37 protein-coding genes and 3 pseudogenes are annotated in these 48,483 nt (G+C 38.7%); 31 read left to right on the top strand and 9 right to left on the bottom strand.

The window, feature by feature from the left end; genetic code table 11:
- From HMPREF1117_RS06590 to ileS, 13 genes and pseudogenes are all read left to right on the top strand, one after another.
- Positions 1 to 2,032: pseudogene (locus tag HMPREF1117_RS06590) on the top strand (LPXTG cell wall anchor domain-containing protein); the annotation flags it as partial.
- A gap of 351 nt (positions 2,033 to 2,383) precedes the next feature.
- Complete coding sequence (locus HMPREF1117_RS06585; protein ID WP_000814623.1) at positions 2,384 to 3,427, top strand: D-alanine--D-alanine ligase; 1,044 nt, start codon at positions 2,384 to 2,386, stop codon at positions 3,425 to 3,427.
- Between the two features lie 84 nt (positions 3,428 to 3,511).
- Positions 3,512 to 4,885: a UDP-N-acetylmuramoyl-tripeptide--D-alanyl-D-alanine ligase gene (locus tag HMPREF1117_RS06580; RefSeq protein WP_000778756.1), complete on the top strand. Its 1,374-nt coding sequence runs from the start codon at positions 3,512 to 3,514 to the stop codon at positions 4,883 to 4,885.
- Complete coding sequence (locus HMPREF1117_RS06575; RefSeq protein WP_000857993.1) at positions 4,872 to 5,483, top strand: NUDIX hydrolase N-terminal domain-containing protein; 612 nt, start codon at positions 4,872 to 4,874, stop codon at positions 5,481 to 5,483. The genes HMPREF1117_RS06580 and HMPREF1117_RS06575 overlap by 14 nt, the downstream gene beginning before the upstream one ends.
- 90 nt (positions 5,484 to 5,573) lie before the next feature.
- Positions 5,574 to 6,278, top strand: a complete 705-nt coding sequence (locus HMPREF1117_RS06570) for a YwaF family protein (protein ID WP_001055233.1) — start codon at positions 5,574 to 5,576, stop codon at positions 6,276 to 6,278.
- Between the two features lie 216 nt (positions 6,279 to 6,494).
- Positions 6,495 to 7,859 (top strand): cell division protein FtsA, encoded by a 1,365-nt coding sequence (ftsA, locus tag HMPREF1117_RS06565; protein ID WP_000090255.1) that lies wholly within the window; start codon positions 6,495 to 6,497, stop codon positions 7,857 to 7,859.
- 17 nt (positions 7,860 to 7,876) lie between these two features.
- Positions 7,877 to 9,133 carry a cell division protein FtsZ gene (ftsZ, locus tag HMPREF1117_RS06560; protein ID WP_000144253.1) on the top strand — a complete coding sequence of 419 codons (1,257 nt, stop codon included), beginning with the start codon at positions 7,877 to 7,879 and terminating at the stop codon, positions 9,131 to 9,133.
- Positions 9,134 to 9,137: 4 nt separating this feature from the next.
- Complete coding sequence (locus HMPREF1117_RS06555) at positions 9,138 to 9,809, top strand: YggS family pyridoxal phosphate-dependent enzyme (protein ID WP_007556788.1); 672 nt, start codon at positions 9,138 to 9,140, stop codon at positions 9,807 to 9,809.
- Between the two features lie 9 nt (positions 9,810 to 9,818).
- Positions 9,819 to 10,352 (top strand): cell division protein SepF, encoded by a 534-nt coding sequence (locus HMPREF1117_RS06550; RefSeq protein WP_000053392.1) that lies wholly within the window; start codon positions 9,819 to 9,821, stop codon positions 10,350 to 10,352.
- Entirely contained in the window at positions 10,352 to 10,615 is a 264-nt protein-coding gene (locus tag HMPREF1117_RS06545; RefSeq protein ID WP_000576494.1) for a YggT family protein, read from the top strand. Before HMPREF1117_RS06550 ends, HMPREF1117_RS06545 begins: the two co-directional genes overlap by 1 nt.
- On the top strand, positions 10,612 to 11,397 hold the full coding sequence (locus HMPREF1117_RS06540; protein WP_000041398.1) for a YlmH family RNA-binding protein: 786 nt from the start codon (positions 10,612 to 10,614) through the stop codon (positions 11,395 to 11,397). Before HMPREF1117_RS06545 ends, HMPREF1117_RS06540 begins: the two co-directional genes overlap by 4 nt.
- A gap of 8 nt (positions 11,398 to 11,405) precedes the next feature.
- Positions 11,406 to 12,263 (top strand): DivIVA domain-containing protein, encoded by an 858-nt coding sequence (locus HMPREF1117_RS0102090; RefSeq protein ID WP_001123195.1) that lies wholly within the window; start codon positions 11,406 to 11,408, stop codon positions 12,261 to 12,263.
- Between the two features lie 252 nt (positions 12,264 to 12,515).
- Positions 12,516 to 15,308, top strand: coding sequence for an isoleucine--tRNA ligase (gene ileS, locus HMPREF1117_RS06535; RefSeq protein WP_000768068.1), 2,793 nt, complete (start codon positions 12,516 to 12,518; stop codon positions 15,306 to 15,308).
- Positions 15,309 to 15,543: 235 nt separating this feature from the next.
- On the opposite strand, the pseudogene HMPREF1117_RS06530 reads toward ileS, so the two are convergent.
- Positions 15,544 to 16,334, bottom strand: a pseudogene (locus HMPREF1117_RS06530) (nucleotidyltransferase domain-containing protein).
- 477 nt (positions 16,335 to 16,811) lie between these two features.
- Between HMPREF1117_RS06530 and HMPREF1117_RS06525 the strand changes: the two are divergent.
- The 4 genes from HMPREF1117_RS06525 (at position 16,812) to HMPREF1117_RS06510 (ending at position 26,876) form a co-directional block, all read left to right on the top strand.
- Positions 16,812 to 22,505, top strand: coding sequence for a ZmpA/ZmpB/ZmpC family metallo-endopeptidase (locus HMPREF1117_RS06525; protein WP_000713083.1), 5,694 nt, complete (start codon positions 16,812 to 16,814; stop codon positions 22,503 to 22,505).
- A gap of 152 nt (positions 22,506 to 22,657) precedes the next feature.
- Entirely contained in the window at positions 22,658 to 23,350 is a 693-nt protein-coding gene (locus HMPREF1117_RS06520; protein ID WP_000240129.1) for a phosphoglycerate mutase, read from the top strand.
- Positions 23,351 to 23,464: 114 nt separating this feature from the next.
- Entirely contained in the window at positions 23,465 to 24,166 is a 702-nt protein-coding gene (locus HMPREF1117_RS06515) for an ABC transporter ATP-binding protein (RefSeq protein ID WP_025171586.1), read from the top strand.
- 1 nt (position 24,167) lies between these two features.
- Positions 24,168 to 26,876 (top strand): ABC transporter permease, encoded by a 2,709-nt coding sequence (locus HMPREF1117_RS06510; protein ID WP_000240794.1) that lies wholly within the window; start codon positions 24,168 to 24,170, stop codon positions 26,874 to 26,876.
- Positions 26,877 to 26,946: 70 nt separating this feature from the next.
- Here the strand turns inward: HMPREF1117_RS06510 and tpx are convergent, their stop codons facing one another.
- The 4 genes from tpx to HMPREF1117_RS06490 form a co-directional block, all read right to left on the bottom strand.
- Positions 26,947 to 27,438: a thiol peroxidase gene (gene tpx, locus HMPREF1117_RS06505; protein ID WP_000256024.1), complete on the bottom strand. Its 492-nt coding sequence runs from the start codon at positions 27,436 to 27,438 to the stop codon at positions 26,947 to 26,949.
- Positions 27,439 to 27,857: 419 nt separating this feature from the next.
- Complete coding sequence (gene psaA / locus HMPREF1117_RS06500; RefSeq protein ID WP_000733088.1) at positions 27,858 to 28,787, bottom strand: metal ABC transporter substrate-binding lipoprotein/adhesin PsaA; 930 nt, start codon at positions 28,785 to 28,787, stop codon at positions 27,858 to 27,860.
- 30 nt (positions 28,788 to 28,817) lie between these two features.
- A complete protein-coding gene (locus tag HMPREF1117_RS06495) occupies positions 28,818 to 29,666 on the bottom strand; it encodes a metal ABC transporter permease (protein ID WP_000559789.1) in 849 nt (282 codons plus the stop codon).
- On the bottom strand, positions 29,663 to 30,385 hold the full coding sequence (locus HMPREF1117_RS06490; protein WP_000619167.1) for a metal ABC transporter ATP-binding protein: 723 nt from the start codon (positions 30,383 to 30,385) through the stop codon (positions 29,663 to 29,665). The genes HMPREF1117_RS06495 and HMPREF1117_RS06490 overlap by 4 nt, the downstream gene beginning before the upstream one ends.
- 180 nt (positions 30,386 to 30,565) lie before the next feature.
- Between HMPREF1117_RS06490 and HMPREF1117_RS06485 the strand changes: the two genes are divergently transcribed.
- The gene (locus tag HMPREF1117_RS06485) at positions 30,566 to 32,458 is read left to right on the top strand and encodes a M13 family metallopeptidase (RefSeq protein ID WP_025171585.1); all 1,893 of its coding nucleotides are present in this window, start codon (positions 30,566 to 30,568) and stop codon (positions 32,456 to 32,458) included.
- Positions 32,459 to 32,497: 39 nt separating this feature from the next.
- On the opposite strand, the gene HMPREF1117_RS06480 is transcribed toward HMPREF1117_RS06485, so the two are convergent.
- Entirely contained in the window at positions 32,498 to 33,127 is a 630-nt protein-coding gene (locus HMPREF1117_RS06480) for an MBL fold metallo-hydrolase (protein ID WP_000690832.1), read from the bottom strand.
- A 154-nt stretch (positions 33,128 to 33,281) separates the two neighbouring features.
- Positions 33,282 to 33,638 (bottom strand): DUF3397 family protein, encoded by a 357-nt coding sequence (locus tag HMPREF1117_RS06475; RefSeq protein ID WP_000525396.1) that lies wholly within the window; start codon positions 33,636 to 33,638, stop codon positions 33,282 to 33,284.
- A gap of 91 nt (positions 33,639 to 33,729) precedes the next feature.
- Between HMPREF1117_RS06475 and HMPREF1117_RS06470 the strand changes: the two genes are divergently transcribed.
- From HMPREF1117_RS06470 to HMPREF1117_RS06450, 5 genes are all read left to right on the top strand, one after another.
- On the top strand, positions 33,730 to 34,686 hold the full coding sequence (locus HMPREF1117_RS06470) for a TIGR01212 family radical SAM protein (protein ID WP_007556777.1): 957 nt from the start codon (positions 33,730 to 33,732) through the stop codon (positions 34,684 to 34,686).
- A complete protein-coding gene (locus HMPREF1117_RS06465; protein WP_000828443.1) occupies positions 34,670 to 35,227 on the top strand; it encodes a tRNA (mnm(5)s(2)U34)-methyltransferase in 558 nt (185 codons plus the stop codon). The genes HMPREF1117_RS06470 and HMPREF1117_RS06465 overlap by 17 nt, the downstream gene beginning before the upstream one ends.
- On the top strand, positions 35,220 to 35,474 hold the full coding sequence (locus tag HMPREF1117_RS06460) for a hypothetical protein (RefSeq protein WP_000361087.1): 255 nt from the start codon (positions 35,220 to 35,222) through the stop codon (positions 35,472 to 35,474). Before HMPREF1117_RS06465 ends, HMPREF1117_RS06460 begins: the two co-directional genes overlap by 8 nt.
- A gap of 11 nt (positions 35,475 to 35,485) precedes the next feature.
- Entirely contained in the window at positions 35,486 to 37,540 is a 2,055-nt protein-coding gene (locus HMPREF1117_RS06455; protein ID WP_000421663.1) for a cation:proton antiporter, read from the top strand.
- Between the two features lie 133 nt (positions 37,541 to 37,673).
- Entirely contained in the window at positions 37,674 to 38,534 is an 861-nt protein-coding gene (locus HMPREF1117_RS06450; protein WP_000759488.1) for a YihY/virulence factor BrkB family protein, read from the top strand.
- 95 nt (positions 38,535 to 38,629) lie between these two features.
- On the opposite strand, the gene queA is transcribed toward HMPREF1117_RS06450, so the two are convergent.
- Positions 38,630 to 39,658: a tRNA preQ1(34) S-adenosylmethionine ribosyltransferase-isomerase QueA gene (queA, locus tag HMPREF1117_RS06445; RefSeq protein ID WP_001090132.1), complete on the bottom strand. Its 1,029-nt coding sequence runs from the start codon at positions 39,656 to 39,658 to the stop codon at positions 38,630 to 38,632.
- Positions 39,659 to 39,808: 150 nt separating this feature from the next.
- Between queA and HMPREF1117_RS06440 the strand changes: the two genes are divergently transcribed.
- A complete protein-coding gene (locus tag HMPREF1117_RS06440; RefSeq protein ID WP_000864594.1) occupies positions 39,809 to 40,516 on the top strand; it encodes a glucosamine-6-phosphate deaminase in 708 nt (235 codons plus the stop codon).
- A gap of 203 nt (positions 40,517 to 40,719) precedes the next feature.
- Here the strand turns inward: HMPREF1117_RS06440 and HMPREF1117_RS06435 are convergent, their stop codons facing one another.
- Complete coding sequence (locus tag HMPREF1117_RS06435) at positions 40,720 to 41,304, bottom strand: rhomboid family intramembrane serine protease (protein ID WP_000821239.1); 585 nt, start codon at positions 41,302 to 41,304, stop codon at positions 40,720 to 40,722.
- A gap of 212 nt (positions 41,305 to 41,516) precedes the next feature.
- On the opposite strand from HMPREF1117_RS06435, the gene rpsU reads away from it, so the two are divergent.
- From rpsU to HMPREF1117_RS06405, 7 genes and pseudogenes are all read left to right on the top strand, one after another.
- Positions 41,517 to 41,693, top strand: a complete 177-nt coding sequence (gene rpsU / locus HMPREF1117_RS06430) for a 30S ribosomal protein S21 (RefSeq protein WP_000048054.1) — start codon at positions 41,517 to 41,519, stop codon at positions 41,691 to 41,693.
- A 128-nt stretch (positions 41,694 to 41,821) separates the two neighbouring features.
- Positions 41,822 to 42,757 (top strand): HPr(Ser) kinase/phosphatase, encoded by a 936-nt coding sequence (hprK, locus tag HMPREF1117_RS06425; RefSeq protein WP_000115153.1) that lies wholly within the window; start codon positions 41,822 to 41,824, stop codon positions 42,755 to 42,757.
- Positions 42,750 to 43,538 carry a prolipoprotein diacylglyceryl transferase gene (lgt, locus tag HMPREF1117_RS06420; protein ID WP_000886667.1) on the top strand — a complete coding sequence of 263 codons (789 nt, stop codon included), beginning with the start codon at positions 42,750 to 42,752 and terminating at the stop codon, positions 43,536 to 43,538. The genes hprK and lgt overlap by 8 nt, the downstream gene beginning before the upstream one ends.
- Complete coding sequence (locus tag HMPREF1117_RS06415) at positions 43,539 to 43,922, top strand: DUF948 domain-containing protein (protein ID WP_000889490.1); 384 nt, start codon at positions 43,539 to 43,541, stop codon at positions 43,920 to 43,922. It begins immediately after the preceding gene.
- A gap of 14 nt (positions 43,923 to 43,936) precedes the next feature.
- A complete protein-coding gene (locus tag HMPREF1117_RS06410; RefSeq protein ID WP_000517362.1) occupies positions 43,937 to 44,326 on the top strand; it encodes a YtxH domain-containing protein in 390 nt (129 codons plus the stop codon).
- Between the two features lie 136 nt (positions 44,327 to 44,462).
- Positions 44,463 to 44,645: pseudogene (locus HMPREF1117_RS11605) on the top strand (hypothetical protein); the annotation flags it as partial.
- Positions 44,646 to 44,936: 291 nt separating this feature from the next.
- On the top strand, positions 44,937 to 48,483 hold a 3,547-nt coding region (locus HMPREF1117_RS06405; RefSeq protein ID WP_000267264.1), incomplete at its 3' end, for a Rib/alpha-like domain-containing protein.

Below are 48,483 nucleotides of genomic sequence, written 5' to 3'. Positions count from 1 at the left end.
CCCCAACAGCAGACCCAGCTGAAACAACAGATATCCAAGGTAAAGAACAAACTGGAAAACCAACATTCACACCAGGAAATCCAGACGTACCAATGGATGATGAAGTACCAGCACATTCACAGGCAAAGGTACAGGAGTAGCAGTTAAACGTGTAGATAAGAATGGCACACCAGTGACAGCTAAATACACCCCAACAGTAACTCCAGTGACTCCAGAAGGAACACCAGCTGAAACAACAGATATCCAAGGTAAAGAACAAACTGGAAAACCAACATTCACACCAGGAAATCCAGACGTACCAATGGATGATGAAGTACCAGCAACCTTCGAAGATGGATCAACAACTAAGACAATTCCAGGCGAAGGAACATACACAGTAGCACCAGATGGCACAGTAACCTTCACACCTGAGAAAACATTCACAGGCAAAGGTACAGGAGTAGCAGTTAAACGTGTAGATAAGAATGGCACACCAGTGACAGCTAAATACACCCCAACAGTAACTCCAGTAACACCAGAAGGAACACCAGCTGAAACAACAGATATCCAAGGTAAAGAACAAAACGGTAAACCTGAATTCAAACCAGGCAACCCAGACGTACCAATGGATGATGAAGTACCAGCAACCTTCGAAGATGGATCAACTGAGAAAGTAATTCCAGGTGAAGGAACATACACAGTAGCACCAGATGGCACAGTAACCTTCACACCAGAGAAGACATTCACAGGTAAAGGAACAGGCGTAACGGTTAAACGTGTAGATAAGAACGGCACACCAGTGACAGCTAAATACACACCAAACGTAACACCGGTAACACCAGAAGGAACACCTGCAGAATCTGAAGGACCTAAAGGGCAACCACAAACAGGAACACCTGAATTCAAACCAGGAAACCCTAATGTACCAATCGATGAAACTGTTAAACCAACATTTGACGATGGCACAACTGAGAAGAAAGTACCAGGTGAAGGAACATACACAATCGATGAAAACGGTAAAGTAACCTTCACACCAGAACCTGACTTCGTAGGTCAAGCGAAAGGTGTAACAGTTAAGCGTGTAGATAAGAATGGTACACCAGTAACAGCTACATACACACCAACAGTTCGTCCTGATACTTCATTCGTTGATAAAGATGGTAAACCACTTTCACCAACAGAAGATGGAACTAAGCCAACAAAAGATATCCCAGGATACAAGATTGTTAAAACTGAAGTAGATGAAAAAGGAAATACAAAACACATCTATGAAAAAGTTACAACAACTCATAAAGATAAAGATGGCAATGTAATTCCAGGAACAACTACTGAGGAAGGTACAACTTCTAAGAAAGATATTCCAGGCTACCGCTTCGTAGAAACTAAGAAACTTCCAAATGGAGATACAGAGCATGTCTACGAAAAAGTTAAGACATCATTCAAGGATAAAGACGGAAATGAAATTCCAAACTATCCAACAGAAGATGGTGAACAACCTAAGAAAGATATCCCAGGCTACCGCTTTGTAGAGACTAAGAAACTTCCAAATGGCGATGTAGAACACGTTTATGAGAAAGTTAAGACAAGTCATAAGGATAAAGACGGAAACGAAATTCCAAACTATCCAACAGAAGATGGTGAACAACCTAAGAAAGATATTCCAGGCTACCGCTTTGTAGAGACTAAGAAACTTCCAAATGGTGACATCGAACACGTTTATGAGAAAGTTACAGCACCAACACCAACTCCAGTAGTAGAAAAATCTACAACTTGGGTAGATGAAAACGGAAACCCATTAAAACCAACTGAAAATGGGACTAAAGATCCAGGATCAATCCCAGGATATGAATTAGTTAATACTGTAGTTGATAAAGATGGAAATGTACGTCACATCTTCAGAAAAGTAACTAAACCAACAGCAGTCAAAGAAACTGAAGTGAAATCTGAATTGCCAAATACAGGTACAGAAAATCATGCTAATTTAGCAGCACTTGGACTTCTTGGACTATTGAGTGGATTTGGGCTTGTTGCTCGCAAAAAGAAAGAAGACTAATGTTATAATCTTATAAAGATTAAACAATAGAACTTTATTTCATAAATTAAAAGCCAACTAATCTTTCGATTAGTTGGCTTTTTAAATTATGACTAGAATTCTAATATTGGGGGAAGTAAACTATTTATGCCATTCACTGTAATGTACATAATGGATTTAATTTTGAAAAGGATCAGTCAGTGAAACTTGTGTAGATTGATGTGATATTAATAGTAATAAACTGGAACAGTTACAAGATATTATAGCCATCTATTGAAGATTTTCGAAGTTTGTACTGGGTTCAAATTTTTAAAAAATAAGCAAATATGGTATACTAAAGAGCAAGAATTATAGTAGAATTAGGACTTTAATATGAAACAGACGATTATTCTTTTATATGGTGGACGTAGTGCGGAAAGAGAAGTTTCAATACTCTCAGCTGAAAGTATTATGCGTGCAGTCAACTATGATTATTTTAGTGTCAAGACTTTCTTTATCAGTCAGTCTGGTGACTTTATCAAAACTCAGGAATTTAGTCAAGCTCCCAATCAAGATGAACGTCTTATGACCAATGCTACCATTGACTTGGAAAAGAAAATAGTCCCAAGTGCGATTTATGAAGAAGGTGCAGTTGTTTTTCCTGTTCTTCATGGACCTATGGGAGAAGATGGCTCTATTCAAGGTTTTCTAGAAGTACTTAAGATGCCTTATGTAGGTTGTAATATCTTGTCATCTAGTCTTGCTATGGATAAAATTACAACTAAGCGTGTTTTGGAATCTACTGGTATTGCTCAGGTTCCCTATGTAGCAATTGTTGAAGGTGATGATCTAGATTTAAAAATTTCAGAAGTTGAATCTAAATTAACATATCCTGTATTTACTAAACCCTCAAATATGGGTTCTAGTGTTGGTATTTCAAAATCTGAAAACCAAGAGCAACTCCGTCAAGCTTTGAATTTGGCTTTCAAATATGACAGTCGTATCTTGGTAGAGCAAGGAGTCAATGCTCGTGAAATTGAAGTTGGACTATTAGGAAACTACGATGTCAAGAGTACGTTACCAGGAGAAGTGGTCAAAGATGTTGCATTCTACGACTACGATGCCAAGTATATCGATAACAAGATTACCATGGATATTCCAGCTAAGATCAGTGATGATGTAGTAGCTGTTATGCGCCAAAATGCAGAAGCTGCCTTCCGCGCAATAGGTGGTTTAGGTTTGTCTCGTTGTGATTTCTTCTACACAGATAAGGGAGAGATTTTCCTAAACGAGCTCAATACCATGCCAGGTTTCACCCAGTGGTCTATGTATCCGCTTCTTTGGGAAAATATGGGAATTGCTTATCCAGAACTAATCGAGCACTTAGTTGAACTTGCTAAAGAAAGCTTTAAAAAGCGCGAAGCGCATTTATTATAAAAATGAAATAGAGGGTAGGAGCTAGAAATAAATTCCGTTACATATGGATTTTCTAAGGCTTCAACCCTTTTTAAAGGAGTAAAAATGAAACTAACAATCCATGAAGTTGCGCAAGTTGTAGGAGCTAAAAATGATGTTACAATCTATGCTGATGCTCAGTTGAAAAAGGCTGAGTTTGATAGTCGCTTGATTGGTGCTGGAGATTTGTTTGTACCTCTTAAAGGGGCACGTGATGGTCATGATTTTATTGAGACAGCATTTGCAAATGGAGCCACTGTCTGTTTGTCTGAAAAAGAAATAGTAAATCATCCCTATATTTTAGTAGACGATGTCTTGAAAGCTTTTCAAAAATTAGCTGCTTATTATCTTGAAAAGTCAGGTGTTGATGTCTTTGCGGTTACGGGTTCAAATGGCAAGACAACGACCAAGGATATGTTAGCTCACTTGCTATCAACAACCTACAAAACTTACAAAACACAAGGCAACTACAATAATGAGATTGGTCTTCCCTACACAGTTCTCCATATGCCTGAAGAAACAGAAAAGTTGGTCTTGGAGATGGGACAGGATCACTTGGGAGATATTCATCTCTTGTCAGAATTGGCTCATCCAACAACAGCCATCGTGACCTTGGTTGGAGAAGCCCATTTAGCCTTTTTCAAAGATCGTTCTGAGATTGCTGAAGGTAAAATGCAAATTGTAGACGGTATGGCTCCAGGAACCTTGCTCTTAGCACCAGTCGATCCCATTGTAGATCCCTATCTTCCAACTGACAAAAAAGTCGTTCGTTTTGGGCAAGGAGCAGAGTTGGAAATTACTGATTTGGTAGAGCGTAAGGACAGTTTAACCTTTAAGACTAATTTTTTAAATCAAGCTCTTGATTTACCAGTTACAGGTAAGTATAATGCAACTAATGCAATGATTGCCTCTTTTGTAGCCTTACAAGAAGGAGTTTCAGAAGAACAAATCCATCAAGCCTTTCGTGATCTAGAATTGACTCGTAACCGTACTGAATGGAAAAAAGCAGCCAATGGAGCGGATATCTTATCTGATGTTTATAATGCCAATCCCACAGCCATGAAGCTGATTTTAGAGACTTTTTCTGCCATCTCAGCCAATGAAGGGGGCAAGAAAATCGCTGTCTTGGCAGACATGAAGGAACTTGGTGACCAGTCTGTTCAACTCCATAATCAAATGATTTTGAGTCTTAGTCCAGAGTTTTTGGACACGGTTATTTTTTATGGAGAAGACATTGCAGAATTAGCCCAACTTGCCAGTCAAATGTTCCCAATCGGCCATGTTTACTACTTCAAAAAAACAGCTGACGAGGACCAATTTGAAGACCTAGTCAAGCAAGTCAAGGAAAGTCTTGGAGTACATGACCAAATATTGCTCAAAGGCTCTAACTCTATGAACCTAGCCAAGTTGGTAGAAAGTTTAGAAAATGAAGACAAGTGATTTTGTTAAGTATCTGCAAAGAATGATTGCCCTTACAGATACTGGCTTAACCTTTACAAAAGATCCTTTTGACCGTGAGCGCTATGAAGACTTGCGAAGTCTGTTATCTGAAATGTTGAATCAAGCATCAGACCTTGATGTCGAAGAAGTGGCAGAAGTTTTGAAGCCAACTTCCGCTTATGCAACTCCGTTAATGGACGTCCGTGCTTGGATTGTTGAGGACGAAAAGATTTGTCTGGTTAGGGGACAAGGAGAGAATGATTGGGCTTTGCCAGGTGGCTTTGGTGAGGTTGGTTATTCTCCAACAGAAAATATTCTCAAGGAAATTGAAGAAGAAACCGGTTTTGAAGCTAAAGTAGAAAGACTACTAGCTGTTTTTGATACAAATCGTTTCCAACTACAGAGCAAGCAATATGCAAAGTTTGTTTTTGAATGTAAGCTTCTTGATGGACAATTCCAAGAAAATCAAGAAATTGCTGACCTTCAATTTTTTGCCATTGATCAACTGCCAGCCTTATCTGAAAAACGCATTACCAAGGAGCAAATAGAGCTTCTTTGGCAGGTTTATCAAGGTCAGAGGGAGCAATATCTTGACTAAGAAGATGATTATCGTATTTCTAAATTCATTTTTCTCAAGTAGCATGGTATAATAGAATGCAGGAAAATTTTGAATCATGAGGAAGACTAGATGAATTTATGGGATATTTTCTTTACGACCCAAGCAACAGAGCCACCCAAATTTGACCTTTTTTGGTATGTCAGTATATTTACACTCTTGGCTTTGACCTTTTATACAGCCTATCGTTATCGTGAAAAGAAGGCTTATCAACGATTTTTCCAAATCTTGCAGGCAGTTCAGTTAATCCTTCTTTATGGATGGTACGGGGTTAATCATATGCCATTGTCAGAAAGCTTACCCTTTTACCATTGCCGTATGGCTATGTTTGTGGTGCTTTTGCTTCCTGGTCAGTCCAAATATCGGCAGTATTTTGCATTACTAGGAACATTTGGGACATTAGCAGCCTTTGTTTATCCAGTGCCAGATCCTTATCCATTCCCGCATATTGCGATTTTATCCTTTATCTTTGGCCACTTAGCTCTCTTGGGGAACTCTCTAGTTTATCTATTGAGACAGTATAACGCGCGATTGCTGGATGTGAAGGGAATTTTTCTCATGACCTTTGCACTAAATGCCTTGATTTTTGTGGTCAATTTAGTAACAGGTGGAGATTACGGATTCTTGACAAAACCACCATTGGTTGGAGACCATGGCTTAGTAGCTAATTATTTAATCGTTTCCCTGGCCTTATCAGCAGCGATTACGTTAACAAAGAAAATCTTGGAACTATTTTTAGAGCAAGAAGCAGAAAAAATATTCGTTAAGAAAGCTTAATCATAAGCTTTCTTTTTTTATAATTTATACTTATAGTTAGAGTTTAATAGAAAAGAACTATCACCAAAGACTAAAAATGAAAAAAATGGTAGGTAAAATGAGGAAAAACTGACCACTATTGGATTTTTTGTGTTATAATATTCTGTGAATAGCTATGCCCTGTTTTAGTTATTAAATAGAACATAGGAACTTGGAAGATAGAGAGGATGCGATGCAATGGCTAGAGATGGTTTTTTCACAGGATTAGACATCGGGACCAATTCAATTAAAGTATTGGTAGCTGAACTTAGAAATGGCGAACTAAATGTTATTGGTGTAAGTAACGCTAAGAGTAAAGGTGTAAAGGATGGAATTATAGTTGATATTGAGGCGGCAGCAACCACTATCAAATCAGCTATTTCCCAAGCAGAAGAGAAGGCTGGTATTTCAATTAAATCAGTGAATGTTGGCTTGCCTGGAAATCTTTTACAAGTAGAGCCAACTCAAGGAATGATTCCAGTTACATCAGATACAAAGGAAATTACAGATCAAGATGTTGAAAATGTTGTCAAATCAGCTTTGACCAAGAGTATGACACCTGATCGTGAAGTGATTACCTTTATTCCTGAAGAATTTATCGTAGATGGTTTCCAAGGGATTCGTGATCCACGTGGGATGATGGGAGTTCGCTTAGAAATGCGTGGTCTACTATATACAGGACCTCGTACAATCCTACATAATTTACGGAAGACAGTTGAGCGTGTGGGTATCCAACTTGAAAACATTATCATCTCTCCATTAGCAATAGTCCAATCTGTTTTAAATGAAGGTGAACGTGAATTTGGTGCAACAGTAATTGATATGGGTGCTGGGCAAACAAGTGTTGCTACAATCCGTAACCAAGAGCTTCAATTTACAAATATCCTTCAAGAAGGTGGAGATTACGTCACTAAAGACATCTCTAAAGTTTTAAAAACTTCTCAGAAATTAGCTGAAGGTTTGAAATTGAATTATGGTGAAGCCTATCCTTCACTCGCAAGTAATGAGACCTTCCAAGTTGAAGTTATTGGGGAAGTAGAACCAGTTGAGGTCTCTGAAAAATATCTAGCGGAAATTATTTCAGCTCGCATTAAGCATATCTTTGAACAAATCAAACAAGATTTGGAAAGAAGACATTTATTGGATCTTCCAGGTGGTATTGTTTTAATAGGTGGAAATGCAATTTTACCGGGTATTGTGGAACTTGCACAGGAAGTGTTTGGTGTTCGTGTCAAACTTTTTGTTCCAAATCAAGTTGGAATCCGTAATCCTGCATTTGCCCATGTAATTAGTTTGTCAGAATTTGCTGGCCAGTTAACTGAAGTGAATCTTTTGGCGCAGAGAGCAGTTAAAGGTGAAGATGCCTTACGTCATCAACCAATTAATTTTGGTGGTATGATTCAGCGTGTCACACAGGTTGCTCAATCGGCTTCACATACAGAAATGGAACCATTACCTCCTACTAATGGAGCGACTTCCGTAGAAGAAAAACCATCTTCTCAGAACAAACAAAAAATCGCAGATCGTTTCCGTGGACTAATCGGAAGCATGTTTGATGAATAAAAGAGGAAATAAAAACTATGACATTTTCATTTGATACAGCAGCAGCTCAAGGTGCAGTTATTAAAGTAATTGGTGTAGGTGGAGGTGGCGGTAACGCCATTAACCGCATGGTTGACGAAGGTGTTGCCGGCGTAGAATTTATCGCAGCAAACACAGATGTACAAGCTTTGAGTAGTACAAAAGCTGAGACTGTTATTCAGTTAGGTCCTAAATTAACTCGCGGTTTGGGTGCGGGAGGTCAACCTGAAGTTGGTCGTAAAGCTGCAGAAGAAAGCGAAGAAACATTGGCAGCTGCTATTAGCGGAGCAGATATGGTCTTTATCACTGCTGGTATGGGAGGAGGTTCTGGTACAGGAGCTGCTCCAGTCATTGCCCGTATTGCTAAAGATTTAGGAGCTCTCACAGTTGGTGTTGTGACTCGTCCCTTCGGTTTTGAAGGAAGTAAACGTGGTCAGTTCGCTGTTGAAGGGATCAACCAACTTCGTGAGCATGTTGACACTTTATTGATTATTTCAAATAATAACTTGCTTGAAATTGTTGATAAGAAAACTCCATTGCTTGAAGCACTTAGTGAAGCAGATAATGTTCTTCGTCAAGGGGTTCAAGGAATTACTGATTTAATTACAAACCCAGGTTTAATTAACCTCGACTTTGCCGATGTAAAAACAGTAATGGCTAATAAAGGAAATGCTCTAATGGGTATTGGGATTGGTAGTGGAGAAGAACGTGTTGTTGAGGCAGCTCGTAAAGCTATCTACTCACCACTTCTTGAAACAACGATTGATGGAGCAGAAGATGTTATCGTCAACGTTACTGGTGGTCTTGACTTAACTTTGATTGAAGCTGAGGAAGCATCAGAAATTGTTAACCAAGCAGCTGGTCAAGGTGTGAATATCTGGCTTGGAACATCAATTGATGAAAGTATGCGTGATGAAATCCGTGTAACAGTTGTTGCAACCGGTGTTCGTCAAGATCGTGTTGAGAAAGTCGTAGGACAACCATCTAAGCAAGCAGTTCGTCATGAGCAGACTAGTCCAAGTCATGCACGTAACTATGATCGTAATTTTGACATGACTGAAAGTGTAGAAATGCCAAATCCAACACATCGTCGTGCAGAAACTTCTCAATCTTCAGCATTTGGTGACTGGGATTTACGTCGTGAAACAATTGTTCGATCAACAGATTCTGTTGTTTCGCCAGTTGAACGTTTCGAAGCACCATCTTTGCAAGATGAGGATGAGCTTGATACACCTCCATTTTTCAAAAATCGTTAATTAAATGAATTTGAGAGAAAATACTGAACGTGTTTTTCAACAAATAAAAAATGCAAGTCAGCAAGCAGGAAGAGAGAATGATACTGTTTCGGTCATTGCTGTTACAAAATATGTAGAGGTATCAATAGCGGAAGCTTTGCTTTCGCTAGGTGTCCATCATATTGGTGAAAATCGTGTAGATAAGTTTTTAGAGAAATATAATGCTTTAAAAGATTATGACCTAACTTGGCATTTAATTGGAACTTTGCAAAGACGTAAAGTCAAAGATGTGATTAATTATGTTGATTATTTTCATGCTTTGGATTCAGTGAAGTTAGCTGAAGAAATCCAAAAAAGAAGTAATCGAGTGATTAAGTGTTTCTTACAGGTTAATATTTCTCAAGAAGAGACCAAACATGGTTTTTCTAAGGAAGAACTATTAGCTGCCTTACCAGTATTAGCTTCTCTAGACAATATTGAGTATGTAGGATTAATGACTATGGCTCCATTTGAAGCTAGTTCTGAAGAACTAAATGAGATTTTTAAAGCTACACAAGATTTGCAATTAGAGATTAGAGAAAAACAAATTCCCAATATGCCGATGATGGATTTAAGTATGGGTATGAGTCGTGACTATAAAGAAGCGATTCACCATGGCTCTACATTTGTCCGAATTGGTACAGCATTTTTTAAGTAGGAAAGAAATATGTCTTTAAAAGATAGATTTGATAGATTTATAGATTATTTTACAGAAGATGGAGAAGGAAGCAGTAACATTTACCAGCCTGTAGCTGAAGAAAATCATGCTCCTTCAGTACCTTCTCTCCAAGAGTTACCCCCAAAAAACGAACCTGTCGTTTCTAAGGATAGAAATATTACACGTCTTCATGCTCGTCAACAAGAGTTGGCTATGCAAAGTCAACGTTCTACTGATAAGGTGACTATCGACGTGCGTTATCCTAGAAACTATGAAGATGCTACAGAAATTGTAGATTTGTTAGCTGGTAACGAAAGTGTTTTGATTGATTTTCAATATATGACTGAAGTTCAGGCGCGTCGTTGTTTAGATTATTTAGATGGTGCACGCCATGTTTTAGCTGGTAATATGAAAAAGGTAGCCTCAACAATGTACCTTTTGACTCCAGTTGGTGTTGTTGTCAATATTGAAGACATCAAAATTCCAGATGAATCACATAATGGTGAGTTTGGTTTTGATATGAAACGTTCGAGAGTGAGATAATGATTTTTCTCATTCGTTTTATTCAAAATGCTACAGATATTTATTCTCTAATTCTAGTCGTCTTTGCTCTGATGTCTTGGTTTCCAAATGCTTACGAATCTAGTTTTGGACGTTTGATTGTTAGCTTAGTGAAACCTATATTGATACCTTTGCAACGTTTGCCGCTTCAGTTCGCAGGTCTTGATTTGTCTGTTTGGATTGCGGTATTATTAGTTCGTTTCCTAGGGAATCAACTTATTCACCTATTATTAATCTTTATATGAGCAAGATGATTTATCAGCACTTTTCTCACAATGATTCACCATTTATTGATAAGGGGCTAGAATGGGTAAGAAAGGTTGAGAGTACTTATTCTCCCTTTTTAACCCCTTTTATAAATCCTCATCAGGAAAAGATTTTACAGATTTTAGCATCAACCAATAGTCTCTCTATTATGAGTAGTCGGCAGTTTCTAGATACTGAGTATGTGAGAGTACTCTTGTATCCTGATTACTTTGAACCTGAATTTTCAGATTTTGAATTGTCATTACAAGAAATTGTTTATCCTCCTAAATTTGAAAGATTAACACATTCAAAAATTCTAGGTACTGTGATAAATCAATTGGGAATAGATAGAAAATTGTTTGGTGATATATTGATCAACGAAGAAAGAGCTCAGATTATCATTAACCGTCAATATCTATCTCTATTCCAAGATGGAATTAAGAAAATTGCACGTTTACCTGTTAATCTTGAGGAACGAGATTTTAGTGAGAAACTAGAAAAAGTTGAGAATTACCAAGAAGTTGATATTTGCATATCTAGTTGTAGATTAGATGTTTTTATAGCAGGTGTCTTCAAGTTGTCTAGAAGTCAGGCGAATCATTTAATTGTGAAGCAAGCAGTACAGGTCAATTATCATCTAGCTGAAAAGTTAGATTATATGGTTCAGATTGGTGATTTGATAAGTGTAAGAAAATATGGCCGATTAAAACTCGTTAGAGATAATGGGCAAACCAAAAAAGATAAAAAGAAATTAACGGTCCAATTGTTAGTAAGTAAGTGAGGAAAAATATGCCAATTACATCGTTAGAAATTAAAGATAAAACCTTTGGAACTCGCTTTAGAGGTTTTAATCCAGAAGAAGTTGATGAATTTTTAGATATTGTAGTTCGTGATTATGAAGAGTTAGTTCGTTCGAATCATGATAAAGATTTACACATTAAAAGTTTGGAAGAACGTTTATCTTATTTTGATGAGATGAAAGATTCACTAAGTCAGTCTGTTTTGATTGCACAAGACACAGCTGAGAGAGTGAAACAAGCAGCAAATGAACGTTCAAGTAATATCATTCAACAAGCAGAACAAAATGCGCAACGTTTGTTAGAAGAAGCTAAGTATAAAGCAAATGAAATTCTGCGTCAAGCGACTGATAATGCTAAAAAGGTTGCTGTTGAAACAGAAGAATTGAAGAACAAGAGTCGTGTTTTCCATCAACGTTTGAAATCAACTATTGAGAGTCAATTGGCTATTGTTGAATCTTCAGATTGGGAAGATATTCTTCGTCCGACAGCTACTTATCTTCAAACAAGTGATGAAGCATTTAAAGAGGTTGTGAGTGAAGTATTGGGTGTTTCAGTTTCATCGTATCAAGAAGAAGAGCCAATCGATATTACTCGTCAGTTTTCTCCCGAAGAGATGGCAGAGTTGCAAGCGCGTATCGAAGCAGCTAATAAAGAACTTGAAGAAGCAGAAAATAGAGCTGCACAAGAGCAAATGGTTTCATTTGTTGACGAAACACAATCTTATTCAGATAACCCAGTATATGAAGAAACAGAGCTTACTCCAAGATATTATCCAGAAGTAGACGACGAACCTGTTCACTCAGATTCAGGCTATGTAGCTCAGAAAGAATCTGTTACAATTTTATAAGTAGAAAAGTGAGAACAAAATCTTATCATTATATTCCTAGCGAGCAGGTGATGGTGAAAGTCCTGTATTCCCTAATGGTAAGTTTATCCTCTCAATCTATCAAATCTGAATCGAGTAAGATTTGACGTTACCCACGTTACGGGTTAAGAGGAAAAAAGCATAGTCTTTTTTCGAATAAAGGTGGTACCACGATTTTCGTCCTTTTTGGAAGTCGTGGTTTTTAATTTGTAATTTTTTATTAAAGGAGATATTATGAAACTTAAAGATACCCTTAATCTTGGGAAAACTGAATTCCCAATGCGTGCAGGACTTCCTACCAAAGAGCCAGTTTGGCAAAAGGAATGGGAAGATGCAAAACTTTACCAACGTCGTCAAGAATTGAACCAAGGAAAACCTCATTTCACCTTGCATGATGGCCCTCCATATGCCAACGGAAATATCCACGTTGGACACGCTATGAACAAGATTTCAAAAGATATCATTGTACGTTCAAAATCTATGTCAGGTTTTTACGCCCCATTTATCCCAGGTTGGGATACTCATGGTCTGCCAATCGAGCAAGTTTTGGCAAAACAAGGTGTTAAGCGCAAAGAAATGGACTTGGTTGAGTACTTGAAACTTTGCCGTGAGTACGCCCTTTCTCAAGTAGATAAACAACGTGAAGATTTTAAACGTTTGGGTGTTTCTGGTGACTGGGAAAATCCATATGTAACACTTACTCCTGACTATGAAGCAGCTCAAATTCGTGTCTTTGGAGAAATGGCCAACAAGGGTTATATCTACCGTGGAGCTAAACCAGTTTACTGGTCTTGGTCATCTGAGTCGGCTCTTGCTGAAGCGGAGATTGAATACCATGATTTGGTTTCAACTTCTCTTTACTATGCCAACAAAGTAAAAGATGGCAAAGGTGTTCTAGATACAGATACTTATATCGTAGTCTGGACAACAACTCCATTTACCATTACAGCTTCTCGTGGTTTGACTGTTGGTGCAGATATTGATTATGTTTTGGTTCAACCTGCTGGTGAAGCTCGTAAGTTTATGGTTGCTGCAGAATTATTGACTAGCTTGTCTGAGAAATTTGGCTGGGTTAATGTTCAAGTGTTGGCGACTTACCGTGGTCAAGAACTCAATCACATCGTAACAGAACACCCATGGGATACGGCTGTAGATGAATTGGTAATTCTTGGTGACCACGTTACTACTGACTCTGGTACAGGTATTGTCCATACAGCCCCTGGTTTTGGTGAGGACGACTACAATGTTGGTATTGCTAATGGCCTTGAAGTCGCAGTGACTGTTGACGAACGTGGTATCATGATGAAGAATGCTGGTCCTGAGTTTGAAGGTCAATTCTATGAAAAGGTAGTTCCAACTGTTATTGAAAAACTTGGTAACCTCCTTCTTGCCCAAGAAGAAATCTCTCACTCATACCCATTTGACTGGCGTACTAAGAAACCAATTATCTGGCGTGCAGTACCACAATGGTTTGCCTCAGTTTCTAAATTCCGTCAAGAAATCTTGGACGAAATTGAAAAAGTGAAATTCCACTCAGAATGGGGTAAAGTGCGTCTTTACAACATGATTCGTGACCGTGGCGACTGGGTTATCTCTCGTCAACGTGCTTGGGGTGTTCCGCTTCCTATCTTCTATGCTGAAGATGGTACAGCAATCATGACTGCTGAAACTATTGAGCATGTAGCTCAACTCTTTGAAGAACATGGTTCAAGCATTTGGTGGGAACGTGATGCTAAGGACCTCTTGCCAGAAGGATTTACTCATCCAGGTTCACCAAAAGGTGAGTTCAAAAAAGAAACAGATATCATGGACGTATGGTTTGACTCAGGTTCATCATGGAATGGAGTTGTAGTAAACCGTCCTGAGTTGACTTACCCAGCAGATCTTTACTTAGAAGGTTCAGACCAATACCGTGGTTGGTTCAACTCATCACTCATCACATCTGTTGCCAACCATGGCGTAGCACCTTACAAACAAATCTTGTCACAAGGATTTGCCCTTGATGGTAAAGGTGAGAAGATGTCTAAATCTCTTGGAAATACTATTGCTCCAAGTGATGTTGAAAAACAATTTGGTGCTGAAATCTTGCGTCTCTGGGTAACAAGTGTAGACTCAACTAACGATGTCCGTATCTCTATGGATATCTTGAGCCAAGTCTCTGAAACTTACCGTAAAATCCGTAACACCCTTCGTTTCTTGATTGCCAATACTTCTGACTTTAACCCAGCTGTGGATACAGTAGCTTACGATGAGCTTCGCTCAGTCGATAAGTACATGACGATTCGCTTTAACCAACTTGTGAAAACGATTCGTGATGCCTATGCGGACTTTGAATTTTTGACAATCTACAAGGCTTTGGTTAACTTTATCAACGTTGACTTGTCAGCCTTTTACCTTGATTTTGCTAAGGACGTTGTTTACATCGAAGGTGCTAAATCACTGGAACGTCGTCAAATGCAGACTGTCTTCTATGACATTCTTGTGAAAATTACAAAACTCTTGACACCAATCCTTCCTCACACTGCGGAAGAAATTTGGTCATACCTTGAGTTTGAAACAGAAGACTTTGTTCAATTGTCAGAATTGCCAGGAGCAGAAACTTTTGCTAATCAAGAAGAAATTTTGGATACATGGGCAGCCTTCATGGACTTCCGTGGACAAGCTCAAAAAGCCTTGGAAGAAGCGCGTAATGCAAAAGTTATCGGTAAATCACTTGAAGCACACTTGACAGTTTATCCAAATGAAGTTGTGAAAACTCTACTCGAAGCAGTGAACAGCAATGTAGCACAAGTATTGATCGTATCGGACTTGACAATTGCAGAAGGTCCAGCTCCAGAAGAAGCACTCGTCTTTGAAGATGTAGCCTTTACAGTTGAACGTGCTGCAGGTCAAGTGTGTGACCGTTGCCGTCGCATTGATTTAACAACAACAGAACGTAGCTACCATGCTATTATCTGTGATCACTGTGCTAGCATCGTAGAAGAAAACTTTACGGACGCAGTAGCAGAAGGATTTGAAGCGAAATAAGATTGAAAAATCTAGGGAAAACTCAATTTGAGAAGAAAAGACAACTAATCTTATAGACTATAAAACGCATTGTATCAAGTTTTTGAACTCCTGATATAATGCGTTTTTATCCTGTTAGAACCTTTTTGTTCTGCTCTGATTTCAATCAATTCTACATTGTTATATATTGTGAAAATTCAAAAAGCTCATGGATCATCTGGAAAGCAGATTTCATGAGCTTTTATCTGTTGGCGTTCTAAATGGATTCATCAATCAAGTGTTTAAGATTTGATAGGAGATGCTCTAAAGTTAGGACAGTTTTCTGATGGTGATCTAGCAGGTAGAGATTTTGAAAATAGTTTTGGATATCGTCTTCGAAATGTTGAGGTAGATGAGCCAATTATTTTTTGCGTACTGGAGCATGAGTTTTTCTCCTGGGTGGAGCTGCTCATTGAAGGCAAAGAGTAAATCGAAATAAGAAGCGAAGAACTCACTACTGCGGTGATTGATGCTGAGTAAGTCTTTGCGTTTGAGGGCTTTTTTGATTTGTCTTGAAAAGGCTGGCATAGCTTGGTTAAGAAGTAGGAATTGCTTGTTGATGATATTCTTTTTCAGCTCGGCTGGATAAGGAAGATTGTACTTTTTCTGGAGGGCAGCATAGTGACCATCTCGATCGTAGAGAATCTTGCTGTTGAGCAGATTGTACCACATACAAGTAGTGTAAGAATTCTGGGCTTGGTGCTCTAAAACTACGGCCTGTAAATCTTTGTTAAAGCTGTCCAGAGAGCGATAAATCAGCTCAATCTCTATGCCATTATTGAGAACACAATCATCTTCCAATTCCCAAAATTGATTGCCGATTTCCATATAGGAGCAGTATTTACTGAGAATATCTTTTCGGATGTCTGGCGAGAGGGGAGCACTGAGGTAGACATATACATCATAGTCAGAGTCTTTGTCAAAATCTTGTCCAGCCCGTGATCCTCCTAGAGCTAGAGCCTCTACTTGCTCCAGTTGAGCCAATTCTTCAAAGATATGTTGTGGCATAATGGTAACCTTCTTTATTTTTTGACATCATTCTAACAAAAATTAAAGAGACTAGCAAGAGTGAAATGGAAATTTCTTTCTACCTATTTGCTGATAATTGTTCAAAGCAATTCAACTACCAAACAGCTAAATTCACAAACTAAGTTCCACCGCTAATTCAATAAGTTTTGTTATAGTGGACCTCATTTCTAACTCAATCGTTTTACACTTAATTCCACCATAAAGTCCGTTTTAGACTAATTTCCACTTTGACCAACCAAGTGGAAGTTACTTTGAGAAATTACCACTGTTCAAAAGAATTGAAGAATGCTAGTATTATTTTGGGACAAGTTAGAGAATTTATAGTATAATGATGGTTGTAGATTAAATATATCAAAATATATATAGAAGTATTTTTGTTTCTTGTAAGTTTATCTGAGTGGGGAAGCAAAATGCTTCTTCTATTTTGAAAGGGATAAAATAATAGAGAGGATATAGATGAAAAAGTTTTTTGGAGAGAAGCAGCATCGTTTTTCCTTACGAAAGTTGGCGATTGGTCTTGTGTCTGCTTCAATTTCGAGCTTATTTTTTGTGTCCATTGCTAGTAGTGGGACCGTATTTGCTCAAGAAAATGTATCTATTCACTACAAATATGTGACAGATACAGAGTTAAGTAAGCAAGAGAAGGACTTGATTGTAAAGGATATTCCTAAAGTGGTTGAAGATAGTGAGAGTACTTATTATCTAGTCTACCGTATGGATGAGAAAGCCCAACTAGGTCAGTTGCCTAATACCGGTGAGCACAGTAATCTGGTTACCGTCCTTTCGGGTGGAGCCCTCGCTTCGATTGGATTCCTTATTTTTGCTGTTTCGAGAAAGAAAGGCAAGAAGAAAGCACTGTTGAAGGTTGTTTTGATAACAGGCATGGGGAGCGGTTTGGTTTCTTCGGTTCAGGCTATTGAAAATAAACTATTGCTCCAATATAATCAAGAATATCAATTATCCCTAGGAGATAGTCTGCCTCTGCCAAGAGTCCTGTCAGGTTATACCTATCTAGGTTATATTAAGCAAGATAAAGAGATTAATCAGCAAGAAACTGCTACTAGGGCTCAGAAACTAGAGGATACGGTTCAACCTCATTTTCAGACCAAGAATGATGGACAAAAGTCAGGAGATGAGCAGAAAGCTCAGTCTCCAACAAGCCCTGCTGAGAAGCCAATCCCTTCTCAAGATTCATCCAATCCAAAACCGTCTGGTATTGCTAGTGTGGATCCTCAGGATGAGGTTTTGGCTGGTCGAGTGAACAAACCAGAGCTCCTATACAAAGACCAAGAGATTGTAACCAAACTAGACTTTTCAGAAGTGGTTCAAGAAAATCCAGATCTAACAGAGGGAACCATTCGTGTCAAACAAGAAGGTCGTGCTGGGAAGAAGATTGAACTTATTCGCATCTTCACTGTTGAAAATCAAGAAATTTCCCGAGAAGTTCTCTCGACTAAGGTAGAAGAATCCTTACCACGTATAGTAGAAAAAGGAACTAAGAAGGTAGTTGTACCGAGTGAAATACCCCAGTCTGCAAGAAAAGGTGAGCCTGAGACCCATGCTTCCTTACCAGAATATAAAGGTGAGCAATCGGGAGCTGTTGTAGCCCCTGAGACAGCTGAAAAACCAGAATATACTGGTACACAATCTGGAGCAATAGTCGAAGCAGAGAAAATTTCTCCGCTACCTGAATATCAGGGAACTCAAGCTGGTGCCATCGTTGAACCAGAGACCCATGCTTCCTTACCTGAATATACAGGAGTTCAATCTGGTGCAATTGTTGAGCCTGAAAAACTTGAACCGGAAATTGGAGGTTTTGAATCAGGAGCGTTTGTAGAACCAGAGACTGTTGTGAAACCATCTTATACAGGCGTTCAATCGGGAGCGACAGTAGAGCCTGAACATGTTTCTTCATTGCCAGAATATGAGGGTCCCCAGTCAGGATCGATTGTTGACCCAGAACAAACTTCCCCTCTTCCAGAGTATGATGGTACCCAGTCCGGAGCGGTTGTCGAACCAGAGACCCATGCTTCCTTACCAGAATATAAAGGTGAGCAATCGGGAGCTGTTGTAGCCCCTGAGACAAATGAAAAACCAGAATATACTGGCATTCAATCTGGTGCCATTGTTGAACCAGAACAGGTACCATCGAAACCATCTTATACAGGTACCCAATCCGGAGCGATTGTTGAACCCGAACAAATTGCCCCTCTTCCAGAATATACTGGCAATATTGAGCAAGCAAAACCAGAAAATCCGGCTGAAAAACCAAAAGAAAAAGATCCAGAAAAAACACTCGAATTAAGAAATGTTTCTGATCTGGAGTTATATAGTCAGACCAATGGTACTTACAAACAACATGTTTCTTTAGACAGTGTTCCAAGTAATATAGACACTTACTTTGTTAAGGCAAAATCGTCGTCATTCAAAGATGTCTATCTACCTGTCGCTTCAATAACTGCAGAAATAAAAAATGGACAATCAGTTTATAAAATCATAGCCAAAGCTGAGAAACTCCATCAAGAGCTAGAAAATAAATATGTCGATAATTTCACCTTCTATCTCGCAAAAAAGGCCACAGAAGAAACAACAACCTTCACTTCCTTTAGCAACCTGGTTAAAGCTATCAACAAGAATCTTTCTGGAACCTATCATTTAGCGGCCAGCTTGAATGCTAACGAAGTGGAGTTGGGACCTGATGACAGATCTTACATCAAGGGCACCTTTACTGGTCAGTTGATTGGTGAAAAAGATGGCAAGCATTATGCTATTTACAACTTGAAAAAGCCTCTTTTTGAAAGCTTGAGAGGGGCCACAGTAGAAAAATTGAGTCTGAAAAATGTCTCTATTTCAGGTAAAGATGATATCGGTTCATTAGCCAATGAAGCTACGGATAACACAAAGATTAAGCAAGTTCATGTCGATGGTGTTTTGGCTGGGGAACGTGGTATCGGTGGTTTGTTGGCTAAGGCAGACCAATCAAGCATCACAGAGAGCAGTTTTAAGGGAAGAATTGTTAATACCTACGAAACGACTGCTGCCTACAATATTGGTGGTCTGGTCGGTCATTTGACAGGAGGCAGAGCTTCACTGACTAAGTCAAAAGCGACAGTAGCCATTTCATCCAACACGAACAGTTCGGATCAAACTGTTGGTGGGCTAGCAGGTCTAGTAGACCAAGATGCGCATATACAGGATAGCTATGCTGAAGGTGATATCAACAATGTCAAGCACTTTGGTAGAGTTGCGGGTGTGGCTGGATATTTGTGGGATCGAAAGACGAATGAGGAAAAGCATGCAGGAAGATTGACCAATGTACTAAGTGATGTCAATGTAACCAACGGGAATGCTATTACCGGTTACCACTATAACGAAATGAAGGTGGCTAATACATTCAGCAACAAAGCTAATAGAGTCTACAATGTCACCTTGGTCAGGGAAGAAGTCGTCAGCAAGGAATCATTTGTAGAAAGAGGAACAATTTTAGATGCTTCTGAAGTGACTAATAAAAAAGCAGAAATCAATCCTCTCACCCCTCCAACAGTGGAGCCTCTTTCAACAAGTGGTAGTAAAGAAAGTGATTTTTCTAAGGTGAAGCATTATCAAGCTCAGCGCGCCTTGGCTTATAAAAATATTGAAAAATTGTTACCTTTCTACAACAAGGCAACCATCGTCAAATATGGAAATCTGGTCAATGAGAACAGTCTTTTATATCAAAAAGAACTCTTGTCAGCAGTTATGATGAAGGATGACCAAGTCATCACCGATATTGTTTCCAACAAACAGACTGCAAACAAACTCTTGCTCCATTACCAGGATCATTCCTCTGAAACATTCCAGCTCAAGTACCAGAATGATTTTGCTAAGTTGGCAGAATATCGTCTAGGAGATACGGGGCTTCTCTATACGCCAAACCAATTCTTGTATAATCAAGAAACGATTATCCGGCAAGTCTTACCAGAATTGAAGAAGGTAAATTATCATTCAGACGCTATTAGAAACACACTTGGTATTTCACCAAAAGTGAAGCAAACCGAGCTCTATTTAGAAGAACAGTTTACTAAAACGAAGGAACATCTAGAAGAAAGTCTGAGAAAACTCTTGTCAGCGGATGCTGGTCTAGTAGAAAACAATCAAGTAATGACAGGTTACATCGTAGATAAGATCAAGCGCAACAAGGAAGCCTTGCTTCTTGGTATGAGCTACTTAGAGCGTTGGTATAACTTTAGCTATGGTCAGGTTAATATTAAAGACTTGGTCTTGTATCACCTTGATTTCTTTGGCAAAGGAAATACATCTCCGTTAGATACTTTGATTGAGTTAGGGAAATCAGGATTTAATAATCTGCTTGCTAAGAACAACGTTGATACTTATGGTATCAGTCTTGCCAACCATCATGGCACGACAGATTTATTTAGCACGCTAGAACATTACCGAAAAGTCTTTTTACCAAACACTAGCAACAATGACTGGTTTAAATCCCAGACCAAAGCTTTCATTGTCGAAGAAAAATCCACTATTGCAGAGGTCAAAGCTAAGCAAGAGCAAGCAGGGACTAAGTATTCTATCGGTATTTATGACCGAATTACTAGTAGTACTTGGAAATACCGCAATATGGTCTTGCCTCTCCTTACTTTGCCAGAAAGATCTGTATTTGTCATTTCAACCTTGTCTAGCTTAGGATTTGGCGCTTACGATCGCTACCGCAACAGTGACTATAGGGCTGGAGATAAACTCAATAAGTTTGTTGAAGATAATGCGCGTGAAACAGCCAAGCGTCAGCGAGATCACTATGATTATTGGTATCGTATTTTAGATAATCAGGGACGTGAAAAACTCTATCGTACAATCCTGCTTTATGATGCCTATAAATTTGGTGATGATCATACTGAAGGAAAGGCTTCAACAATCGCAGACTTTGAGAATTCAAATCCTGCAATGCAACATTTCTTTGGACCAGTTGGTAACAAGGTAGTTCATAATCATCACGGTGCATACGCAACAGGAGATGGTGTCTACTATATGTCTTACCGTATGTTGGATAAGGATGGCGCTATTACGTATACCCATGAAATGACCCATGATTCCGATCAGGATATCTATCTTGGTGGTTATGGTCGAAGAAGTGGTCTTGGTCCTGAGTTCTTTGCTAAAGGTTTATTACAAGCTCCAGATCATCCAAATGATGCGACCATTACCATAAACTCAATCTTGAAACATTCAAAATCAGATAGCTTAGAAGGATCCCGTCTACAAGTCTTAGATCCGACGGAACGATTCAAAGATGCATCCGATCTCCAGAAATACGCTCATAATATGTTTGACCTCATCTATCTGTTGGAATATCTCGAAGGGCAATCGATCGTTAAGAAACTGAATGTATCCCAGAAAATGGAAGCTCTCAGAAAAATCGAGAACCTCTATCTAACAGATCCTGCGGATGGAAATGATGTTTATGCTACTAATGTTGTGAAAAATTTGACAGAAAATGAAGCTAAAAAATTGACCAGCTTTGATAGTTTGATTGACAATAACATTCTTTCGGCTCGTGAGTATCAGGCTGGCACTTATGAAAGAAATGGCTACTTTACGATTAAACTCTTTGCACCAATCTTTTCAGCATTGAGCAGTGAGAAAGGTACTCCTGGAGATCTTATGGGACGTAGGATGGCTTATGAACTCTTAGCTGCTAAAGGATTTAAAGATGGTATGGTCCCATATATTTCCAACCAATATGAAGAAATTGCTAAACAAAATGGTCAGACAATCAACCTCTACGGTAAAAAGCAAGGATTAGTGACAGATAAGCTTGTTTTAGAAAAGCTATTTGGTGGTCAGTATTCATCTTGGGCAGCCTTTAAAAAAGCTATGTATCAAGAGCGCGTTGCTCAGTTTGATCATTTGACTAAAGTTACTTTTAAAGATCCAACGCAATCGTGGATGAGCAATGCTACCAAGACCATTCAAAGAGTAAAAGAATTGCAAGAACTCATGGACCAAGCTGTTTTACAGGATGCTATAGGTCCTCGTTGGAGTAATTATAATCCAGAGACTGACAGTGCCGTTCATAAGTTGAAGAGAGCAATATTTAAGGCCTATCTTGACCAAACAAACGACTTTAGAACTTCTATTTTTGCAAATAAAAAGTAATGAATTATAGAAGTTCCTAGTCAGGATGAGAGGACTTTACTTTCTGACTGTCACAACTTGTCGATTTTAACTAGCTTTTTTGTGAAAAATTGTGTAAAATAGAATAGATAAACGAGGGGAAACCTCGGAAAATTTAAAGGAGAATCCATCTAATGGTAAAATTGGTTTTTGCTCGCCACGGTGAGTCTGAATGGAACAAAGCTAACCTTTTCACTGGTTGGGCTGATGTTGATTTGTCTGAAAAAGGTACACAACAAGCGATTGACGCTGGTAAATTGATCAAAGAAGCTGGTATCGAATTTGACCAAGCTTACACTTCAGTATTGAAACGTGCGATCAAAACAACTAACTTGGCTCTTGAAGCTTCTGACCAATTGTGGGTTCCAGTTGAAAAATCATGGCGTTTGAACGAACGTCACTACGGTGGTTTGACTGGTAAAAACAAGGCTGAAGCTGCTGAACAATTTGGTGATGAGCAAGTTCACATCTGGCGTCGTTCATACGATGTATTGCCTCCAAACATGGATCGTGATGATGAGCATTCAGCTCACACTGACCGTCGTTACGCTTCACTTGACGACTCAGTTATTCCAGATGCTGAAAACTTGAAAGTGACTTTGGAACGTGCCCTTCCATTCTGGGAAGATAAAATCGCTCCAGCTCTTAAAGATGGTAAAAACGTATTCGTAGGAGCTCACGGTAACTCAATCCGTGCCCTTGTAAAACACATCAAAGGTTTGTCAGATGACGAAATCATGGATGTGGAAATCCCTAACTTCCCACCATTGGTATTCGAATTCGACGAAAAATTGAACGTAGTTTCTGAATACTACCTTGGAAAATAATTTGTAAAAAGAAAGCCTAGGAATACCTGGGTTTTTCTTTTTATTCTAGTATCCAACTCTTCGAAAAAGCGTTATAATGATATTAAGAAGTAGTTAAAGAAAGTGAGGTTGATGATGGCTTATATTGAGATGAAACATTGTTACAAGCGTTATCAGGTTGGGGATACGGAGATTGTGGCCAATCGTGATGTGAATTTTGAGATTGAAAAGGGAGAATTGGTTATTATTTTAGGGGCATCTGGGGCAGGTAAGTCAACAGTTTTGAATCTCTTGGGTGGAATGGATACCAATGACGAAGGGCAAATTTGGATTGATGGTGTTAATATTGCAGACTATAGTTCCCATCAGAGAACTGATTACCGTCGTAATGATGTGGGCTTTGTTTTTCAATTTTATAATTTGGTTTCTAATTTAACTGCTAAGGAAAATGTAGAACTGGCATCAGAAATTGTAAAGGATGCCTTGAATCCCGAGCAGGTTCTGACGGATGTGGGTCTTGCTCATCGGATGAATAACTTTCCAGCTCAGCTTTCTGGAGGAGAGCAACAGCGAGTCTCTATTGCACGAGCAGTAGCCAAAAATCCTAAAATTCTCCTTTGTGATGAGCCGACAGGAGCTTTGGACTATCAGACAGGTAAGCAAGTTTTGAAAATTCTTCAAGACATGTCCCGTCAAAAGGGAGCAACAGTGATCATCGTAACTCACAATGGAGCTTTGGCACCAATTGCAGATAGAGTGATTCATATGCATGATGCAAGTGTCAAGGATGTGCTGATCAACCATCATCCTCAGGATATAGACAAATTGGAGTATTAGAATGGTCAAGAGAAAGATCTATTGGAAGGATTTGCTTCAGTCCTTCACCAGCTCTAAGGGACGCTTTTTATCGATTTTGATCTTGATGATGTTGGGTTCGCTCGCTTTAGTTGGTCTTAAAGTGACCAGTCCTAATATTGAGGCAAGTGCTAATGCTTATCTAAGCACTGCTAAAACCTTTGATTTGGCTCTTATGTCCAACTATGGTTTGGATTCAAATGATCAAGAAGAACTAGAACAGATAGAGGGTGCAGAGGTTGAGTTTGGATATTTGACAGATGTGACTATGGATAATGGGCAGGATGCCATTCGACTTTATTCTAAGCCCGAGAAGATCTCAAACTTTCAAGTTACAGAAGGCCGTCTTCCTCAAGAAGAGCAAGAGATTGCTTTAGCAGCTCATTTGCATGATAAGTATAGTTTAGGGCAGACCATTACTTTTAAGGAAAAAGAGGCTAGTTCCTCTACCTTGAAAGAACAGACTTTTACCATTACAGGCTTTGTCCATTCAGCTGAAATGTTATCTCAACGAGATTTGGGCTATGCAGGGAGTGGAAGTGGGACTCTGACAGGCTATGGTCTGGTTATGCCCAGTCAGTTTGATGAAAAGGTCTATAGTATTGCACGCTTGAAATATAAGAACTTAGAAGGTTTAAATTCTTTTTCAACGGACTATGAAGAAACAGTCAAGCAAGATCAAGAAGAGCTAGAAAAGCTTCTTTCAGACAATGGCAAGGCACGTTTAGAGCTAGTAAAAAAAGAAGGGCAAGTTTCCCTAGATAAAGGTCAAGAAAGGATTCGCAAAGCGCAAGAAAACTTGCAGGAGGGTAAGAATCGTTTAAGCAGTGCTGAAGGTCGGCTACAGCTACAGGAAAGCCAGCTTGCCTTGCTTCCTCAAACCCAGCGAGAACAGGTGGCTAGTCAGCTAGTTAAAGCTAGAGAAGAATTAACCAAGGAAAAAGAAAAATTAGCAGAGGCCGAAAAATCTATATCTCAGCAAGTAGAAAAACTAGAGAGAAGTCAGAAAAACTTGGATAATTTGACGGAACCAACTTATCAGGTCTACAATAGACAAACGATACCAGGTGGTCAAGGATATCTCATGTATAGCAATGCCACAAGTAGTATCCGAGCAGTAGGTAATATCTTTCCTGTAGTGCTTTACGCTGTGGCAGCCATGGTAACCTTTACAACTATGGCTCGTTTTGTGGATGAAGAAAGGACAAATGCTGGGATTTTCAAGGCCTTGGGTTATAGAAGTAAGGATATTATTGCTAAGTTTCTTGTCTATGGTCTGGTAGCAGGAACTATAGGCAGTATTATAGGAAGCATACTGGGGCATTATGTACTAGCTACAGTTATCGCAAATGTTATTACCAAGGACATGGTAGTTGGACCCACTCCCATTCATTTTTATTGGTCCTATAGTTTACTAGCTCTCATCTTGACCTGGCTGGCTAGTGTACTACCTGCCTATTTGGTGGCTGGTAGAGAGCTCCATGATGAGGCAGCTCATTTGTTACTTCCCAAACCACCTGTCAAAGGTTCAAAAATTTTACTAGAGAAGGTGAGATTTATTTGGCGTCGCATGAGTTTTACCCACAAGGTAACTGCTAGGAATATCTTTCGTTATAAGCAGAGGATGCTGATGACCATTTTTGGTGTGGCAGGTTCTGTAGCCCTTCTTTTTGCAGGATTGGGCATTCAGTCTTCAGTTGCAGGAGTACCAAGCAGACAATTTGAACAAATCCAGCAGTATCAGTTGCTGCTAGCTGAGAATAATAGTGCGACCAAGCAAGAAAAGGCAAGTCTAGAAGAAATGTTAAAAGGGCCAGATATAAAAGCTTATCAGAAAATCTATTCCAAGAATGTAGACAAAGATTTTAGGGGTAAGGTTGGGCTCCAAACCGTGACTCTCATGATGACTAATAAGGAGGATCTAACCCCTTTCATCCATCTCCAAGAAGGACAAAAGGAATTACAATTAAAAGATGGAGCAGTCATTACAGCAAAATTAGCCCAATTAGCTGGAATCAAAATTGGTCAGTCACTAGAGCTTGATGGTAAGAAGATAGAAGTTGCAGCAATTACTGAGAATTATGTTGGGCATTTTATTTACATGAATCAGAGGAGCTATCAAAAGATTTATGGTCAACTACCTGAAAAAAACACCTATCTTGTTAGCTTACAGGATCCTAGTCAGACTAGTGTTGAAAAGCAAGCAGGATTAGTCATGAATCAAGCTGCAGTAGCAAGTGTTTTCCAGAATGCATCTGCTAGTCGCCTTTTTGATTCTGTTGCAAGTTCTTTAAACCAAACTATGACAATCTTGGTCCTTGTGTCCGTTCTTTTAGCCATTGTCATTCTTTATAATTTAACCAATATTAATGTTAACGAGCGTATTCGTGAACTATCTACCGTCAAGGTTCTTGGTTTTCACAATAAAGAAGTGACTTTCTATATTTACCGTGAGACCATGCTTCTTTCTCTTGTAGGGATTATTCTAGGATTAGTATCTGGTTTTTATTTGCATCAGTTTTTGATTCAAATGATTTCACCTGCAACCATTCTCTTTTATCCACGGGTTGCTTGGGAGGTCTATGCTCTACCAATTGGTGCAGTACTATTGATATTGATCTTACTTGGATTTTTTGTCAATCATCATCTAAGAAAAGTCGATATGTTAGAAGCCTTGAAGTCTATAGATTAGAAAAATTCGTTTTTATCCTAATAAAAAATCCTCCGTTTCAAAGAGAACTCTTTGTAACAGAGGATTTTTTCTATAGGGATTTAGCAGCTGCAATTGCGGCTTCGAAGTTGGGTTCAGAATTGATATTATCCACGTATTCAACGTAGCGAATCGTATTGTCAGTATCGAGGACAAAGACTGCGCGTGCCAATAGGTGCCACTCATTGATTAAGAGGGCGTAATCACGTCCAAAGGAATGGTCGAAATAGTCTGAGAGCATGATGGCATTTTCAATACCTTCAGCACCGCACCAACGTTTTTGGGCGAAAGGGAGGTCCATAGAAACAGTCAATACAACTGTGTTGTCCAGTCCAGCAAGTTCTTGGTTGAAACGGCGAGTTTGAGTTGAGCAAATACCAGTATCAATAGAAGGTACAACACTCAATACTTTTTTCTTGCCATCGAAATCTGCTAGAGTTTTTTTAGAAAGATCAGTTGCAGTGAGAGAAAAGTCCAGCGCTTTATCTCCAACTTGTAGTTGTTTACCTGTAAAGCTCACAGGATTTCCGAGAAAAGTTACCATAAGATACTCCAATCTTTTTTCTTCCATTGTAGCTGAAACGGTCAGAATTTTCCAATGATTTGACCGGAAATATGGGCATATAAAAAACGCCAACTCGCATGAGAATGACGTTTTTCAGATTTTTTATCTATTTGATATTTCTCGAAGGTAGTGCGGACGGGAGCAACTTCCTTTGGAATTTCATCCCTAATTTTTGAGCCTTAGGTCTCAAAAATTCCGTCCTAGATAAGATCAAAGTTCTTATCTAGGATACCACTACAGTGAGAAATATCTGGTAAAAACTCACTTCGTTCGTACTGATTTAAGAAATCTTTATTTTTATAAACGCTTTTTTAGCTAGAGATAGAACTAACAAAGCTAATATTAGAAGTAATGTAAAGAGAGACAAGAACCTAGTAATAGATAAACTAATATCTAGATTATTTTGCCAATCCTTCAGCAATCTTGTCAAGGTTGTATTTCATCATGTTGTAGTAGCTGTCGCCTTCTTTACCTTGTTCTGCGATAGAGTCAGTAAAGATTTGTGCGTAGATTGGGATGTTTGTGTCTTGTGAAACAGTCTTCATTGGACGGTCATCCACACTTGATTCTACAAAGAGTGATGGAACTTTTGTTTGGCGAAGTTTTTCAACCAAAGTCTTGATTTGTTCAGGTGTTCCTTCTTCTTCAGTGTTGATTTCCCAGATATAGGCACTTGGGACACCGTAGGCTTTAGAGAAGTATTTGAAGCATCCTTCGCTGGTTACAATGAGTTTTTTCTCAGCAGGGATGTTGTTAAATTTCTCCTTAGCTTCCTTGTCAAGTTTGTCTAGCTTATCAGTATATTCTTTGAGATTTTTTTCGTAGAATTCCTTGTTGCTAGGGTCTTTAGCGCTCAATTGTTTTGCGATGTTTTTAGCAAAAATCATACCGTTTTCAAGGTTAAGCCAAGCGTGTGGGTCTTCTTTGCCTTTTTCGTTTTGGCCTTCAAGATAGATAACATCAACGCCTTCGCTGACTGCAAAGTAGTCTTTGTTTTCAGTCTTCTTGGCATTTTCTACCAATTTTGTAAACCAAGCATTGCCACCAGTTTCAAGGTTGATACCGTTATAGAAAATCAAATTAGCCTCAGAAGTTTTCTTGACATCTTCAGGAAGTGGTTCGTATTCGTGTGGGTCTTGACCAACAGGAACGATACTATGAAGATCAATCTTGTCACCAGCAATATTTTTAGTAATATCAGCGATGATTGAGTTTGTAGCAACAACTTTTAGTTTTTGACCAGAAGCTGCATCTTTTTTGCCGCTAGTACATGCTACAAGAGCAATAACGGAAAGAAAGAGCACTAATAATGTACCTAATTTTTTCATTAGATCCTCCAATTTATTGGGTTTTGCCCATTATTTTAACAAATTTTTATTTTTTAGTTTCAAATATCGTTGCTTTGGAGCGATAAAGAAGCTAATGAGAAAGAAACTAGCAGACGTGAGCACGATACTAGAGCCTGCCGCAACGTTAAAGCTATAACCGATAAAGAGTCCCAAAACAGAAGCCGTTGCCCCAAAGGTTGAGGAAAGGAAAATCATGCTTTTTAGACTATTGGCATAAAGGTAAGCTGTTGCAGCTGGGGTAATCAGCATGGCTACAATCAGGATAGTTCCGACACTTTGCATGGCTGTCACAGACACGAGAGTCAATAGTACCATGAGAAGGTAGTGATAGAAATTGACAGGCATTCCCATGGCCTTAGCCAAGAGTTCATCAAAGGAAGTGATCAAGAGTTGCTTGAAAAAAATCCAGATTAACAAGAGAATGGCTGCCCCCACACCAATAGTAATAAACATATCCGTATCTTGGACGGCAAGGATATTACCAAAAAGGATATGGAAAAGGTCAGTTGAACTTTTAGCGACACTAATCAAGATGATACCGAGGGCTAAGAAAGAAGAAAAGGTAATGCCGATGGCGGTATCGCTTTTGATAATCGAGTTCCCCTTGATGTAGGTAATAATGATGGCAGCTAGTAATCCAAAGACAATGGCTCCGATAAAGAAGTCAACTCCCAAGATAAAGGAGAGGGCTACACCTGGTAAGACAGCATGTGAAATAGCATCTCCCATGAGTGACATCCCGCGTAGAATGATGAAACATCCTACAGCTCCAGCTACGACCCCGACGACAATAGCTGTTATCAAGGCATTTTGTAGGAAATGGAATTTTTGCAATCCATCGATAAATTCTGCAATCATAGGTCACCTCCATTGAAAAAAAGTCGATTACCGTAAGCTTCTTTGAGATTGGCTTCGGTAAAGGTTTCTTTGGTTGGACCAAAGGCAATCACTTCTCGATTGACAAGTAAGACTTGATCGAAGTAGTGGGAAACCTTGCTGAGGTCGTGGTGAACGATGAGAACCGTCTTACCAGCTTTTTTCAAATCTCTCAGCGTATTCATGATGATTTCCTCACTGACAGAGTCAATCCCAACAAAGGGTTCATCCAAGAGGATATAATCGGCTTCCTGCACCAAACATCTGGCAATCAAGACCCGCTGGAATTGACCTCCAGACAGTTGACTGATTTGACGTTCAGCGTAGTCAGCTAGGCCGACGATTTCAAGGGCTTCCTCTACTTTTTTCCAATGTTTAGCATTTAAACTGCGAAAGAGAGGAATAGAGGGAAATAGTCCTAGTGAGACACATTCCTTGACCTTGATGGGAAAGTTATAGTCGATATTGATTTTTTGTTCGACATAGGCAATTCGATGTAAGGATTTTTTAACTTCCTTGTCATCGAGAAATGCCTGACCTTGATGGGGGATAATGTTCAACATCCCTTTTAGTAGTGTTGATTTTCCAGCACCGTTTGGACCAATGATTCCGGTAATTGTTGGTCCTTGGAGCACTAGTGAAATATCCTTAAGTGCCAACGTTTCTTTGTAGGAGACACTGAGGTTTTCGATACGTATCATAAGCTTGTATTCCTCCTGACTCTTAATATACCTTAAAAAAAAAATTAAGTCAAGTTAATTTTTTAAAAAATTAAAATATTAACAGTAAAATATTAAAGTTTTGAATCTTGTATTTTAATTGCTTTCTAAAGTAATTTTTGTTAAGCTAGCAGTAACTGAAAAAATGAAAGTGAGAACATGATGACACGTTATCAAGATGATTTTTATGATGCGATTAATGGAGAATGGCAGAAGACTGCTGAAATTCCTGCAGATAAGTCTCAAACAGGTGGTTTTATCGATTTAGATGAAGAAATCGAAGAACTGATGCTTACGACTACAGATAAGTGGTTGGCAGGTCAAGATGTTCCAGAGGATGCTATCTTGGCAAACTTTGTCAAATACCATCGTCTAGTTCGTGATTTTGACAAGAGAGAAGCTGACGGTATCACACCTGTTTTACCTCTTCTTAAAGAATTCCAAGAGTTGGAGACTTTTGCAGATTTCACTGCTAAATTAGCAGAGTTTGAACTTGCTGGCAAACCAAACTTCCTTCCTTTTGGTGTATCACCAGACTTCATGGATGCCAGAATCAATGTTCTATGGGCCAGTGCTCCAAGCACTATCTTGCCAGATACAACCTACTATGCAGAAGACCATCCTCAACGCGAGGAGCTCTTGGCACTTTGGAAAAACAGTACTGCAAATCTTCTTAAAGCTTATAACTTTTCAAATGAAGACATCGAAGACTTGTTAGAGAAGAGATTGGAACTAGATCGACGCATTGCAGGAGTTGTGCTTTCTAATGAGGAGAGTTCAGAATACGCCAAACTCTACCATCCCTACTCCTATGAAGATTTTAAGAAATTTGCTCCTGCCCTTCCTTTGGATGACTTCTTCCGAGAAGTAATTGGGCAAGTACCAGACAAGGTTATCGTAGACGAGGAACGTTTCTGGCAAGCAGCAGACCAATTTTATAGTGAAGAGGCTTGGCCTTTACTAAAGGCAACATTAATCTTAAGTGTTGTCAATCTCTCCACTAGCTATTTAACAGAAGAAATCCGTGTCTTATCAGGTGCCTATGGTCGTGCCTTATCTGGTATTCCGGAAGCAAAAGATAAGGTTAAGGTGGCTTATCATCTAGCACAAGGTCCTTTCAAACAAGCCTTGGGTCTTTGGTACGCTCATGAAAAATTCTCTCCAGAGGCCAAGGCAGATGTGGAGAAAAAAGTAGCGACCATGATTGATGTTTATAAAGAGCGCTTGGCTAAAAACGACTGGTTGACTCCAGAAACCCGTGAAAAGGCTATCGTAAAGCTAAATGTCATCAAGCCTTATATTGGTTATCCAGAAGAATTGCCAGAACGCTACAAGGACAAGGTAGTGGATGAAAATGCTAGTCTTTTTGATAATGCTCTGGCCTTTGCGCGTGTGGAAATCAAACACAGTTGGAGCAAGTGGAACCAGCCTGTAGACTACAAGGAATGGGGCATGCCTGCTCATATGGTCAATGCCTACTACAATCCACAGAAGAACCTAATTGTCTTCCCAGCGGCCATTTTACAAGCACCTTTCTATGACTTGCATCAGTCATCTTCTGCTAACTACGGTGGTATTGGGGCAGTTATTGCTCATGAAATTTCTCATGCTTTTGATACCAACGGAGCTTCCTTTGATGAAAATGGTAGCCTCAAAGATTGGTGGACAGAGAGTGACTATGCTGCCTTCAAGGAGAAAACACAAAAAGTCATTGACCAGTTTGATGGACAGGATTCTTATGGAGCAACCATCAACGGTAAATTGACTGTGTCAGAAAACGTGGCTGACTTGGGAGGAATCGCTGCAGCGCTTGAAGCAGCTAAGAGAGAACCAGACTTCTCCGCAGAAGAATTCTTCTACAACTTTGGTCGCATCTGGCGTATGAAAGGTCGTCCAGAATATATGAAACTTTTAGCTAGCGTCGATGTCCATGCACCAGCGAAACTCCGTGTCAATGTGCAAGTACCAAACTTCGATGATTTCTTTACAACCTATGATGTCAAAGAAGGCGACGGTATGTGGCGTTCACCAGAAGAGCGTGTGATTATTTGGTAACACAAAACCCAAGGATTTTTGTCCTTGGGTTTTAACATGTTAGAAAAAAGGATTAAAAGTCTTTTCATGTGCGATAGTGGTTGCAGAACCGTGTCCTGGGTATACATCGTAGTTAGGTAAGGTAAAGAGTTGAGTTTGTATGCTATGAAGGAGTTGCTCCATACTACCAGTAGGGAGGTCTGTCCGCCCAATTGCTTCTCTAAAGAGGGCATCTCCAGTCAGGACTAGACGACTATCAGGAAATACCAGAGAAACGCCACCTATTGAATGTCCTGGAGTAGGAAGGACAGTGAAATGAAATTCTTCGATTTGGTATTCTTGATGAAAGACATATGTCTCTTCAGCTGGTTTTGCAGTTATATCTGCCATATCGTCATGCCGGGGTAGGCCAGAAAGATTGTCTACTGGTGTGTAGAGCCAACTGGCTTCACTCTCTGCGACATAGACAGGAGGATTTCCAAATCTTTCACGAACTGAGTCTAGACTCATGATGTGATCATAGTGGGTGTGGGTTAAGAGAATAGCACAGATAGGCTTATCTATGTTTTCAATTGTTTTACGAATGCTTTCCCAGTCACTACCAGGATCTACAAGGATGAGATGTTGGTCTCCTTCCAAATAATAGGTGTTTTCATAAGCAACGGGATTGACTGTTTTGTGAATTTTCATACTCGCTCCAATCTAAAAGAATTTACTAAATTAAGTATAGCATAGTTAGGCAAATTAAGCTAAAAAGGAGATAGGGAAAAGAGTTCTAATAAGATAGATAATTTTTTCAGTATAGAAAAAAGGATTTAAACCTACTTAATCTAGGTTTAAATCCTTACTGCATGAATAATTCAAGAATCATTGCTACATACATGACAAAGGTTAATAAAAATCCTGCTCTCCAAAAGAATTTGATGAATTTAGGATAGTAAAAGCTTCTTTTTTTTGTAAGAAAGAAAAATACCAGAATAATAGCTAGGAGAGAAAGGGCAAGGCCTAGTCTTGGTAAAAAATTATGTGTAAAGTTTTTAGCTGTGATGAGATAGTACTCAAATACCAAGATAGGAAAAGCCAAGTCTGCAAAATTGAAGCCTAGTTTTTTTAATTTAAAAAGTTTGGTTAGGATAATAGAGACTATTAAAGTCAGTACCAATAATAAAATAGATGCTATTTTCATTAAAATCATACCCATATTGTATCATAAAAAATCTCTAAAGGAAACGAGAAACAGGGGAATTTATGGGAAAGTCAGGCTTTTGAGATTGTTGGTGTTTTTTGTTATAATGAAGGTTATGAAATCTTATAATACCTTGAATGATTACTATCGAAAACTTTTTGGAGAAAAGACCTTTAAAGTCCCTATTGATGCGGGGTTTGACTGTCCCAATCGTGATGGAACTGTGGCTCATGGTGGCTGTACTTTTTGTACGGTTTCAGGTTCTGGAGATGCGATTGTGGCACCGGATGCGCCTATTCGTGAGCAATTTTATAAGGAAATTGACTTTATGCACCGCAAGTGGCCAGATGTTCAGAAGTATCTGGTTTATTTTCAAAATTTTACCAATACGCATGAAAAGGTTGAAGTGATTCGGGAGCGCTATGAACAGGCTATCAATGAGCCAGGTGTGGTAGGAATTAATATCGGAACACGGCCAGATTGTTTACCTGATGAAACCATTGCGTATTTAGCTGAACTATCAGAACGCATGCATGTTACAGTGGAATTGGGCTTGCAAACAACCTTTGAAGCAACTTCTGATTTGATTAACCGTGCCCACTCCTATGAATTGTACGTGGAAACGGTCAAGCGTTTGAGGAAGTATCCCAAGATTGAGATTGTTTCCCATCTGATCAATGGACTTCCTGGTGAAACCCATGAGATGATGATTGAAAATGTCCGCCGCTGTGTCACAGATAATGATATTCAAGGGATTAAACTGCATTTGCTTCATCTGATGACCAATACACGTATGCAAAGAGATTATCATGAAGGGCGACTGCAACTCATGAGTCAAGAAGAATATGTCAAGGTCATCTGTGACCAACTGGAAATCATTCCCAAACATATCGTCATCCATCGAATTACAGGAGATGCACCTAGAGATATGCTGATTGGGCCTATGTGGAGCCTCAATAAATGGGAAGTCCTCAACAGCATTGAGTTGGAGATGCGACGTCGTGGAAGTGTTCAAGGATGCAGGGCTGTAAAACAGGAGTTTGAAAATGAAAAGACCACTTGAGATGGCACATGATTTTTTGGCTGAGGTAGTGACTCAGGATGATATCGTAGTGGATGCGACTATGGGAAATGGCCATGACACGCTTTTTCTGGCCAAGCTAGCCAAGCAAGTCTATGCCTTTGATATTCAGGAACAAGCCTTGGAAAAGACGCAAGAGCGTTTGGACCAGGCTAGCCTGACAAATGCCCGGTTAATCTTGCAAGGTCATGAGACACTGGACCAGTTTGTGACAGAAGCCAAGGCAGGGATTTTCAATCTGGGCTATTTGCCATCAGCTGATAAGTCTGTCATTACCCGACCTCAGACAACGATTGAAGCATTAGAAAAGCTGTGTGGCTTACTTGTTAAAGGTGGACGGATTGCTATCATGATCTACTATGGTCATGAAGGAGGCGACCTCGAGAGGGATGCTGTCTTGGATTTTGTTAGCCAGTTGAACCAACAAGAGTATACAGCTACTATTTACCGAACTTTAAACCAAGTCAACAACCCACCATTTTTAGTGATGATTGAAAAATTAGAGAGATATAGACATGGATAAACAATACCTACGTGAAAAGCTGGATGCCATGCGCCAGAATTTTGTCGAATCAACCCACCACGAACGAGCAGTAGGTGTGTTAGACCAAGCGCATATGAGCAAAAAAATGCTTAAAATCAAGAAAAAATTAGTTGCTCTTGAAATGGAACGGTGCCAGAGAAAAATTGAGCACAAAGACTGTTCCAAGATTGACCAAAAAATCAAAGAGCAGAAGGAGATATTTGAAACCTGTTGTAAAAAAGATTAAGGAGGTCGTGCGTGGAATTACTGATTTACCTCATCCTATTTTTACTGGTCTTGATTGTCTCGAGTACAACCAATAAACTCCTGCCCTTTTTGCCTCTCCCTTTGGTGCAAATTCTTTTGGGAATCGTGATTGGTCTCTTTTTACCCAATACTGATTTTCATCTCAATACAGAGTTGTTTTTGGCCCTGGTTATCGGACCCTTGCTTTTCCGAGAGTCGGAGGAAGCAGATATTACGGCTATTTTAAAACACTGGCGCATCATTGTGTATTTGATTTTTCCAGTCATTTTCATTTCAACCTTGAGTTTGGGTGGACTGGCTCACTTCCTTTGGATTGCCCTTCCTCTGGCGGCTTGTTTAGCTGTTGGAGCGGCTCTAGGACCGACAGATTTAGTGGCCTTTGCTTCTCTTTCTGAGCGCTTTCGTTTTCCAAAACGTGTGTCTAATATTTTAAAGGGTGAGGGGCTTTTAAATGATGCTTCCGGTTTGGTAGCCTTTCAGGTAGCCCTAGCTGCTTGGACTACTGGGACTTTTTCACTGAGTCAGGCTGGTAGCTCTCTTATCCTTTCGATCCTAGGTGGTTTTGCTGTGGGTTTTGTGACCGCGATGATTAATCGCTTCCTTCATACACTTTTATTGAGTTTAAGAGCGACAGATATCGCTAGTGAACTTTTGTTAGAACTGAGTTTACCCTTAGTGACCTTTTTTCTAGCTGAAGAAATTCATGTTTCAGGTATTATCGCAGTTGTCGTAGCAGGGATTTTAAAGGCAAGTCGTTTTAAGAGAATCACCTTATTGGAAGCTCAGGTAGATACGGTCACAGAAACTGTTTGGCAAACAGTGACCTTTATGCTCAATGGTTCTGTCTTTGTGATTTTGGGAATGGAATTAGAAATGATAGCAGAGCCTATATTGTCTAACACAATCTATAATCCCCTTTTATTACTGGTATCAATTGTCCTACTTACTTTTTTACTCTTTACCATTCGTTTTCTAATGATATATGGCTATTATGCAGTTAGGACAAAACGCCTCAAGAAAAACATGAAAAAGTACATGAAGGATATGCTTCTTTTGACTTTTTCAGGTGTGAAGGGAACTGTATCTATTGCGACCATTCTTTTGATACCTAGTCACCTTGAACAAGAATATCCCCTCTTACTTTTTTTAGTAGCAGGTATAACCCTACTAAGTTTCTTAACAGGTTTCTTAGTTCTTCCTTATCTTTCTGATGAACAGGAAGAAAGCAAGGATTATCTCATGCATATCGCTATTTTAAATGAGGTAACTCTTGAATTAGAAAAAGACTTGGAGGGTACTAGAAATAAACTCCCCCTCTATGCAGCAATCGACAATTACCACGGTAGAATTGAAAACCTCATTTTGAGTCAAGAAAAAAAGGATGCTCAAGAAGACTGGGAAGCCTTGAAACTCCTGATTCTTAGTATAGAGAATGATGCCTTGGAACAGGCCTATGAAGAAGAGAAAATCAGCGAACGTGCTTATCGAGTTTATCAGCGTTATTTAAAAAATATGGAAGAAAGTATCAATCGCAAACTGGCTTCAAGATTGACCTATTATTTCCTTGTATCTCTTCGGATTTTGCGTTTTATTCTTCATGAAATATTTACTTTGGGTAAGACTTTCCGTTCATGGAGTGATAAAGAAAAAAGACGTCTTAGGGCGCTTGATTATGATCAAATCGCAGAATTGTATTTGGAAAATACCGAGTTAGTCATCGAAAGTTTGGAAAACCTTAAAGGAGTTTATAAGAGTTCTCTGATTAGCTTTATGCAAGAGTCTCGTCTTCGTGAAACAGCGATTATTACGAGTGGAGCTTTTGTAGAACGTGTTATCACACGTGTGAAACCGACCAATATTGATGAAATGCTAAGGGGATATTATCTAGAAAGAAAGTTAATCTTTGAGTATGAAGAAAAAAGATTGATTACTACAAAATACGCTAAGAAATTGCGGCAAAATGTCAACAATTTAGAGAATTATTCCTTGAAGGAAGCAGCCAATACATTGCCTTATGATATGGTGGAATTGGTAAGAAGAAATTAGTTAATACTCTTTGAAAATCAAATTCAAACCACGTCAGCGTCGCCTTACCGTACTCAAGTACAGCTTGCGGCTAGCTTCCTAGTTTGCTCTTTGATTTTCATTGAGTATAAGATTGTAAATAAAGGAGTATGATATGAAGAAGTGGTGGAAAGAGCTGATAGACAAGCCTTTATTAAAAGCTTTTTTACATTATTATCAAGCATCAGATAGTGAGTTGACTAGCGTCGCAGTGGCCTACTATTGGTTGATTTCGATTTTCCCCCTGCTTTTGGTGGTGGTCAATATCCTCCCTTATTTTCATATTTCTGTTTCAAATTTTTTAAACGTGACTAATGGATTTTTACCTGATACGGTTTATGATGTTGTTGCAAAAATTGTAATGGAAGTTCTAACCCAGCCATCAACAGGTTTACTGAGTTTTGCGGTCTTATCAGCTTTATGGACTTTTTCAAAGTCTATGAATTATCTCCAAAAAGCTTTTAATAAGGCTTATGGAGTAGCCAAGAGTAGAGGTTTAATTTACCAGCAATTGATGAGTTTACTAGTTAGTTTTGGCTTGCAGATTCTCTTTGCTCTAGCTCTGTTTTTGAGTGTCTTTGGTCGCATGCTCCTCAACTTTATCAAAAGCTACTGGAAATCGGATAGTCCTCTCTTTGATTATCTGCAAGACCTAACAGGACCCTTGGTCTATGCCTTAATTTTTGCGATCTTAGTGATGTTTTATTATTTTCTTCCTAATGTTAAAGTGCCACGAATACGTTATGTTTTACCGGGGAGTATTTTTGTCTTGCTGACACTAGCTTTGATCATAAATATCTTTTCGGCTTCTATTAATAATTACATCAATAATCTCGTAGACGTCCGTTTTGTAAGTTCTATTATTTTTGTAGTGACCATGTTTTGGTTTATTTTATTGGCCAAGATATTGATTATCGGTGCAGTGATCAATGCTAGTTTTCAAAGTTTGAAAGATCCAAATTTTAATATGGATTAAATGTTTGAGTTAAGAAATACCCATAAAATAAAAATAGAGATTCACATAAAAGGTGAATCTCTATTTTTATTGGAAATCTTCAGTCCAGCTTTTATTTAGTAAATAAACATGGCATCACCAAAACTAAAGAAGCGGTAATGTTCATTAATGGCATGTTGATAAGCATCTAGGACAAGTTCTCGTCCAGCAAAGGCTGAAACCAGCATGACTAGAGTTGATTTTGGCAAATGGAAGTTGGTTGAGAAGGCATCCACAACCTTCCATTTATAGCCAGGTTTGATAAAGATATTGGTCCAGCCAGAATCTGCTTGGATTTGCCCCTCAAACTTGGAACCAATAGTCTCCAAGGTGCGGATAGAAGTAGTTCCGACAGCGATGATACGACCACCATTTTCTTTGACAGAGCGAAGGGTGCTAGCAGCCTCCTCAGAAAGCTGGTAGAATTCTGAGTGCATTTCGTGTTCGTCCAGATTGTCAACTGAAACAGGTCTAAAGGTTCCGAGTCCGACATGAAGAGTCAAATAGACTAGATGAACACCCTTAGCTTGGATTTCTGCTAGCAGTTCTTTGGTGAAGTGAAGACCAGCAGTAGGTGCAGCAGCAGAGCCACTTTCCTTGGCGTAAACAGTTTGATAGCGTTCACGGTCATCCAGTTTTTCGTGGATATAAGGCGGTAGCGGCATTTCACCCAGACTTTCCAAGACTTCTAGGAAAATTCCTTGGTATTCAAAGCGGACAATGCGCCCCCCGTGGGTCAATTCTTCCGTAACGACTGCGCTGAGGCGACCATCACCAAAGCTGACACGAGTACCAATCTTGAGGCGTTTGGCAGGTTTAGCCAGAACTTCCCACTCATCGCCACTAATGTTTTTGAGTAGGAGCAGTTCCACATGACCTCCTGTTTCCTCTTTTTGACCATAGAGGCGGGCAGGGAGAACACGGGTATCGTTCATAACAAGTGCATCACCTGGTTCCAGCATATCAATAATAGAGTGGAAGTGTTTATCCTGCATTTCTCCAGTTTCACGGTTGACAATGAGGAGTTTAGAGGCATCACGTTTTTCAAGAGGCGTTTGGGCAATCAATTCCTCAGGCAAGTGGAAATCAAAATCAGCTGTATTCATATATTTGTTCATTCTTTCTAAGTTCTAATCCTATCCATTATAACATGTTTCAAGTTTGGACGCTCTTTTTTTGAAAATTAAACCGTTTTCACTTGACAAAAATTGGTCTATACCATATAATAAATATAGATTGAAACGGAGGAAGAAAAGATGAAAGTTATTAAAGTTGAAAACCAAATCGAAGGTGGAAAAGTTGCTTTTGAGATTTTGAAGGAAAAATTGGCCAATGGAGCTCAAACCCTAGGACTTGCGACAGGAAGTAGTCCACTTGAGTTTTATCAAGAAATCGTATCTAGCGATCTTGATTTTTCAAATCTAACAAGTGTCAACTTGGATGAGTATGTAGGTCTTGACGGAGACAATCCTCAATCATACCGTTACTTCATGCAAGAGAATTTATTTAACAAAAAACCATTCAAAGAAAGTTTCTTGCCACGTGGGGTTAAGGACAATGCTGAAGCTGAAGTAGAACGTTACAATCAAATTTTGGCTGACCATCCAGTTGACCTCCAAATCTTGGGAATCGGTCGCAATGGACATATCGGATTTAATGAACCTGGTACTCCATTTGACAGTCAAACACACCTAGTCGAACTTGACCAGTCTACTATTGAAGCAAACGCACGTTTCTTTGACAAGATTGAAGACGTTCCAACCCAAGCCATTTCAATGGGGATTAAAAATATCTTGGATGCCAAGTCAATCCTTCTCTTTGCTTACGGTGAGTCGAAAGCAGAAGCCATTGCTGGAACCGTGTCTGGTACAGTGACTGAGAACTTACCAGCAAGTAGCCTACAAAACCACCCAGATGTGACGATTATTGCAGATGCAGAAGCGCTCAGCTTACTTGAAAAATAAAAAGTATAAAAACCACTTGCTCTTTGGAGTGAGTGGTTTTTTACTTCAAATGTTCACTATCCTGCTAAAAGAAATTTTTCTGTAAATTCCCGTAACAATTGTCGATATTTCATATAAAAAGGTATCCAATAGAAAATTATTAAATGTCTGTAAACTGTGATATAATCGTATTGACTATTTTTTATGATACTATACGATTTTTATTAAGACAGTCGATAGTTGTTGATGCTGGAAACCATGATATAACTGGCAATTCCTGACATGTGAAGAAAGGTTGAAATCCAGCCTGTTATATTTGGTAGAAGCATGGTGAGAGATAGAACGATTAAAAGGATATAAAATAGTTTTAATCCTAAATTGAAATTTTTCCATATACTAAACATATTCATCACCCCACCCGTTACAAAAGCATAGCCGATAGCAGAGATACCCGATGCCTGAATTTCTTGATTCTGTGTTAATATATGGAATACAATTGAAGATATTACCATAGAAGTAATAAAAACTAAAAATACATATTTTGATCCCCTTTTATACTCCAATAGCCCACCAAAAGGAAGTAACATTAAAGTATTTAAAACTAAATGAAACCATATAAACCATACTGGTGCTTCTTTACTTCCATGCATAAATGTACCACTAAAGTATTGCCAACAATAAATTGGCTTTGAATGAAATGCAAATAAGTCATACATTACACTTCCCAAAAAGGTAGTAAGAATTCCTAGCAATAAACAAATTACAACTAAAATACTGACCACAGGGCAAATTTTTATGATTCTTTTCATGTTATAGATTCACTTCTAAATAATACTAATTTTTGCTAATCAATATGTGTCACTATTATATCATTTCCATCTATAAATGTTAATCAATTTTAACAAGATTAACAACAAGATTAAAATTGAAGATAATATAAGTTTATGGCAGTTTTTTCTTGACAATTATACCTTTTACGTGTAGAATAGAATAGATCTTGAACTTGAAGGGAGTGAAAAAAATGTCTAAAACAGTAGTACGTAAGAATGAATCTCTTGACGACGCTCTTCGTCGTTTCAAACGTGCGGTTACTAAAGCTGGTACTCTTCAAGAAACACGCAAACGTGAATTCTATGAAAAACCTTCTGTAAAACGTAAACGTAAATCAGAAGCAGCTCGTAAACGTAAAAAATTCTAATTAAAATGAAAGGCTAGAGAAATCTAGTCTTTTTTATTTAAATAAATACTAGAAACCCTGCAAAAAACTGAAACTTCTAATCACAATTTGATATAATAGAAATGAAAACTCATTTGAAGGAGGAAATGATGTCAGTTTTAGTAAAAGAAGTGATTGAAAAGCTCAGACTAGACATTGTCTATGGCGAACCAGAATTGCTTGAAAAGGAAATCAATACCGCGGACATTACGCGACCTGGTCTTGAAATGACAGGCTATTTTGATTATTATACGCCAGAGCGAATCCAGCTCTTGGGAATGAAGGAGTGGTCCTATCTCGTTTCAATGTCCTCTCACAACCGTTACCAAGTCTTGAAAAAAATGTTTCTACCTGAGACACCTGCGGTCATTGTTGCTCGTGGTTTGGTGGTTCCTGAGGAAATGTTAAAGGCAGCCAGAGAATGTAAGATTGCCATCTTAACTAGTCGTACAGCTACTAGTCGTTTGTCTGGAGAGTTATCTAGCTATCTGGATTCTCGTTTGGCAGAACGTACCAGTGTGCACGGGGTCTTGATGGATATCTATGGGATGGGTGTCTTGATTCAAGGCGATAGTGGAATTGGTAAGAGTGAGACAGGTCTAGAGCTTGTCAAACGTGGTCACCGCTTGGTAGCAGATGACCGTGTTGATATCTTTGCCAAGGATGAGATTACTCTTTGGGGTGAACCAGCTGAAATCTTGAAACACTTGATTGAAATTCGTGGGGTTGGGATTATCGATGTTATGAGCCTCTACGGTGCGAGTGCGGTCAAGGATTCTTCACAAGTCCAGCTGGCTGTTTACTTGGAAAACTATGATACGCATAAGACCTTTGATCGTCTAGGTAATAATGCTGAAGAATTGGAAATTTCTGGCGTTGCCATTCCACGGATTCGAATCCCAGTTAAAACTGGACGTAATATTTCAGTGGTTATCGAAGCGGCCGCTATGAATTATCGTGCTAAGGAAATGGGCTTTGATGCGACTCGTTTATTTGAAGAACGCTTGACTAATCTCATTGCTCGAAATGAGGTGAACGATGCTTGATCCAATTGCTATTCAACTAGGCCCCCTAGCTATTCGTTGGTATGCCTTGTGTATTGTGACAGGTTTGGTTCTTGCGGTTTATTTAACCATGAAAGAAGCACCAAGAAAGAAGATCATACCAGATGATATTTTAGATTTTATCTTGATCGCTTTTCCACTGGCTATTTTAGGTGCCCGTCTCTACTATGTCATCTTTCGTCTAGACTACTACAGTCAGAATTTGGGAGAGGTGTTTGCCATCTGGAATGGTGGTCTGGCTATTTATGGTGGATTGATTACAGGGGCGATTGTTCTTTATATCTTTGCAGATCGTAAACTCATCAATACTTGGGATTTCTTGGATATTGCCGCCCCTAGTGTGATGATTGCTCAAAGTCTAGGTCGTTGGGGAAATTTCTTTAACCAAGAAGCCTATGGTGCTGCAGTAGATAGTTTAGATTACCTGCCTGGTTTCATTCGTGACCAAATGTATATTGATGGGAGCTACCGCCAACCAACCTTCCTTTATGAGTCACTTTGGAATCTACTTGGATTTGTTTTGATTCTAATTTTAAGACGAAAATGGAAGAATCTCAGAAGAGGTCATATTACTGCTTTTTACTTGATTTGGTATGGTTTCGGTCGTATGGTTATTGAAGGATTAAGGACAGATAGCCTCATGTTCTTTGGACTTCGTGTCTCCCAATGGTTATCAGTTGTTCTTATTGGTCTGGGAATCTTTGTTGTTGTTTATCAAAATCGAAAAAAAGCCCCTTTCTATATTACAGAGGAGGAAAAGTAAATGTTAGAAATTGCTTATATTCTTGTTGCCCTTGTTTTAATCGTTTTTTTAGTCTATCTGATTATCACAGTTCAAAAGGTTGGTCGTGTGGTTGACGAAACAGAGAAAACTATTAAAACCTTAACTTCAGATGTGGACCTTACCTTGCATCATACCAATGAATTACTAGCTAAGGTTAATGTTTTGGTTGATGATATCAATGTAAAAGTAGCTACAATCGACCCACTCTTTAGTGCTGTAGCAGATTTGTCAGTTTCTGTTTCAGATCTTAATGGTCAGGCCCGTGTATTAAGTAAAAAAGCTTCATCAGCTGGTACAAAAACGATCAAGACAGGCGCAAGTTTGTCAGCTTTACGTCTTGCAAGTAAACTATTTAAAAAATAAAAAGGAGAAATCATATGGGAAAACTATCTTCAATCTTTTTAGGCACTGTTTCAGGTGCAGCCCTTGCCTTGTTTTTAACTAGTGACAAGGGTAAGAAAGTTCGTAGTCAAGCGCAAGATTTTCTGGACGATTTGAGAGAAGATCCTGAATATGCGAAAGAACAAGTCTGTGAGAAATTGACTCAGGTTAAGGAACAAGCGACAGATTTTGTTTTAAAAACAAAAGAGCAAGTAGAAGCTGGAGAAATCACTGTTGACAGTGTGTTAAATCAGGCTAAATCGTGTGCTCGTCAAGCGACAGAAGTATCAAAAGATACCTTCAATAATCTCAAGAACCAATGGCAAGAAAAAGCCGAAACTCTTGATGAATCAGAAGAGATTGTTATTGACATAACAGAAGAATAAATTTAGCTATATTCACTTTCACATTATGTGAATGCTGATAATTATTTTAAGACAGTAATCAAATTAAGATTTCTGTCTTATTTTTTTGCAATCAAAATGATCTATCATTTATATGGATGTTTCATTTTAATATAGTATCGGCTTTCGTAATCAGGAAAATGCTCCCTTGGACGTCCAATTTAACCCCAATAATCTTTTGAAGTCAGACCCCTATATTTTAGCAGTTATCAACAATGAGTATTTGGCTACTTTAGCAGAATTAAATTCAGAAGGGAGGGAACCTCTCTTTTTGATGTCTAAAATACTTTTTCACATTTGAGTTGATATTTATATACTTTAAAGGTAAGGCATCCCTTAGATAAATTGGTTTTAAATTTTTACATATTTTCAAATATTTAAAATATTTTGGGGATTTAATGGTAATTTATTGAATTTTAAAGGGCAATTTGTTATCATAAAATTGTATCCTGGGTACAAAATAACTAGTATAAATAATATGTATATAAAATACAGATTATTTACACTTAAGGAAACTATGTATAGTGTTTTTTTATGTATGTTTATAAGAATGAATGCTATATTAATAGAGAAAATATGGAGATTGTAAATCATGTGGAATAAGCAACAAGATTGCAGGGCGGAGAAAGAGCTTCGTTATAGTATTCGTAAATATAAGTTTGGTGCGGCGTCGGTAGCTATAGCAGCCTTGATGTTTTTGGGTGCACGCGTTGCGAGTGCGGATAGTCTAGTTGACAAGACTTCACAACCTAATGCGGGTGTAGTGAACCCTGAAAATAAGGCTGAGTCGCCTGTAGGTGTTACTTCATCTACTGAAAACAAAGTAGATGAAGTAAATAAATTCTCAGAAAAGCAAGCGCTTATAAATAATGCAAATAGCGCACCTACAGTTGATAAAGCCAAGTTAAGAAAAGTAGTTGAAGAATTAAGCTCTCTTCTTTCAACTAAATTAAACCTTGACGAGTCAGTAGTATCGCCTGTTAAAGATAGACTTCAAAAAGGGAAAGAAGCCCTAGAAAGTTCTGAGCTAGTTCAAAAGGATATCGATGAACTTGCAGAACTCTTATCTAAAGATGTGACAGTTGTATCAGCTACTGCTAAAGAAGCAACTGAGGTTCAAGTAGATAAAAAAGTTGATAAACAAGTAGATAAAACTGAGAAGCCAGTTGAAAACCTAGCCAACCAATCTTCTCCTGAAGTAAGCGCAAGCGAAGAGAGTCAAACTGTATCAGCTAAAAAAGATTCTTTGAAAGTATCTGTAGATCAATTGCAGGCAGCTGTTTTGGAATTGCCTGAGCATGAGACAAGCAAAGAAGTTCTTGAAAAAGCTAACGAACTCTTGGTATTAGCTCAAGGGGTTATTCAGAATACAAAGATTTCTCCTAACGATATTGAAGATTTAACAAAGCGTGTGAAGAAAATGTTTAACTCTGTTAAAAACGCTACAACACGTTTGACTTCAGGTGCTCGTGACTCACGTAATGGTCAGAGAATTCCTCAAGGGACACAGTTTAGAGCGGGTACGCAAATCGATTCAGGAGCATTGAGAGATATTAAATACTACGCATCTGTTGATCCTAGTACCAATGGAGGAAAAGGAACAAGAAATGATGATCCAGACTTTACTGAAAATAAAACTGTAATTAAAGCATTTTACCAAGAGGATTCTGCGGGTAAATGGATAGTATATGATGTATTTTTCAATAATGATGGAAGAAAGATGACTGATAAGTCATATGGGCAACACTATTATTTCCAACCACCGTTTAATATAATGGATCCAGCAAATATAGTAAAAGATTTAAGTTTTACTCGATATCGTAAAAATGGTGGAACAAGACTTTCTGATGGATTCCAAGGGTTTGAACAATATGGAAATTCAGCAGAAATAACTAATCCTTGGACTCAAAAACAACGAATTTTCAATGGAGATAGAAGAACTTTTTATGATCCAAACTCGGGAGTAGCGCGAGAAAATCAAAAACCTCAAGTATTTAAAAATAATGCTAATGATCCAATTTTAAATCAGATTGTTAGAAAGAAAGATGGTAATTATACAGGAGGGGTTACATATAATCTTGGTATTGAAGCTCGTCAAGAAAGTACAGATTACGCAGTTCATATGCATGCAAAAGTCAAATTAAAGAATGATGTAACTGAAAATGAAGCTAACGAATACGGTAGAGTTTTTGCTGCTTCTGTTACATCTGGGCCTACTACTAATCAATCATATGTTGTAGGTGCTAGAGGAACTAGTTTAAAACCTAAGGATACAATTCCACCTACAATTACTGCAAATGGAGCAACAGTTACAAAAAATGAAAAAATTGTAGATATTCCAGTAACAGCTGAAGACAATAAAGGCGGAGTTGGAATGCGTCCAAACAATCCAATTGAAGTAACTGGATTACCACAAGGATTAACATTTACGAATGGTAAAATTACTGGAACACCAACAGGACCGGTAGGAAATAGTACAGTAACTATCAAGGCCTATGATAAAAATGGAAACAAGGCTGAAAAAACAATTACCATTACAGTAAAAGATCAAGCATCTAAGTACAATCCGACAGGAGACACGTTAACAGTTAACCAAGGGCAAACGATTACTGATGATGCAGTCAAAGCAAAAGTGAAGAACTATGCACCTGGCTCACTTACTGTTTTAAGTAAACCATCAACAGCTAAGCCAGGAAACGTAGGGAATGCGGTAGTAAAAGTAACATACCCAGATGGATCGTCTGAAAATGTAAATGTACCAGTTACAGTATTAGAAGCACCAGATACACAACCTCCAACATTAGCTATTACACCAGCTAATCAAACAGTAGTTGAAGGACAAACTGTAACCTTTACAGTAACAGCAAGAGATAATAAAATTGTTAATCTTGATGCTAATGATTTTCTAACAAAATACGGTACTAGGGTCTTTTCAGGGAAAGCATCTGTAACTTCACCAACAGACACTGATACTGAAAAAATAAGACGAATTACGATTACAACAACGGCAGAAGATGTTGGTAAGACTAATACAATTACTTTTAATGCTACGGATAATGCTAATCACAGAGCGAAACCAGTGAGCTTTACTTTTACTGTAACTTCACGTGACAAGATAGCTCCAACAATTACAGCAGGTGATGCTACAGTAACAAGCCGTGAACAAATCACACCAATTTCAGTAACAGCGGTGGATAACCCAGGCGGAGTGGGATTACGCGATAATAATCCGATTGAAGTATCAGGATTGCCAGCAGGATTAACATATGCGAATAATCAAATTACAGGAACACCAACAGGAGCGCCTGGAAATAGTACAGTAACGATTAAAGCTCATGACAAAAATGGGAATACGGCTACAAAAACAATCACAATTACAGTAAAAAGCCAAGCAGATGCTCATAATCCAACAGGAGCAGGATTAACTGTAAACCAAAACCATACCATTACAGATGCAGAATTAAAAGCAAAAGTAAGTAACTTTGCACCTGGAACATTATCAATTGTAAGTAAGCCGTCAACAACTAGAGCAGGAAACGTAGGAAATGCGGTAGTAAAAGTAACATACCCAGATGGAACGTTTGATAATGTAAATGTACCAGTTACAGTAACCGACGTAACAGGGCCAACAATTACAGCGGAAAGCGCAACAGTAACGAAAAATGAATCTATTACCCCAATTCCAGTAACAGCTGTAGATAATACAGGTGGAGTAGGAATGCGCGATAATAATCCGATTGAAGTAACTAATTTACCGGCAGGATTAAGATATGCGAATAATCAAATTACAGGCACACCAACAGCAGGAGTAGGTTATTATACTGTAACAATTAAGGCGTACGATAAAAACAATCGTTCAACTACAAAACAAATTAGAATTACAGTTCAAGATCAAGCATCTAAGTACAATCCAACAGGAGAAACCTTAACAGTTCCATATAACCATAACATTACGGATGATGAAGTGAAGGCAAAAGTACAAAACTTTGCTCCAGGAACTTTAACGGTACAAAGTAAACCGTCAACAAATACATCAGGTAATGTAGGAAATGCGGTAGTGAAAGTAACATACCCAGATGGTTCACATGATACAGTAAATGTTCCAGTAGTCGTAGGACGTCCAAATAAAGATGATTACA

The organism is Streptococcus sp. SK643 (genome assembly GCF_000259505.1).
Classification (GTDB): Bacteria; Bacillota; Bacilli; order Lactobacillales; family Streptococcaceae; genus Streptococcus.
This window is presented reverse-complemented; position numbering and strand designations above follow the sequence as displayed.

Coding starts and splice junctions, on each gene's coding strand:
- ftsZ (WP_000144253.1), top strand. CDS start 7,877: ATGACATTTTCATTTGATACAGCAGCAGCTCAAGGTGCAGTTATTAAA.
- hprK (WP_000115153.1), top strand. CDS start 41,822: ATGTCAGTTTTAGTAAAAGAAGTGATTGAAAAGCTCAGACTAGACATT.
- HMPREF1117_RS06440 (WP_000864594.1), top strand. CDS start 39,809: ATGAAAGTTATTAAAGTTGAAAACCAAATCGAAGGTGGAAAAGTTGCT.
- HMPREF1117_RS06485 (WP_025171585.1), top strand. CDS start 30,566: ATGACACGTTATCAAGATGATTTTTATGATGCGATTAATGGAGAATGG.
- HMPREF1117_RS06545 (WP_000576494.1), top strand. CDS start 10,352: ATGATTTTTCTCATTCGTTTTATTCAAAATGCTACAGATATTTATTCT.
- HMPREF1117_RS06410 (WP_000517362.1), top strand. CDS start 43,937: ATGGGAAAACTATCTTCAATCTTTTTAGGCACTGTTTCAGGTGCAGCC.
- HMPREF1117_RS06525 (WP_000713083.1), top strand. CDS start 16,812: ATGAAAAAGTTTTTTGGAGAGAAGCAGCATCGTTTTTCCTTACGAAAG.
- psaA (WP_000733088.1), bottom strand. CDS start 28,787: ATGAAAAAATTAGGTACATTATTAGTGCTCTTTCTTTCCGTTATTGCT.
- HMPREF1117_RS06575 (WP_000857993.1), top strand. CDS start 4,872: ATGAAGACAAGTGATTTTGTTAAGTATCTGCAAAGAATGATTGCCCTT.
- HMPREF1117_RS06520 (WP_000240129.1), top strand. CDS start 22,658: ATGGTAAAATTGGTTTTTGCTCGCCACGGTGAGTCTGAATGGAACAAA.
- HMPREF1117_RS06540 (WP_000041398.1), top strand. CDS start 10,612: ATGAGCAAGATGATTTATCAGCACTTTTCTCACAATGATTCACCATTT.
- HMPREF1117_RS06490 (WP_000619167.1), bottom strand. CDS start 30,385: ATGATACGTATCGAAAACCTCAGTGTCTCCTACAAAGAAACGTTGGCA.
- HMPREF1117_RS06460 (WP_000361087.1), top strand. CDS start 35,220: ATGGATAAACAATACCTACGTGAAAAGCTGGATGCCATGCGCCAGAAT.
- HMPREF1117_RS06470 (WP_007556777.1), top strand. CDS start 33,730: ATGAAGGTTATGAAATCTTATAATACCTTGAATGATTACTATCGAAAA.
- HMPREF1117_RS06475 (WP_000525396.1), bottom strand. CDS start 33,638: ATGGGTATGATTTTAATGAAAATAGCATCTATTTTATTATTGGTACTG.
- lgt (WP_000886667.1), top strand. CDS start 42,750: ATGCTTGATCCAATTGCTATTCAACTAGGCCCCCTAGCTATTCGTTGG.
- HMPREF1117_RS06570 (WP_001055233.1), top strand. CDS start 5,574: ATGAATTTATGGGATATTTTCTTTACGACCCAAGCAACAGAGCCACCC.
- rpsU (WP_000048054.1), top strand. CDS start 41,517: ATGTCTAAAACAGTAGTACGTAAGAATGAATCTCTTGACGACGCTCTT.
- HMPREF1117_RS06580 (WP_000778756.1), top strand. CDS start 3,512: ATGAAACTAACAATCCATGAAGTTGCGCAAGTTGTAGGAGCTAAAAAT.
- HMPREF1117_RS06450 (WP_000759488.1), top strand. CDS start 37,674: ATGAAGAAGTGGTGGAAAGAGCTGATAGACAAGCCTTTATTAAAAGCT.
- HMPREF1117_RS0102090 (WP_001123195.1), top strand. CDS start 11,406: ATGCCAATTACATCGTTAGAAATTAAAGATAAAACCTTTGGAACTCGC.
- tpx (WP_000256024.1), bottom strand. CDS start 27,438: ATGGTAACTTTTCTCGGAAATCCTGTGAGCTTTACAGGTAAACAACTA.
- HMPREF1117_RS06510 (WP_000240794.1), top strand. CDS start 24,168: ATGGTCAAGAGAAAGATCTATTGGAAGGATTTGCTTCAGTCCTTCACC.
- HMPREF1117_RS06480 (WP_000690832.1), bottom strand. CDS start 33,127: ATGAAAATTCACAAAACAGTCAATCCCGTTGCTTATGAAAACACCTAT.
- ftsA (WP_000090255.1), top strand. CDS start 6,495: ATGGCTAGAGATGGTTTTTTCACAGGATTAGACATCGGGACCAATTCA.
- HMPREF1117_RS06550 (WP_000053392.1), top strand. CDS start 9,819: ATGTCTTTAAAAGATAGATTTGATAGATTTATAGATTATTTTACAGAA.
- HMPREF1117_RS06555 (WP_007556788.1), top strand. CDS start 9,138: ATGAATTTGAGAGAAAATACTGAACGTGTTTTTCAACAAATAAAAAAT.
- HMPREF1117_RS06415 (WP_000889490.1), top strand. CDS start 43,539: ATGTTAGAAATTGCTTATATTCTTGTTGCCCTTGTTTTAATCGTTTTT.
- HMPREF1117_RS06465 (WP_000828443.1), top strand. CDS start 34,670: ATGAAAAGACCACTTGAGATGGCACATGATTTTTTGGCTGAGGTAGTG.
- ileS (WP_000768068.1), top strand. CDS start 12,516: ATGAAACTTAAAGATACCCTTAATCTTGGGAAAACTGAATTCCCAATG.
- HMPREF1117_RS06435 (WP_000821239.1), bottom strand. CDS start 41,304: ATGAAAAGAATCATAAAAATTTGCCCTGTGGTCAGTATTTTAGTTGTA.
- HMPREF1117_RS06585 (WP_000814623.1), top strand. CDS start 2,384: ATGAAACAGACGATTATTCTTTTATATGGTGGACGTAGTGCGGAAAGA.
- HMPREF1117_RS06515 (WP_025171586.1), top strand. CDS start 23,465: ATGGCTTATATTGAGATGAAACATTGTTACAAGCGTTATCAGGTTGGG.
- HMPREF1117_RS06495 (WP_000559789.1), bottom strand. CDS start 29,666: ATGATTGCAGAATTTATCGATGGATTGCAAAAATTCCATTTCCTACAA.
- queA (WP_001090132.1), bottom strand. CDS start 39,658: ATGAATACAGCTGATTTTGATTTCCACTTGCCTGAGGAATTGATTGCC.